The 57,671-nt window shown below is 41.2% G+C and carries 53 protein-coding genes and 4 tRNA genes (2 of these 57 cut by a window edge); 25 read left to right on the top strand and 32 right to left on the bottom strand.

What is annotated here, in order from left to right:
- The 4 genes in view from flgE to flgB are tightly spaced (at most 28 nt apart) and all read right to left on the bottom strand, a layout consistent with a single transcriptional unit that may run on beyond the window.
- On the bottom strand, positions 1 to 360 hold the beginning of the coding sequence (flgE, locus tag KDJ85_RS00755; RefSeq protein WP_225818008.1) for a flagellar hook protein FlgE. It extends 861 nt beyond the left edge of the window; only the first 360 of its 1,221 coding nucleotides appear in the window; the start codon lies at positions 358 to 360; its stop codon lies off the left edge, out of view.
- A 28-nt stretch (positions 361 to 388) separates the two neighbouring features.
- A complete protein-coding gene (locus KDJ85_RS00750; protein ID WP_225818007.1) occupies positions 389 to 1,240 on the bottom strand; it encodes a flagellar hook assembly protein FlgD in 852 nt (283 codons plus the stop codon).
- A 12-nt stretch (positions 1,241 to 1,252) separates the two neighbouring features.
- Positions 1,253 to 1,657: a flagellar basal body rod protein FlgC gene (gene flgC, locus KDJ85_RS00745; protein WP_047755990.1), complete on the bottom strand. Its 405-nt coding sequence runs from the start codon at positions 1,655 to 1,657 to the stop codon at positions 1,253 to 1,255.
- Between the two features lie 5 nt (positions 1,658 to 1,662).
- A complete protein-coding gene (flgB, locus tag KDJ85_RS00740) occupies positions 1,663 to 2,076 on the bottom strand; it encodes a flagellar basal body rod protein FlgB (protein ID WP_206083846.1) in 414 nt (137 codons plus the stop codon).
- 246 nt (positions 2,077 to 2,322) lie between these two features.
- Between flgB and flgA the strand changes: the two genes are divergently transcribed.
- From flgA to KDJ85_RS00725, 3 genes are all read left to right on the top strand, one after another.
- Complete coding sequence (gene flgA, locus KDJ85_RS00735) at positions 2,323 to 2,991, top strand: flagellar basal body P-ring formation chaperone FlgA (protein WP_225818006.1); 669 nt, start codon at positions 2,323 to 2,325, stop codon at positions 2,989 to 2,991.
- Positions 2,992 to 3,200: 209 nt separating this feature from the next.
- Positions 3,201 to 3,503 carry a flagellar biosynthesis anti-sigma factor FlgM gene (gene flgM, locus KDJ85_RS00730; RefSeq protein WP_225818004.1) on the top strand — a complete coding sequence of 101 codons (303 nt, stop codon included), beginning with the start codon at positions 3,201 to 3,203 and terminating at the stop codon, positions 3,501 to 3,503.
- A gap of 9 nt (positions 3,504 to 3,512) precedes the next feature.
- Positions 3,513 to 3,953, top strand: a complete 441-nt coding sequence (locus tag KDJ85_RS00725) for a flagella synthesis protein FlgN (RefSeq protein ID WP_206083843.1) — start codon at positions 3,513 to 3,515, stop codon at positions 3,951 to 3,953.
- A gap of 31 nt (positions 3,954 to 3,984) precedes the next feature.
- Here KDJ85_RS00725 and KDJ85_RS00720 read toward each other — a convergent pair whose 3' ends face one another.
- From KDJ85_RS00720 to flhB, 4 genes are all read right to left on the bottom strand, one after another.
- Positions 3,985 to 4,305 carry a helix-turn-helix domain-containing protein gene (locus tag KDJ85_RS00720; RefSeq protein ID WP_225818002.1) on the bottom strand — a complete coding sequence of 107 codons (321 nt, stop codon included), beginning with the start codon at positions 4,303 to 4,305 and terminating at the stop codon, positions 3,985 to 3,987.
- A gap of 155 nt (positions 4,306 to 4,460) precedes the next feature.
- Entirely contained in the window at positions 4,461 to 4,604 is a 144-nt protein-coding gene (locus KDJ85_RS19265; protein WP_420851536.1) for a type II toxin-antitoxin system RelE/ParE family toxin, read from the bottom strand.
- A 175-nt stretch (positions 4,605 to 4,779) separates the two neighbouring features.
- Complete coding sequence (gene flhA, locus KDJ85_RS00710) at positions 4,780 to 6,879, bottom strand: flagellar biosynthesis protein FlhA (RefSeq protein ID WP_225818001.1); 2,100 nt, start codon at positions 6,877 to 6,879, stop codon at positions 4,780 to 4,782.
- On the bottom strand, positions 6,872 to 8,023 hold the full coding sequence (gene flhB, locus KDJ85_RS00705) for a flagellar biosynthesis protein FlhB (RefSeq protein ID WP_225818000.1): 1,152 nt from the start codon (positions 8,021 to 8,023) through the stop codon (positions 6,872 to 6,874). The genes flhA and flhB overlap by 8 nt, the downstream gene beginning before the upstream one ends.
- A 263-nt stretch (positions 8,024 to 8,286) precedes the next feature.
- Here flhB and KDJ85_RS00700 point away from each other — a divergent pair, with 263 nt between their 5' ends.
- Genes KDJ85_RS00700 through KDJ85_RS00690 form a run of 3 tightly spaced genes read left to right on the top strand, consistent with a single transcriptional unit; the run spans position 8,287 to position 9,409 of the window.
- Entirely contained in the window at positions 8,287 to 8,529 is a 243-nt protein-coding gene (locus KDJ85_RS00700; protein ID WP_225817998.1) for a type II toxin-antitoxin system CcdA family antitoxin, read from the top strand.
- On the top strand, positions 8,529 to 8,837 hold the full coding sequence (locus KDJ85_RS00695; protein WP_225817997.1) for a CcdB family protein: 309 nt from the start codon (positions 8,529 to 8,531) through the stop codon (positions 8,835 to 8,837). Before KDJ85_RS00700 ends, KDJ85_RS00695 begins: the two co-directional genes overlap by 1 nt.
- Positions 8,838 to 8,851: 14 nt before the next feature.
- Positions 8,852 to 9,409 carry a hypothetical protein gene (locus KDJ85_RS00690; RefSeq protein ID WP_225817995.1) on the top strand — a complete coding sequence of 186 codons (558 nt, stop codon included), beginning with the start codon at positions 8,852 to 8,854 and terminating at the stop codon, positions 9,407 to 9,409.
- A 7-nt stretch (positions 9,410 to 9,416) separates the two neighbouring features.
- Here the strand turns inward: KDJ85_RS00690 and KDJ85_RS00685 are convergent, their stop codons facing one another.
- The 13 genes from KDJ85_RS00685 to flhD form a co-directional block, all read right to left on the bottom strand.
- Complete coding sequence (locus KDJ85_RS00685; RefSeq protein WP_225817994.1) at positions 9,417 to 9,716, bottom strand: helix-turn-helix transcriptional regulator; 300 nt, start codon at positions 9,714 to 9,716, stop codon at positions 9,417 to 9,419.
- Between the two features lie 113 nt (positions 9,717 to 9,829).
- The gene (locus KDJ85_RS00680; RefSeq protein WP_225817992.1) at positions 9,830 to 10,468 is read right to left on the bottom strand and encodes a protein phosphatase CheZ; all 639 of its coding nucleotides are present in this window, start codon (positions 10,466 to 10,468) and stop codon (positions 9,830 to 9,832) included.
- A 24-nt stretch (positions 10,469 to 10,492) separates the two neighbouring features.
- A complete protein-coding gene (gene cheY / locus KDJ85_RS00675) occupies positions 10,493 to 10,885 on the bottom strand; it encodes a chemotaxis response regulator CheY (RefSeq protein ID WP_206083837.1) in 393 nt (130 codons plus the stop codon).
- 39 nt (positions 10,886 to 10,924) lie between these two features.
- Entirely contained in the window at positions 10,925 to 11,992 is a 1,068-nt protein-coding gene (locus KDJ85_RS00670; RefSeq protein ID WP_225817991.1) for a protein-glutamate methylesterase/protein-glutamine glutaminase, read from the bottom strand.
- Positions 11,992 to 12,828, bottom strand: a complete 837-nt coding sequence (locus KDJ85_RS00665) for a CheR family methyltransferase (RefSeq protein ID WP_225817989.1) — start codon at positions 12,826 to 12,828, stop codon at positions 11,992 to 11,994. Before KDJ85_RS00665 ends, KDJ85_RS00670 begins: the two co-directional genes overlap by 1 nt.
- A 128-nt stretch (positions 12,829 to 12,956) precedes the next feature.
- Entirely contained in the window at positions 12,957 to 14,525 is a 1,569-nt protein-coding gene (locus KDJ85_RS00660; RefSeq protein WP_225817988.1) for a methyl-accepting chemotaxis protein, read from the bottom strand.
- 116 nt (positions 14,526 to 14,641) lie between these two features.
- On the bottom strand, positions 14,642 to 16,327 hold the full coding sequence (locus tag KDJ85_RS00655; protein WP_206083833.1) for a methyl-accepting chemotaxis protein: 1,686 nt from the start codon (positions 16,325 to 16,327) through the stop codon (positions 14,642 to 14,644).
- Between the two features lie 103 nt (positions 16,328 to 16,430).
- Positions 16,431 to 16,928, bottom strand: a complete 498-nt coding sequence (cheW, locus tag KDJ85_RS00650) for a chemotaxis protein CheW (protein WP_004909833.1) — start codon at positions 16,926 to 16,928, stop codon at positions 16,431 to 16,433.
- A 16-nt stretch (positions 16,929 to 16,944) separates the two neighbouring features.
- A complete protein-coding gene (gene cheA, locus KDJ85_RS00645; RefSeq protein WP_225817986.1) occupies positions 16,945 to 18,999 on the bottom strand; it encodes a chemotaxis protein CheA in 2,055 nt (684 codons plus the stop codon).
- A gap of 98 nt (positions 19,000 to 19,097) precedes the next feature.
- Complete coding sequence (motB, locus tag KDJ85_RS00640; protein WP_225817985.1) at positions 19,098 to 20,021, bottom strand: flagellar motor protein MotB; 924 nt, start codon at positions 20,019 to 20,021, stop codon at positions 19,098 to 19,100.
- Positions 20,022 to 20,028: 7 nt separating this feature from the next.
- Positions 20,029 to 20,916: a flagellar motor stator protein MotA gene (motA, locus tag KDJ85_RS00635; protein ID WP_225817983.1), complete on the bottom strand. Its 888-nt coding sequence runs from the start codon at positions 20,914 to 20,916 to the stop codon at positions 20,029 to 20,031.
- A 95-nt stretch (positions 20,917 to 21,011) separates the two neighbouring features.
- Positions 21,012 to 21,602, bottom strand: coding sequence for a flagellar transcriptional regulator FlhC (flhC, locus tag KDJ85_RS00630; protein WP_206083830.1), 591 nt, complete (start codon positions 21,600 to 21,602; stop codon positions 21,012 to 21,014).
- Positions 21,599 to 21,949 carry a flagellar transcriptional regulator FlhD gene (gene flhD / locus KDJ85_RS00625; RefSeq protein ID WP_206083829.1) on the bottom strand — a complete coding sequence of 117 codons (351 nt, stop codon included), beginning with the start codon at positions 21,947 to 21,949 and terminating at the stop codon, positions 21,599 to 21,601. The genes flhC and flhD overlap by 4 nt, the downstream gene beginning before the upstream one ends.
- 1,628 nt (positions 21,950 to 23,577) lie before the next feature.
- Between flhD and KDJ85_RS00620 the strand changes: the two genes are divergently transcribed.
- Positions 23,578 to 24,036: a type II toxin-antitoxin system HicB family antitoxin gene (locus KDJ85_RS00620; RefSeq protein WP_225817982.1), complete on the top strand. Its 459-nt coding sequence runs from the start codon at positions 23,578 to 23,580 to the stop codon at positions 24,034 to 24,036.
- A gap of 439 nt (positions 24,037 to 24,475) precedes the next feature.
- Here the strand turns inward: KDJ85_RS00620 and KDJ85_RS00615 are convergent.
- A tRNA-Lys gene (locus KDJ85_RS00615) sits at positions 24,476 to 24,551 on the bottom strand.
- 255 nt (positions 24,552 to 24,806) lie between these two features.
- Between KDJ85_RS00615 and cycA the strand changes: the two genes are divergently transcribed.
- The gene (cycA, locus tag KDJ85_RS00610) at positions 24,807 to 26,207 is read left to right on the top strand and encodes a D-serine/D-alanine/glycine transporter (protein ID WP_206086742.1); all 1,401 of its coding nucleotides are present in this window, start codon (positions 24,807 to 24,809) and stop codon (positions 26,205 to 26,207) included.
- 86 nt (positions 26,208 to 26,293) lie between these two features.
- Here the strand turns inward: cycA and putP are convergent, their stop codons facing one another.
- Positions 26,294 to 27,778 carry a sodium/proline symporter PutP gene (putP, locus tag KDJ85_RS00605; RefSeq protein WP_225817980.1) on the bottom strand — a complete coding sequence of 495 codons (1,485 nt, stop codon included), beginning with the start codon at positions 27,776 to 27,778 and terminating at the stop codon, positions 26,294 to 26,296.
- 498 nt (positions 27,779 to 28,276) lie between these two features.
- On the opposite strand from putP, the gene putA reads away from it, so the two are divergent.
- A complete protein-coding gene (gene putA / locus KDJ85_RS00600; RefSeq protein WP_225817979.1) occupies positions 28,277 to 32,260 on the top strand; it encodes a trifunctional transcriptional regulator/proline dehydrogenase/L-glutamate gamma-semialdehyde dehydrogenase in 3,984 nt (1,327 codons plus the stop codon).
- Between the two features lie 208 nt (positions 32,261 to 32,468).
- Here the strand turns inward: putA and fliZ are convergent, their stop codons facing one another.
- Positions 32,469 to 32,984 carry a flagella biosynthesis regulatory protein FliZ gene (gene fliZ, locus KDJ85_RS00595; RefSeq protein WP_206086740.1) on the bottom strand — a complete coding sequence of 172 codons (516 nt, stop codon included), beginning with the start codon at positions 32,982 to 32,984 and terminating at the stop codon, positions 32,469 to 32,471.
- Positions 32,985 to 34,009: 1,025 nt separating this feature from the next.
- On the opposite strand from fliZ, the gene KDJ85_RS00590 reads away from it, so the two are divergent.
- A complete protein-coding gene (locus KDJ85_RS00590) occupies positions 34,010 to 34,318 on the top strand; it encodes a DUF5339 domain-containing protein (RefSeq protein WP_102139566.1) in 309 nt (102 codons plus the stop codon).
- 179 nt (positions 34,319 to 34,497) lie between these two features.
- The gene (locus KDJ85_RS00585; RefSeq protein WP_225817977.1) at positions 34,498 to 35,223 is read left to right on the top strand and encodes a hypothetical protein; all 726 of its coding nucleotides are present in this window, start codon (positions 34,498 to 34,500) and stop codon (positions 35,221 to 35,223) included.
- Positions 35,224 to 35,274: 51 nt separating this feature from the next.
- On the opposite strand, the gene mgtA is transcribed toward KDJ85_RS00585, so the two are convergent.
- The 4 genes from mgtA to cspE all read right to left on the bottom strand — a co-directional run bounded on the left by mgtA (position 35,275) and on the right by cspE (position 39,755).
- Positions 35,275 to 37,977: a magnesium-translocating P-type ATPase gene (mgtA, locus tag KDJ85_RS00580; RefSeq protein ID WP_263974608.1), complete on the bottom strand. Its 2,703-nt coding sequence runs from the start codon at positions 37,975 to 37,977 to the stop codon at positions 35,275 to 35,277.
- Between the two features lie 148 nt (positions 37,978 to 38,125).
- Entirely contained in the window at positions 38,126 to 38,824 is a 699-nt protein-coding gene (locus KDJ85_RS00575; protein WP_219249123.1) for an MgtC family protein, read from the bottom strand.
- 425 nt (positions 38,825 to 39,249) lie between these two features.
- The gene (gene dsrB, locus KDJ85_RS00570) at positions 39,250 to 39,438 is read right to left on the bottom strand and encodes a protein DsrB (RefSeq protein ID WP_206086736.1); all 189 of its coding nucleotides are present in this window, start codon (positions 39,436 to 39,438) and stop codon (positions 39,250 to 39,252) included.
- A gap of 104 nt (positions 39,439 to 39,542) precedes the next feature.
- The gene (gene cspE / locus KDJ85_RS00565) at positions 39,543 to 39,755 is read right to left on the bottom strand and encodes a transcription antiterminator/RNA stability regulator CspE (RefSeq protein WP_004909801.1); all 213 of its coding nucleotides are present in this window, start codon (positions 39,753 to 39,755) and stop codon (positions 39,543 to 39,545) included.
- Between the two features lie 484 nt (positions 39,756 to 40,239).
- Here cspE and KDJ85_RS00560 point away from each other — a divergent pair, with 484 nt between their 5' ends.
- The 3 genes from KDJ85_RS00560 to KDJ85_RS00550 all read left to right on the top strand — a co-directional run bounded on the left by KDJ85_RS00560 (position 40,240) and on the right by KDJ85_RS00550 (position 41,284).
- Positions 40,240 to 40,743: a YlaC family protein gene (locus tag KDJ85_RS00560; RefSeq protein WP_225817975.1), complete on the top strand. Its 504-nt coding sequence runs from the start codon at positions 40,240 to 40,242 to the stop codon at positions 40,741 to 40,743.
- A gap of 136 nt (positions 40,744 to 40,879) precedes the next feature.
- Positions 40,880 to 40,955 (top strand) — tRNA-Asn (locus tag KDJ85_RS00555).
- A 253-nt stretch (positions 40,956 to 41,208) separates the two neighbouring features.
- Positions 41,209 to 41,284 (top strand) — tRNA-Asn (locus tag KDJ85_RS00550).
- Positions 41,285 to 41,339: 55 nt separating this feature from the next.
- Here the strand turns inward: KDJ85_RS00550 and KDJ85_RS00545 are convergent.
- Entirely contained in the window at positions 41,340 to 42,242 is a 903-nt protein-coding gene (locus KDJ85_RS00545) for a LysR family transcriptional regulator (protein ID WP_225817973.1), read from the bottom strand.
- Positions 42,243 to 42,373: 131 nt separating this feature from the next.
- Here KDJ85_RS00545 and KDJ85_RS00540 point away from each other — a divergent pair, with 131 nt between their 5' ends.
- The 9 genes from KDJ85_RS00540 to KDJ85_RS00500 all read left to right on the top strand — a co-directional run bounded on the left by KDJ85_RS00540 (position 42,374) and on the right by KDJ85_RS00500 (position 50,506).
- Positions 42,374 to 43,912, top strand: coding sequence for an MFS transporter (locus tag KDJ85_RS00540; protein ID WP_225817972.1), 1,539 nt, complete (start codon positions 42,374 to 42,376; stop codon positions 43,910 to 43,912).
- A gap of 23 nt (positions 43,913 to 43,935) precedes the next feature.
- Positions 43,936 to 44,988: an HlyD family secretion protein gene (locus KDJ85_RS00535; protein ID WP_225817970.1), complete on the top strand. Its 1,053-nt coding sequence runs from the start codon at positions 43,936 to 43,938 to the stop codon at positions 44,986 to 44,988.
- The gene (locus tag KDJ85_RS00530; protein WP_225817969.1) at positions 44,988 to 46,433 is read left to right on the top strand and encodes an efflux transporter outer membrane subunit; all 1,446 of its coding nucleotides are present in this window, start codon (positions 44,988 to 44,990) and stop codon (positions 46,431 to 46,433) included. The genes KDJ85_RS00535 and KDJ85_RS00530 overlap by 1 nt, the downstream gene beginning before the upstream one ends.
- Positions 46,414 to 47,187: a siderophore-interacting protein gene (locus tag KDJ85_RS00525; RefSeq protein WP_225817967.1), complete on the top strand. Its 774-nt coding sequence runs from the start codon at positions 46,414 to 46,416 to the stop codon at positions 47,185 to 47,187. Before KDJ85_RS00530 ends, KDJ85_RS00525 begins: the two co-directional genes overlap by 20 nt.
- 21 nt (positions 47,188 to 47,208) lie before the next feature.
- The gene (locus tag KDJ85_RS00520) at positions 47,209 to 47,652 is read left to right on the top strand and encodes a universal stress protein (protein WP_225817966.1); all 444 of its coding nucleotides are present in this window, start codon (positions 47,209 to 47,211) and stop codon (positions 47,650 to 47,652) included.
- Between the two features lie 249 nt (positions 47,653 to 47,901).
- Positions 47,902 to 47,977, top strand: a tRNA-Asn gene (locus KDJ85_RS00515).
- A 181-nt stretch (positions 47,978 to 48,158) separates the two neighbouring features.
- Entirely contained in the window at positions 48,159 to 49,208 is a 1,050-nt protein-coding gene (gene pyrC, locus KDJ85_RS00510; protein WP_225817964.1) for a dihydroorotase, read from the top strand.
- A 232-nt stretch (positions 49,209 to 49,440) separates the two neighbouring features.
- On the top strand, positions 49,441 to 49,695 hold the full coding sequence (gene bssS, locus KDJ85_RS00505) for a biofilm formation regulator BssS (RefSeq protein WP_047756449.1): 255 nt from the start codon (positions 49,441 to 49,443) through the stop codon (positions 49,693 to 49,695).
- Between the two features lie 217 nt (positions 49,696 to 49,912).
- Positions 49,913 to 50,506: a LuxR C-terminal-related transcriptional regulator gene (locus tag KDJ85_RS00500; RefSeq protein WP_225817963.1), complete on the top strand. Its 594-nt coding sequence runs from the start codon at positions 49,913 to 49,915 to the stop codon at positions 50,504 to 50,506.
- 208 nt (positions 50,507 to 50,714) lie between these two features.
- Here KDJ85_RS00500 and trhO read toward each other — a convergent pair whose 3' ends face one another.
- Entirely contained in the window at positions 50,715 to 51,761 is a 1,047-nt protein-coding gene (gene trhO, locus KDJ85_RS00495; protein ID WP_225817961.1) for an oxygen-dependent tRNA uridine(34) hydroxylase TrhO, read from the bottom strand.
- 277 nt (positions 51,762 to 52,038) lie between these two features.
- On the opposite strand from trhO, the gene KDJ85_RS00490 reads away from it, so the two are divergent.
- Positions 52,039 to 52,671, top strand: a complete 633-nt coding sequence (locus KDJ85_RS00490) for a DUF1007 family protein (RefSeq protein WP_225817960.1) — start codon at positions 52,039 to 52,041, stop codon at positions 52,669 to 52,671.
- Positions 52,662 to 53,669, top strand: coding sequence for a nickel/cobalt transporter (locus KDJ85_RS00485; RefSeq protein ID WP_225817958.1), 1,008 nt, complete (start codon positions 52,662 to 52,664; stop codon positions 53,667 to 53,669). Before KDJ85_RS00490 ends, KDJ85_RS00485 begins: the two co-directional genes overlap by 10 nt.
- 158 nt (positions 53,670 to 53,827) lie before the next feature.
- Here KDJ85_RS00485 and ttrA read toward each other — a convergent pair whose 3' ends face one another.
- Together ttrA and ttrC are read right to left on the bottom strand one after the other, a co-directional pair.
- Positions 53,828 to 56,902, bottom strand: coding sequence for a tetrathionate reductase subunit TtrA (gene ttrA, locus KDJ85_RS00480; protein ID WP_225817956.1), 3,075 nt, complete (start codon positions 56,900 to 56,902; stop codon positions 53,828 to 53,830).
- Positions 56,895 to 57,671: the 3' portion of a tetrathionate reductase subunit TtrC gene (ttrC, locus tag KDJ85_RS00475; protein ID WP_225817955.1), read on the bottom strand. The gene runs 270 nt beyond the window's last position; only the last 777 of its 1,047 coding nucleotides appear in the window; the start codon falls outside the window, past its right edge; the stop codon is at positions 56,895 to 56,897. Before ttrC ends, ttrA begins: the two co-directional genes overlap by 8 nt.

The raw sequence follows: 57,671 nt of genomic DNA, 5'->3' as shown, positions 1-57,671 counted from the left end.
TGGGTAACCTGTCACCACCATGCCTTGGTTATTGACTAAATTACCGCTTTTATCGCGCAAAAATTGGCCATCACGGCTGTAATAAGTGTCGCCATTTTTGTCTTGAACGCGGAAAAAGCCGCTGCCTGAAATCGCCACATCAGTTGGTCTATCTGTACGTGTAATTGGGCCGTCTTTAAAGTTTTGCGTAACCGCTGCAACGTTAACACCAAGGCCAACGCCAGAACCTGCGAACATATCAGCGAATGATGTCGTTGCACCTTTAAAGCCGTTAGTTGCGGAGTTGGCAATATTATTACCAATTGAATCGAGCCCCGCTGACGCTGCATTTAAGCCACTGACTGCTTGTGAAAAAGACATATTTTCTCCATGAGTATTGGGGGTAAAATTAAGAAGAAGGGTAAACTTTGAAAATGCTGCTAAGAGGCACACTTTGTCCGATGCCAACATCTAATAATGGTGCGTCAGAACCTGGTGTGACACCATTAACGCGGGTATAGCCCAGTTTCGTGACCTCAACTTCAGCCCCGTTTCTGATAGCTCTCACATCAAAGTAATATTTCCCTTTCGTATCGGTGACTAAGTTGCCGTTATTGTCCAAACCATCCCATGCCATGTCATAAATGTCGGGCTTAACTTCAGAGTCATAGGTGATGGTTCGCACAACCATTTTGTTTTTGTCGCGAATGGTGATTTCAACACTATCGGCCAATTTCGGCAAAAAGAAACCAAATGGCGATGAAATAAATTCAGATTTTGGCTCTTCGCCGTCCTCTTCAGATGTGTTTTGATTGCTCAGCGCAGAGGTAGATGGGCTGTTTGGACTAATTCCTTCATCTGGCAGCGGGTTCGATGGTTTCGTCACCGTGCTATTTTCGCCCGAACTCTCTTTTTTAAGCGGAGCTAAAATAATTTCATTGCGCGGAATAAGTACGCCTTTGCCCACTAGCGCAGTAGCTTGTAGAGATTGCCCTGAACCGATTTGCTGGGAAATACCACTCACGTTATCACTGAGTTTATTCATACTTTCCAGCGTGGCAATTTGTGCCAATTGGCTGGTTAAGTCGGTATTTTCCATCGGGTTCGTTGGGTCTTGGTTTTGCATTTGCGTCACAATCATTTTCAAAAAAGTGTCACGCATATCGTCACTTTGACTTTTCTTAGGCACATTACTTGCCGCAGGTTCTGGCCCTGCGGTAGTGTTGTCTAAAGAATCGTACATCGTGGCTGCAATCCCCATGTCGTGCCTCCGTTACTGGCCAATAGTCAGTGTTTTTTGCAGCAAGGTTTTTGCTGTATTCATCACTTCTAAGTTGGCTTGGTAGCTACGAGAGGCCGAAATGGTGTTGATCATTTCCCCCACCATATCCACGTTAGGCATTTGCACATACCCTTTCTCATCGGCTAAAGGATGACCTGGTTTGTATTCCATACGTGGCGGTGCTGGGTCTTCAATCAGTTCACTGACTTTTACGCCACCCACTTCGTGGCGGCCTTGTGGTGCCATCTGAAAAACCACTTGTTTAGCGCGATACGGCTGGCCATCAGGCCCCGCAATACTTTCTGCGTTAGCCATGTTGCTTGCACTGACGTTTAAGCGCTGAGACTGGGCTGTTAATGCAGAAGCTGAAATGTCAAAAATACTCAGTAAGGCCATAATGATTACCCTTGCTGTAAAACAGCCAACATGCTTTTAACTCGGCTATTAATAAATGTAAGATCAGCCTGATATTTCAGGGTGTTATCGGCGAATTGACTGCGTTCAATATCCATATCGACGGTATTACCATCCATTGAGGTTTGGTAAGGGACGCGGTATTTCAAATCCATATTCGGTGCCTTAATACCTCGGCCTTCAATATGGCCTTTGGCTGTCACTGCCAGTGCCACCCCTTTGCCATTCACGGCGCCTTTATCCATCGCTTGTTGGAGTTGACGATTAAAATCAATATCCCGCGCCTGATAACCTGGTGTATCCGCATTAGCAATATTGGAAGCCAGAACGGTTTGCCTAGCTTCACGTATTGACAACGCCTGCTGCTGGAAGGCAAACGTGGCATTTAACTTATCAATCATGGTTACCCCTAATGGATGCAAAGCGCTCATTAACGACGAACGCTCGTTATATCCGTGACTCAACTGGTAAAAACACACCAGCAGAGTACGAATGTTAAAATTCGACGTGCATATCTTAGCGGTCTACGAAAAAATCTAATGGCGGGATAAAGGCAAAATAATTGACCTATTTGGCTCATTCATTATGAAAGAGGTGGGTAAACTGCAAGCGTGAAAAAGTGTGTTGATAAAGGAGCGAGTACCCCGATGGCTAATCTTAAAAAATTGACCTATTGCATAATAATCAGTGGATTAAGCTTAACTTCAGCGCTATCTCAAGCTTCTCTTCCACAAGATATCAATCACTATTTTCGCCAAGTGCATGGCAAAAAAAACCACGTTTCCATTGAGATAAAAACACCGATTGAAAAATGGCCAAACTGTGATAAACCGCAGATCAGCCCGCCTATTGGTGGACGCAACATGGGAAATGTGTCGATACCTGTGCAATGTGGGAAGAAAAAACAGTTTTTGCAGCTCACCGTTAATGTGACGGGGCAATATTATGTGGCAACCCGTAATTTAAGCCGCGGTGAAACGATTGAATTTGTTGATATCGGAACCAAAAAAGGCCTGCTACACAAATTACCAACAGGAGCCAGTACGGACAAAATGGCGCTGCGGGGCGCAATTGTGCTACGCACAATTACTGCAGGGCAAACATTCACCAAGTCAATGGTTAGGCAGCCTTGGGCGATCAAAGCTGGGCAAACCGTATTTGTATTTGCCAATGGGGATAATTTCTCGGTGAAGTATGAGGGACGCGCGATTAATAATGCCACCGCTGGGCAAAATATTCGTGTAAGATTGCTCAATGGTCAAGTGGTCAATGGGTCAGCACAAGAGAATGGCAGTGTTAATATCGCGTTAAAATAAATGCCATCAAGACTGAAGTCATTTGAAATATAACGCGTCCATTTTTAACGTAAAATGGCTGAAAATGAATGTTTACCTTAAAGTAAAATGAACGTTATTTGGAATATGACAAATAAAAGCAATATTTTGTAACACTATAAAAACTAAAGATCCCCAAAAATACGCCGATAACTCACATATGATAAAAATCGGGAATAGGAAAATACATTATGGCTATTGAGCAAACCCCTGCAATTTCTGCGCTGACTCAAGTAACAAACCGTGATCCGCAAGATGCGGCGGCCCCGATGCGCGATAAAAAAGTTGCTGCTGATGTCACTGTCAAAGAAAGTACTTTTGCGCCTAGCGAATTACAAAAAAAACTATTGCAACCGCAAGCCTCTGATATCAACCTCGCAAAAGTTGAAAAAATTAAACAAGCTATCAAAGATGGCACCCTAACGATGGATGCGGAAAAAATTGCAGATGGCATTTTACGCGATGCCCACGAATGTATGTTATCGATGAAATAAATAACTGTTATGACTGATGAATTACTGATATTGCTAGAGCAGCAACTTTCCCATTTACAATCACTGCAAATCGTGATGAAAAATGAAGAAATCTTATTAGGTTATCACCGTGTACCGCCATCCCCCTTCCAAGAAACGACTGAGCAAAAACGCTTTCTTGTTGCGGCTATCGGCCACGGTGAAACCCATCGCTTGCAGCTTGAGGCACAGGCTGAAATCACCGCGCCTTACGAAAGCGATGCAGCCTTGGCTGGTCTATGGGAAGCAATTAAAGTGTTAACGACAGATCTTAAAGAGCTAAATTATCGTAACCATCAAATGCTACAATTACACATTGAGCTCAATACTCAGCGCCTGAATTTTGTCAAAAAACACAATAACCAATCTACCTATGGTGCTGATGGCTTAGAATCAAAACGCCCTGTTTTAGGTAAGAAAATTTCGATTTAATTTGCAGAATAGTTTATTTAAAAAATATTAATTAAATAATAAACATTCTCTCATCTATCATTGTGAGAAGCCTCAATGCCGCGCCATTAGGCTTAATCTCCCCTCTTTCCCACTTAGACACACTCTCTTTCGTCATGTTTAAGATAAGCGCAAGGGAAGATTGTGAGATATTATTTTGCTCACGGATACGCTTAATATCTTCCCCTGTCATTGGTTTAGGGTGGGCAAATTTAGCTTTGAGTTCTTTGGCTTTTATTCGTGCTTCAATACGCCGTGCAGCACTATCATCGGTAACACCAACCGCTTCCATGTCTTCTGCAAATTGCAGTAATTCTTTCATTTTATTATTCATAATTAACCTCCACTAACAGGTTAGCGTTTAGCATTTTCATTATTTTTTCATCATCTAATTGCAAAAGTACCTTCGCGATATCTTTATAAGATTCGAGGGTATCGTCCTCAATTTCTTTAGTTCCTTTTGCATTTAAACGCGATTTCAGCCAAGCGTCAGCAAAAAATAAGTGCCGCCCCCTGCTTATAAAAAATAAGTATTCTAACGCCTCCGCTTTTACCTTTTCCTTGTAGTGGCAAACGCTTTTTGATAACGCCACCACCAAGATGGGCTTCATATTGGCCTGCAAACACATCCATTGCCCCCATAATTTTTACTATAGTAAAAATTACCATAGTTTGAATAAGAGTAAATCCGAATTCAGGTTAAACTCTCCGTATGAGGTATACAAAAAAAGGAGCGGCTTGATAGGAATCGACCCGCTCCTTTTATCTCAACATCTTCGTAATTAGCCTTGGCGAATAGAGCTTCTTATCAACTACCACTAATCATTGACGTCATTCTAATTTTACGGTGATCTGTCATTTCTAAATTCGACATCACCACCAATTGTGGCAAGCTGCGGCGCAAAAAGCGCGAAAGAATTACCCGCAACGCATGGTTCACTAACAAGACATTAGGCGCCCCCATCGCCTCTTGGTGAGAAACCGCTTGCTCCGCTTGCGTTTGGATAAACTGCGCAAGGTTTGGCTCTAATCCACCGCCATTTTTCGCCGCTTGCAGAAGAATTTGTTCCAGTCCAGCATCTAACCCAATCACTTGAATTTCTTCCGCATTACCAAACCATTGCTGAGTAATCGCACGGCCTAGTGCAATACGAACTTGTGATGTGAGGTAATCAGTATCTTTTTGCTCACCATTTTCCCCTGCCATTTCCGCTAACGTTTCAATGATGGTACGCATATCGCGGATCACCACATCTTCCATTAATAAATTTTGCAAAACACGATGCAAAATCGTTAATGAAATCGTGTCAGGGATCAGATCATCTGCCAGTTTCGGCATCTCTTTTTTCACTCGGTCATACAGCATTTGCGCTTCTTGGCGGCCAAATAATGTGCTCGAGTTTTGCAGTAAAATTTGGTTGAAATGTGTTGCAACCGCCGTACTTGCTGAAACCACGGTATAACCTTGGATTTGCGCTTCTTCCCGTAAATCGTCATCAATCCAAACTGCAGGTAAACCAAAAGCGGGCTCTCTTGTTGCATCCCCTTGTAACGTCCCCGCGGCATTACCAGGATCAATGGCTAAACTACGCCCTGGTTGCGCTTCGCCGCGTCCTACCTCTGCACCTTTAATTAAAATACGGTACTCACAAGGGGAAAGCGCTAAATTGTCACAAATGTGGACGACTGGCGGTAAGTAACCGACTTCTTGGGCGAATTTTTTACGCAATCCTCGCAGACGGCCTAATAATTCACCTTGCTGGTCGTTATCCACAAGTGGGATCAAACGGTAGCCCACCTCCATTGCCAATAAGTCTTCTAATTGCACATCATCCCATGTAGCTTCTACCACCTTGTTGGCCTCTTGGAAATGTTGTGCTTGGTTATTATCTCCCTTTGCACTTTCTGGTTGTTGAGATTTACGCACTAAATACCAACCTAATCCCGCAAGTGCCGCTGTAAATAATAAGAAGACAAAGTTTGGCATCCCTGGGATCAGACCTATCAACCCCAAAACACCTGCACTCAGCCACATAACACGCGGGTTATTAAACAGTTGGTTAACCATCTGCTCACCGACGTCTTCATCCGTCGCAACACGGGTCACGATAACCCCTGCTGCTGTGGAGATAATCAACGCAGGAATTTGAGCAACAAGGCCATCACCGATTGTCAGCAAAGTGTAGGCGCTCGTGGCATCCCCCAGCGACATATTGTGTTGACCTACACCAACGATTAACCCGCCGACCACGTTGATCACCATAATCATGATCCCCGCGATAGCATCGCCACGTACGAATTTACTGGCACCGTCCATCGAACCGTAAAAATCCGCTTCTTGCGTCACTTCTGCACGACGTTTTTTGGCTTCATCATCATTGATGATCCCTGCATTGAGGTCAGCATCGATAGCCATCTGCTTACCGGGCATTCCGTCTAACACAAAGCGAGCACCCACTTCGGCGATACGCCCCGCCCCTTTGGTGATAACCATAAAGTTAATTAAAACCAAAATGATAAAGACTACGATACCAATGGCAAAGTTGCCGCCCACTAAAAAGTGACCGAATGCCTCAACGACTCGACCTGCGGCGTCAGGCCCTGTATGCCCATCCAGCAAAATAATTCGTGTTGATGCGATATTCAACGATAGGCGTAATAACGTGGCAAATAGCAAGATGGTTGGAAATGCAGCAAAATCGAGGGTTCGCTTGGTGAACATCGCCACCAATAACACCATGATAGAAAGCGCAATATTAAAGGTAAACAGTAAATCCAATAAAAATGCGGGTAATGGCAATACCATCATCGACAAAATCAATAAGATTAGAACTGGACCCGCGAGTATTTGCCACTGCGTTCCTTGTAAGTTTTTCGGCAATTTTAAAAGTGCAGCCAAATTAGCCATCGCGATTGTTATCTCCAGCAAAGTCCAGCGTCGGTGGCACTGGTAAATTTTTCGGTTTTTTTGGTCTGAGCCCACCTTCACGACGCCAACGGCGCAGTTGGTAAACCCATGCTAAAACTTCCGCAACCGCCGCATATAACGCGACAGGGATGCTTTGCCCTATCTCTGCATGACGATATAACGCCCTTGCAAGCGGCGGTGCTTCTAATTGTAATATTCGGTGTTCTTCACCAATTTCCTTAATGCGCTGCGCTATCACCCCCGCGCCTTTCGCCAATACTTTTGGTGCCCCCATACGTTTATCATCATATTTCAGCGCCACTGCATAGTGCGTAGGGTTAGTCACTATCACATCGGCAAGTGGCACATCCGCCATCATGCGATTTCGCGCTATCGCCCGCTGTTGTTGGCGGATTTTCGCTTTAATATGTGGGTCACCCTCTTGCTGCTTAAACTCATCTTTAATTTCTTGGCGGCTCATACGCAATTTCTTCAAATGAGAGCGAAATTGATAAAACACGTCAAATGCCACCATTGGGATCAGCAAAAACACAATCAAATACCCCGCAAAAATCACTTTTTGCAGGGCATTACTCAGTGCGGTAACCGGTGACTCCATCACTAAATGCAGCAATGAAGGCCAGCTTTGCCATAAAAAAATAAATGCCCCCAACCCAACAAACAATGATTTCAAAATTGCCTTGAACAATTCCGATAAGGCATTCATTGAAAAAATACGTTTTAGCCCTTTAATTGGATTGAGCTTTTTTAAATCGAATTTAATCAATTTACTGTTAAACACTAACCCGCCCACTAAAGACGACGCGGAAATCCCGACGAGCGCTAAACCGCCAATAACAGGCAATAATGCAAATAACGCCTCACTCACCACACGCCCTAAGTAGCTGATCATTAAGCCTGTATTTTGCAAATAATGGCCATCAAAAATAAAGCCTTGGCGGGCAATTTGGCGAAGTTGTACCGCAAGGTGCCCCCCGCTTAACCAAAGCAAACTGATGCCCGCCAACATCATCATTAGCGAGCTAAGTTCCTTTGAACGAACGATTTGCCCATCATCTTTGGCTTTCTGCTTTTTATGGGGGGTGGGCTCTTCTGTTTTTTCTACATCACTCTCGTCGGACACCGTGGTTCCAAAATTTAGCGAAAATACGAGTTATCGCTATAGCATGACAGAGTGTAAAAAAATCAATGGTGGAAAATAGACGCTGTTCGAGGGGGTTATTTGCCTATTGCACAAGAAGACAGCAATTTGGCGAAGCGCTTGGCAAATAAAAAACGGGTAATCCTATTTTTCTCGCACAGAGAAAAAATGGCGATAATATATCCATATTCACACGAAACTGTGATAGCTTACACGGGTGAATACACGTGTATAAGGAACTTATCATGAGCAATCTGACAACACATAGGATTAAAAAAACAGTGAGTGTAACCGTGACACCCGAGCTATATGAGCAAGCCAAACAAGCGAAATTAAACTTATCGGCCATCTTATGTAAAGCATTAGCCGAAGAATTAAAAAAAGTGGAAGCCATAAAGTGGAAAGAAAAAAACATCGCGGGTTTCAATGAACTCAATAGGATCAGCGAAGAGCACGGGCTGCTCTCAGACAAATACAAGGAATTTTAATGCAGTACCATCTCTATCAAAATAAAGGCGATGCCATTCGTGCTCCCTACTTAGTTGATATTCAAAGTGATATTATTGATATTCTGAATACTCGATTGGTCATCCCTTTATATGATAGCGATTTATTACATCAGCCAATACCTGATAAACTCACCCCGTGCCTTTCGATTCTTGACCATGACTATATTTTAATGACACACTTAATGTCTGCTGTACCGAAATCACTATTAGGTAAAGAAATCAAAAATTTAAGTGATGAAAGAGAACGTATCAAAAAAGCCATTGACCTACTCATTGATGGGTTCTAATTAATAAGGTTCTTATGGATACTTGCCACCTAGTCGCCCCCGATATCACACTTGAAGATGCACCAAAAGAAGCCGCTCGTATGCTCAATTGGCTACAAACACAAGGCATCATCGACCCTAGCTTCCAAGCAATTGAATATGGTGAAGTGATTTATCGCCCAATGCCAGCTTATAAAGAGCCCATATTGTACGTTATTGATGGCAATATTGTTCCCACCCAACTGCCTGAAGACCAATTAAAAAATACCCTATCCATTGTCACAGAACGTACTGTTTTTCACGCAGGCGGCAATGGGATTGGCATTTACTGCCCACAATGCGGCAATGAACAAACAGAACACAGTCATGCATGGAGTGATGCCGTTTCTGATTGGTATGAAGGAAAAAACGAAGACTTATCCTGCTTTCAATGCAATTTTCATTCACCGCTTTTCGGTTGGCAATTTAACCCTCAATGGGCCTTTGGTAACCTAGGTTTTAGCTTTCATAATTGGGATATTAGCGATGATTTTATTGCCCAATTTGAGCACGCATTAGGTAGTAAAATTATTGCCGTCTACCAACATGATTAGCACAATATTATTTAGCCATTGGGTTTAACGTAATTTTCATGCCAACAGCTTGCGCATATTTGAGTAATGTACCGAGTTTAGGGTCAAACTGCCCTTTTTCTAAACGGGAAATATTTTGCTTTTGTGTTTGCATTTTTTCAGCAATTTCAACTTGCGTGAAATTATTAGCAAGGCGAGCCATACGCAACTGGCTAATTAACGCTTTGCGCATTTCTAATTCAAGGCAAGCGGTTTCTTGGTCAAGTTCTTCTCGCCTTTCCCCTGTTTCATCATTTATCAAAGTAGAAATCAAATCATTATTTATCATCTGAGCACACTCGATCACAGTAAGCTAACTAATTGAAATGGATAATATGAAGCTACGTTAATCGTTATCAACTAATGTAGCTCCATAAAAAACGGTCAGGTTATCGTAATAACCTAAAAACCAAGTTCATCAAGTAGGTCATCAACTTGTGACTGTGATGCCATCACATTAACGCCTTCTTTATTGATTTGCGGGCCATTGAGTAAACTTTCGTTTTGTGTTTTCGCACGCATTTCAGGTGGCGTATTTTCCATTAACAATGCCAGCAGTTGTTTCTCCGCTTCTTCAACCACTTCCATCATTTTTTTGATGACTTGCCCTGTTAAGTCCTGAAAATCTTGCGCCATCATGATTTCCAGTAATTCAGCCTTAGTGGTTTCGCTGTCTTGAATCACTTGCCCTAAAAAAGCTTCTGTTGACTCACGCAATTGTGTAGGAACCGCACCAGTCGCTGTTTCTTGCCATTGCTGTTGCAACGCCTGCGCATTTTTATTCATATCCACTTGCAGTGGTTTGATGACATCAATGCCATTTAAGGTTTTTTCTGCCGCTTGCGCCGTCATTTGCGCGATATAACGCAGTCTGTCTTTCCCATCTGGAATGCTTGCAACAGCCTGTTGGACACTTTTTTCTAACCCCAATTCGCGCATACTTTCACGCAAGGTTCTCATCAGCGTACCAATGCGTGTAATGACTTGTTTTAAATCATCATTACCATTGCGAATACCTTCCATACCCACTTGCTCAGTCATGAAAATCTCCTTTGGCACTCACTATTATTGCAGTCCCATTTTTTCAAATACTTTATTCAGTTTTTCTTCTAAGATAGCGGCAGTGAACGGTTTAACCACATAACCACTTGCCCCTGCTTGTGCAGCAGCAATGATGTTTTCTTTTTTCGCTTCCGCCGTTACCATCAAAACAGGGATATGCTTAAGTGCATCATCGCCACGAATGGTTTTAAGCAGTTCTAAACCATCCATATTTGGCATATTCCAATCTGCAACCACAAAGTCGATGTTACCCGCACGGATTTTTTCTAATGCATCAACGCCGTCTTCTGCTTCTTCTATTTTGCTAAACCCGAGCTCTTTTAATAAGTTACGGACGATACGACGCATGGTAGAAAAATCATCAACAACCAGAAAACTAAGATCTTTAGCGGCCATAACCACTCCTTCAAATACAATTGTGAATTTCCGCCGCTGTTAAACAGAGACAGAAGAAAGTCTTGCTAAAACACTTGGGGCAATTTTTCGAATATCTTGCACTTCGTCCACTGCATCCATTTCAATCGCAGCTCGTGGCATACCAAATACCACACAGCTACTTTCGTTCTGCGCGTAAGTAATCGCCCCTTGTTTACGTAAATTCAATAACCCTTTGGCGCCATCCATCCCCATACCAGTCAGTAACACACCAATGCATTTTCGTCCGACACATTGAGCAACTGAATCAAATAACACATCTACTGACGGGCGATGGCGATTAACGGGTTCACTTTGTTGCAAAATCACTTGGAAACCTTTGCCTTTATCTGCAATTAACATATGAGAATCACCTGGCGCGATATAGGCGTGTCCTTTTTGCAGTAACTCATTGTTTTCTGCCTCTTTTACCGTTAGTACACACAATTTATTCAGTCTGTCAGCAAATGAGCGGGTAAACCCTGCGGGCATATGCTGCGTGATCACCACAGGTGGGCATTCACGGGGTAGCATTTCTAAAAATTGGCGGATAGCTTCTGTCCCGCCAGTAGATGCACCGACCGCAATCACACGGCTGTTACACACATACGGAGACAAGGCTTTGGCTTGAGCAACTGGCTCAGACACTTTTTTCTCTGGCCGCGCAAACCGACTGCGTTGAGTGATCTTAGACATTGCCGCTGCACGGATTTTTTCACCAATAATGTCACGGTAGCTCATCATGGTTTCGCGAATGCCGATTTGTGGTTTAGTGACAAAATCCACCGCACCAAGCTCTAACGCTTTAAGCGTTACTTCAGAGCCTTTTGATGTCAATGTAGACACCATCACCACGGGCATTGGGTGCAAACGCATTAATTTTTCTAAAAAATCAATACCATCCATACGAGGCATTTCAACATCTAACGTGATCACGTCGGGTTCAAGTTGTTTAATTAAATCACGAGCAACGTAAGGATCAGGTGCGGTATCCACCACCTCCATGTCTTCATGGCTATTAATGATTTCACGCATTAATTGACGCATCAGTGCTGAGTCATCCACACATAGCACTTTAATTTTTTTCATTACCCCCTCCTTCCAGCTTGCACGCTGTAGACGGTTTGTCCTTTGATCACAAAGCGTTGTGTTAATTGTGATAAGTTTTCTGAATGCCCAATAAATAACAAGCCATCTGGCTTAAGCAGTGGTGCAAAACGCTCAAGCATTTTTATTTGCATTTCTTTATCGAAATAAATCATTACGTTACGGCAAAAAATTGCATCAAAGCGATGTTGGAGCTGCCAGTCATGGTCACTCAAATTTAAGTAACGAAATTCAATCATCTGCCTTAACGCGGGCTTGACTCGTGCATACCCCTCAAACTCACCAACCCCTTTCATAAAGTAACGTTGTCGCTGAAGTGCACTAAGTGATTTCAGCTCCTCGATGCGGTAAACACCTTGTTTCGCTTTTTCAAGCACTTCCGTATCAATGTCACTGGCAATCACTTTGGCATTAACGGCATTTGGCCCCAGTACATCACTTAATGTCATCGCGATAGAATAAGGCTCTTCCCCTGTTGAAGAAGCTGCACACCAGATGGTGATTGGGTTATTTTTACGTGTACGAATAAAATCCGTTAACGTGACAAAATGGTGTGGCTCACGAAAGAATGCGGTTAAGTTTGTGGTCAATGCATTGACGAAAGCTTGCCATTCCGCGTTATGTGGCTCGCGCTCAAGCATCCGTAAATAGTCAGAAAAGTTGTCGAGATTACAGTCACGTAACCGCTTTAATAGCCGGTTATAGACCATATTTTTTTTATTCATGGTTAGGACTATGCCTGATTTTTTATGAATAAATCGACAAACCCGACCAAACTCATCATCAGTCAGTGGTTCTATCTGTGGTACAAAAAGCATCGTACTTGTCGTCCTATTCAATAAAAATCCAGAAGCAGCCACCTAATGCGCTGCCTTTAATGGCAAGGGAAATGCCCAAAACGGTTCATTTCCCTCTACCGAAAACTCATTGTGAGTTTTCTCAACACTTAATACCGACTACGATTTACTGCATTTTCAGGGAGCTCAAAAAATGCCACGGTATCCACTAAGTTATTGGCTTGGTCTTCCAGTGCCGCTGTTGCACTGGTCGATTGTTCGACTAATGCCGCGTTTTGTTGTGTGACTAGGTCCATTTGACTCACTGCGGTAGCAACTTGCTCAATCCCACGGCTTTGCTCATTCGATGCAGACGCAATATTTCCCATTAATTCAGTTACTTGGTTCACTGCCGCAACCAGTTCGTTCATGGTCGCACCCGCTTCATTCACCAGCTGGGAACCTTGACTTACACGTCCCACAGACTCATCAATTAACGTTTTAATCTCTTTTGCCGCTTCAGCACTACGTTGTGCTAATGCTCTAACTTCGCCAGCGACAACAGAGAACCCGCGACCTTGCTCACCTGCACGCGCCGCTTCAACTGCTGCATTTAGGGCTAAAATATTGGTTTGGAAAGCAATACCATCAATCACGCTAATAATTGCGCTAATTTTTTGCGAACTGTTAGAAATTGATGTCATGGTATCGATGACATCTTCGGTAATTTCACCGCCTTTAGTTGCCGTTTTCGATGCACTGACAGCGAGCTCACTGGCTTGACGCGCATTATCCGCATTCTGCTTAACGGTCGCTGTTAACTCTTCCATACTGGCTGCCGTTTCTTCAAGGGATGCAGCTTGCTGTTCAGTACGTGATGATAAGTTATTATTACCTAAAGCAATTTCACGAATACCTGTATACATTTGGTCAGTATTCGAACGCAATGCACTGACGGAGGTGGCTAACGATTCTTGCATTTGTTTGAGTTTGCCAAATACTTCACCGATTTCATCGCCCGTCGTAATTTCAATATTTTGGTTTAGTTTGCCATCAGCCACTAAAGCAAAGTGTTCTCCCATACTTTTCAATGGGTTAATTACTTTGCGTTTCATCCAATAATGGGCAAAAGCGATCACTAGAATAATAATCACAATCACCGAACAAAATGAGCTCCACGCAAAGGTGTTGTACATGCGTGCAGCAGAAAGAGACTCATCATTTTCAGCATTCAATAATTCAAGATATTCATCAATTACTTGAGTTAATTGATCTTGATTTTCTTGGGCTGGAAGCTCAATGTAAGCTTCGATATCTTTGTTATCTAAGTGTGTTTTTAATGCTTTGAGTGTTGCGACAAAAGCTTGATATCTCGCATCAAGGGCGGCAAGGTTTTCTTTTTCACTCAAAATCGGTTGGTTTTTAAATGTGGTGTAATCTTTTTGCGCTTCTTCTAATAATTTGCCAAAAGTGACTTGTGTTTCTTCGATGAGCTGGTCATGACCACTCACTTTATTCAGCAATGCAATTTGCGTTAAGCTATTACGTGCTTGTATTAAATGTTTATTGGTTTCCTCAAGCATTGCACGCTTATCAGAGCCCAAATCAATACGTTCTAATGCTTTTAACTCACTAACAACAATTCCAACAGAAACCCCGCTCGACACAATCTGCATTCCACAAAATAAAAACAGAAGCAGATATAAACTCACCGAAATTCGGATATTTTTACCAAACATAGATAATCCCCATTTGTGCCAGCTAAGAGAGCTGTTCGCTTAAAACATTGCTTGTTTTCTAATGCACAGAAACGCTGCAAAGCCAAAGCCTTGCAGCGTAAAACCATGCTTAATGTTTAGAAAGTTTCCCAGTTGTCATCATCTTTATGTTCCTTCGATGATAATTTTTTTAAATCCGGCGTTTTAACGATATTGGATACCGTTCTTGCTGCTGGTTTTGTATTACGTATTTCACTTTGTTTTAACGGTGGTAGACGGAAAATAGAGATAAGCTGCGACAGTTTCGCGACTTGCTCTTCTAACACATTCGCTGCAACCGCTGATTGCTCCACTAACGAGGCATTTTGCTGAGTCACTTTATCCATTTCAGCGACTGCAATGCTGACCTGTGAAATCCCCTTGCTTTGCTCATCAGAAGCAGTCGCAATGTGCGTCATGATGTCTGTCACTCGCGTGACCGATTCCACAATTTTCGTCATCGTTTCACCCGCATCTTCCGCTTGGCGCGCGCCCGTTCCTGTTCTTGAAACAGAATCTTCAATCAATGTTTTGATTTCTTTCGCGGCATCCGCACTGCGTTGCGCTAAGTTACGCACTTCATCTGCCACGACAGCAAAACCGCGGCCATGCTCACCCGCACGCGCGGCTTCAACCGCAGCATTCAGTGCTAAGATATTGGTTTGGAAGGCAATACTGTCAATCACCGCAGTGATATCAGAGATTTTTTGTGAACTATCAGCGATGTTCAACATGGTACTCACCACATTGGAAACCACTTTTCCACCTTCTTTCGCAATAACAGACGCTTGGTTTGCATACTCGCTAGCTTGATGGGCGTAGTCTGTATTTTGCTTAACCGTTGCGGTTAATTCGCTCATACTGGCGGAAGTTTCTTCCAAACACGCCACTTGCTGCTCAGTACGAGAAGAAAGGTCGTTATTACCTGCGGCAATTTCAGTGGTACCTTGGTAAATAGTTTCACTACCATCTAATACGCCGCGAACTGTATTAATCAGCTCTTGTTGCATGTGCTGAACGCCATTGGCTAATTCGCCAATTTCGTTATTCGAGGCTGTCGTAATAGAAGGCGTTAAATCACCTGATGCGAAGACTTTAATCCGCTCGTTTAATAAACCTAACGGCTCAATAATGCCTTTACGCACATAGCGATAACTAAAGAAACCAATAAAGGCGAGCAGAATCGATAATGTCACCAGCATATATAATGATTGGCGATAATTATTATCTGCATTAACAACTTCGCTTTGGAAATCGGCTGAAATATCGGCGAAATAAGCATTAAATTGCTCTTCGAACTTCATTTGATGACCCGATGTTCTATGAGCATAGAAACCTTCTAAGTCTCCTTTTTCCGCGAAATCACTGAGCTTAATTAATGCATCACGGTAGGTTTCATAAGTGCTAAAAAGCTGTTCAAACTTGGCTTTATCATACTCTGAACTTTGCATCAGCTTGTTGTAACGAGCATAAGCATCATCCGCAGCTTTAAAGTTGCGTTTTGCCGCTTTAATCAGGTCTTCCGTTGTCGCATCATCTTGAATTTTGCGGCCGTCTAATAGGTAGGCGTTGATTGACCGATTTAAATTGGCTCGGGCCTGTAAAAGGTTAACCCAGCTTTCCGTTAATACTTGTCTTTGGCGTTGTAGTGAATTTAAATAACTAATACTGTCGCTGTTATCGCCGAGTTTAGTGAACATCAACCCACTGGATACCAGTTGCAATAAAATAAAGATAAAAATGACGGACAAAAGTCCTGATACGATTTTAATTCGACTGTACATGACGTTTTACTAACATTATTTGTTGTATTTTGGATATCGGTCATCTAACCAAAAACTTTAGTTAATGACTTATTATTATTTGAGCAATTATTTAGGCTGAGAATTACTCAGCCATGCTGTCAATAAGCGCCATTTCGTCACTCGTCAGTAGCTTTTCAATGTCCACTAAAATCAACATGCGGTCATTGAGTGTCCCTAAACCAGTGAGATATTGGGTGGATAACGTCACTGCAAAATCAGGCGGCGGTGCGATTTGCTCCTCATTGAGCACCAACACATCCGAAACGCCGTCAACCACAATGCCAACCACCCGGTCTTTTAAATTCACAACAATCACAACGGTGTTGTCGTTATACACCACATTTTCATGAGAGAATTTCACTCGTAAATCAATGATTGGGATAATGACACCGCGTAAATTCGTAACCCCCTTAATAAAGTCAGGTGTATTTGCGATGCGAGTGACTTGCTCGTAACCCCGAATTTCCTGCACTTTTAAAATTTCAATGCCGTACTCTTCTTCACCTAAAGTGAAAATAAGGTAACCTTCGCCGTTTTTTTCTTCTTCGTGTTTATTTAAATCATCATCTAACATAGACATGGTATATGGCCTCTATTTAGTGCACGACAGGTTGGGAAACCTGATGTTTCTTTTTGATCAAAATGCTGTTATTCATTTTTTGCAGCTCAGCTACATCTAAAATCAATGCAACAGAACCATCGCCCATAATCGTTGCAGCAGAAATGCCTGGAATTTTTCGGTAGTTACTTTCGATATTTTTCACCACGACTTGTTGCTGTCCGACCAATTTGTCCACGAGCAATGCAAAACGGTGCCCCGCATTTTGAATAATAAGCACAATGCTGTTATCCAAATTGCGCTCCGCTTCTTCAATGGAAAAGACGTGGTGCAGCTCGACCAATGGCAGATATTCACCACGAACTAAAAGCATTTTTTCTTCACCCGCAAGGCGGTAAATATCTTCTTGTCGTGGTTGTAAAGTGCTGATGATGGCGCTTAAAGGCACGATAAAAACATCTTCCGCCACTTTTACTGACATTCCATCAAGAATGGCGAGGGTTAAAGGAAGTAAAATTCGAATGATAGTTCCTTTGCCTTCGGTGAAACCGATTTGGATACGACCACCCATATCTTGAATATTCCGTTTCACCACATCCATCCCCACACCGCGACCCGATACATCAGTCACCACTTCTGCGGTGGAGAAGCCTGGTGCCATAATAAGCATCGCCACTTCATCGTTACTCATGCCATCATGCACATTCATCCCTTGAGAACGGGCTTTAGCTAAAATACGCTCACGGTTTAGACCTGCCCCGTCATCACGCACTTCAATACAAATATTGCCGCTTTGATGTGCAGCTGCGAGAGTCAATGTCCCCGCTTCTGGTTTTCCATTTGCCACGCGAACATCTGGTTTTTCAATACCATGATCTAAGCTATTACGGACAAGGTGATTTAGCGGGTCGACAATACGCTCTATCAGGCTCTTATCGAGTTCAGTCGAACTACCTTCCACTTTTAATTCAATTTTCTTGCCTAATTTAGAGGCAATATCACGCACCATGCGTGGGAAACGGCTGAAAACATAGTCCATTGGCATCATACGAATAGACATAACGGACTCTTGCAGAGCTCGCGAGTTACGCTCCAATTGAACAATAGAGCTCAGTAAATCACTGTATTCGTTTTGATCAACGTGCTGGCTGTGCTGTGTCAGCATGGATTGGATAATCACTAACTCACCGACCAAGTTGATAAGTTGATCGACTTTTTCCACCGCAACACGAATACTGCTGGAGTCCCCTTTCGGTTTTGTTACTGCTGTTTTTTTCGCAGGGCTCGATACCACAGCAGGCTTAACCGCTTCTTTTGGCGTTACAATTTCTGTTTCCTGAGCTGTTTCAGGTTCACTTTTTTGTTCTGCTTGTGGCATAAAAGCTTGGCAATCAGCAAACGTGATAGCGTCTTGTGCAATTTGTGATTCCTCCACCACAAAACACAGTACCCCACAAACATCCTCAATATCGGTATTTGTACCTAACCATACTTGGAGGCTATCGGTCGATTTTTCCGTATGATATAAATGACCAAACAGTTCGAGCTCGTCGGCAAGTAAATCGACTTCGGTTTCTTTAAGTCCACTTAAGGTAATTTTAAAGTAATGTGAAAATTCCCCTTTAGTGTCAACTTGTTGCATTTCTGACGTAACGTCTTCTACTGGTGCAACGTCTTCAATAATCGGCTCTGCTTCAATGACTTCTTCTACATGGTTCTCAACACGACTAAGCACTTCACAAATTCGTTTAAATGACTCTTCATCCGGTAAAGAATCATTTTTGTAAGCATCGAGCTGCGAGGCCATAACATCTTTGGTATCCAAAAATACATCTATGATGTCGGGAGTGAGGGGCAACTCATCATGGCGTGCCTTATCGAGCAGGTTTTCCAGTGTGTGTGTGGTGTTTTGCAACTGAGTGAAACCAAAGGTTGCAGCACCTCCTTTTATTGAGTGCGCACTACGGAAAATGGCATTTAGCTGCTCGCTATCCGGGTCAAAAGGATCGAGCTCAAGTAAATGTTGTTCCATATCCCTGAGCAACTCGTCGGCTTCATCGAAAAATGTTTGATAAAACTCAGTAATATCCATGGTTTTTATCCAGCTTCGCTTAGGTTTCACTTAACGCTGACTGCCGGAAAATCCGGCAGGCAATAAAAAATCACAATGTATCTCTTCACAAACACAGCCTATTCATTGGTTTTTTCCTGTGTTTTCACGGCTACCACATTCTCAGTAGCTATCTTCGTAGCGGGCTTACCCAATACGTCAGAAATCGGTTTTGCTCCGTCGTATTCACGTAAAATTTGTTTCGTTTCCTCATCGTTGAGAACAATGATGCTGATCCGTCGGTTAATTGGTGCAAGACCGTTGTTTTTATCTAAATGAATTGCTGATGCCATACCAACCACTCGTAAAACCTTAGTCTCATCCATGCCTCCACGAATCAGCTCACGCCGTGAAGCATTTGCTCTGTCTGATGAAAGCTCCCAGTTGCTGTAATTCGCCCCGTTGGCATAAGATAAATCATCTGTATGGCCTGAAATGCTGATTCGGTTAGGTACATCATTTAGCAAAGGGGCAATGGCGCGTAAAATATCGCGCATGTAAGGTTCCACTGTCGCAGAGCCGACTTGAAACATCGGGCGGTTTTCACTATCAACAATTTGAATACGCAGACCATCATTAATCATGTCGATCAATAAATGCGGTTTTAACTCATTTAGACGTGGGTCTTTTAAAATAGCCTGCTCAAGGGCTTCCTTAAGCTTTTCAAACCGATAACTGGCATTACCGTCAATAATATTATTCGGTTCAGGCATCACATCCCCCTCACGAAAAATGGGGTCTTTGCCCCCTCCCGGAATAGGGTTGGTCGCATCTCCACTTTTGGTACCAGGGTTAATTGCAGTACTAAGCGGAGTTCGAAAATATTCTGCAATTTGCGTGAGTTCTTGAGGACTTGAAATCGAAATCAGCCACATCACCAAAAAGAATGCCATCATCGCTGTCATAAAATCAGCATAAGCGATTTTCCACGAACCACCGTGACCACCTTGATGATGAGAATTACGTTTTTTGACTCGAATTACATGAGGGGTATTGGCTGCCATCCTAGTGTTACTCCTCGGTGGTTTCTTGTGAGCGAGCACCCACTTTTACTTCGCGGACTCTATCTTCAAGTTCAACGAATGACGGTCTATCAGCACTAAATAACACTTTACGACCGAACTCTACGGCAATTTGCGGCGCATACCCCTGTAGTGCAGATAAGAATGTCACTTTGATACATTCCATCATTTTGAGCTGTTCGCTACTGCGTAATCTAATCAGTGCTGCCAAGGGTAAAATAAATCCGTAAGCGACTAAAATACCTAAGAATGTTCCAACCATCGCATGAGCAATCAATGCGCCAAGTTCGCCCGCTGGCCTATCTGCAGATCCCAACGCATTCACGACACCTAATACCGCCGCCACAATACCAAAAGCAGGCATGGAGTCACCGACCATGTTTAAGCCCGATGCAGGAACTTCATTTTCTTGGCGGAATGTTTCGAGTTCTTCATCCATTAAGGCTTCAATTTCATGACTTTGTAAGTTACTGCTTACCATCAAACGCAAATAATCCACAATAAACATCATGGTGGATGGATCTTTGAGGATGCGAGGATATTGAGAAAAAATTTCGCTTTCTTGAGGATTTTCAATATCTTTTTCTAACGCAAGTAACCCTTGTTGGCGAGATTTATTGAGCAATTGAAATAACAATGCCATCAAGTCCATTGACATCGTTTTATTGTAGGAAGAACGGCGGAATAGTTTCGGTAATACTTTACATAGGGCGATAATGGATTTGCCACTGTTACCCACGACAAATGCACCTAAACCAGCACCTAATATAATAACAAATTCAGCGGGTTGATATAGCGCGCCTAAATGGCCACCAACCATGAGATAACCGCCAATAACCGCTATTGTAACAATGATATACCCGATGAGTATTAACACAATATTCCCTTTCACTCCGTTGGTTAACAGATGGCAGTCAAAGGGAATATTAGGAGTAACAGGCAAAAGCTTGCCTGTTGACCAAATCAATCCAATTACATTACCGCTTTCGTAATGCCATCCTGTCGATATAGCGTAATATCGGCGAGATGCTCGGAAAGTTTACGTTTTTTTATTGCTCGTGATGGCGGCTGACACAAACTACAAGTAAAACTATTTTCTGGGATGTGTGCATAAGTGATAAACGAACCATGGCAGCAGCTGCATTTTGAGCTTTGTAGCATGCCACTTTCAACAAAACGGACGAGGGTCCAAGCTCGTGTTAGTGCTAATAATGGCTCGTCACCTGGCTCTGGAATACATTGCTCAAGATACAAACGGTAAGCTTTTAAGATGGCATCAACGCCTTGGCAATGTCCACTTTGCAGTAAAAATTGATAGGCGTTATAAAACATGGATGAATGAATATTCTGCTCCCATGTCATAAACCAATCTGTTGAGAACGGTAGCATACCTTTTGGTGGCGGGCAGCCTCGAAGTTCTTTGTATAATCGAACTAAACGGCCGCGGCTAATTTGGGTTTCACTTTCTAACATTTGAAGGCGAGCGCCTAAAGAGATTAATTCCATGGCTAAGCGAATATCGTTCGCTTCTTGGACAATACTTTTTTCAGCTGCGGTACTCATCTTTTTCTCGCTATATCAGTGTCGCCTTCATTATGCGTTTGCAATAATCGGGTCGAAAGGAGGATACCTGTATGAATTTGTTGTAATTCATCAACCCTTGAGTCGCGGGTCAACTTTTCAATTGTGTCGCTATTCTCAAATCTAAACTGACAGATTAGCTGGTTTGTTTCTGCCAATTTGACCAATTGAGGAAGCGTAAGGTCTGCTAAAGTAGTTGCCATTGCATCAGAGATACCTAAGCGAAACATCGCAGAAGCTTTCTCTTGGGAGATGAGTTTTTGGGCTAATAGCAAATATGAGAGGTTAATATCGTATATATGCTTCAGAAAATCTGTCGTCGAGCTCATTTTTTTTCCTTTCCGAATATTTATCAACATCTGTGTGCAAAAAGAACAAATATGAATTTGAAAGTTTTGTGTGTCTAAAATTGGTTATTAGTAAAATTAATTAAACTGGATAAATGTATTCCATTACTTCCCATTTTTCCGTTAATCAATACCCAGTTTGGAGTATAAAAACACAAATCTTCAAACTTAAATTAAATACATTTCCTGAATACCTACAAACAATAAAGAGTGACTAAAAATTTAGCACTTTCAGTAAAAGTCAGAATTTGCCGATGTCATTATTAGTCGTCAATTATTATGCACCACTAAATTAACTATTCAAGGTACTTATGTTTCTTTTTATCTCATTGGGATAATTATCCATTGATTCATTAAATAATCTTTATTATTTCTTTATCTTGTCTTTCCCTATCTGAAATATCCGCAATACTTTAGATCACCCTAAGCTAAATGGCAGGATTTTAATCAATATCTTCACTCTCCAGATGTGATTTGAAAGCAAAAAAAACCAATCACAACATCAAAATCAAAATATTGATCCAAATCAATCTTTGGTATTGGGAAACTCAAAAATCTAATATAGATATTCCTCATTATCGGCTATTTGGGAATAAAACTTAATCATTAATTTTCAATAAGTTTAATGAAAGCAATAGGCATTATTCAAAATTATTCAATCCACTTCAAAGAGAGAAAAGATATTATTTTGTCATACATATTGTCCTCATATATATAACTTTCATTAGAATCATTAAACTATGGTTATAATATGCTCAGATGATAATATTAATAAAATTAATAAACTTTATAAAGTCTGTCAGTAATGAAATAAATATTTAGCTTAAATATATGTGTTATATATTATTGGACGATTTATATTTTTAGTAATTTTCTTGTTATTATTTTTTTAACTAAACGCTTTCCATCAATTTATTTTTGTTTTTTTTATTAAAATAACTAAAAAATTAATTTTTTTAATAAAATGATCAACCTACAGGTAACCAAACCCAAGAACGGATCACGAAAAATCAAAGTTTCAATTGAGAACATTCTGTTTCTTATCAATTTTCTCATTCGCTTTATCTCATTAAAAATAAGAATAAAACAGTGCTGACATCTTGTATTTTAATTTGTATTTTTACTTAATTTGTTTAGGGTTTTACATTGGCACGTTAAAAACATAATAACAATAGGTTATTATAACCATTGATTACTATATACTTTTATTTTAACAAATCCAGCTTAATGCTAATTTAACTTAAGTAAATTTGCTTAGTTGGTGAACACATATAATTGGAATGAGTTGATTTTAGTTAAAATAATTCAGTTAGCTTTTCGAGTACAAATTCAACAAAATGAAGTATGTCTATTTGAGAAAAAAGATTATAAGAATTGAGACTTTGTTCACATTTAGTTTCTTTATTTCCAAATAGTTTCTAAATAAAACTATGTTGTTATAGATACATTTACGCCTACAAGATCACAAAATGAACATCTTGATATCATCGAGCTCAATAAGCCATCTTACTCACCTATAATCTCGCTTATTCTGCATACAGGTTTGACTGAAGCTCTCTTAGATTTACTTTATACTAGCGGCTTTTAATACCAACTATAAAAGGAAAGGTATGTTTACTTATTTTGCCAATGCTGAATTTGTTGAAGAAGAAGGTGCATTTGAAATCAATTTTTATGATTTTCCAGATATTCAAGGCGTCACTTTTTGCAAAGATGATGTTGAATTGGAAGCCGAAGAGGTTTTACTGGCAACGTTATCTGAATTAGTGACGTCAAGAAAAGCAATTCCACTACCGCAAGAACGTACAGAAAGTGCAGAAAGTGCAGAAAGTGCATTCCCAGTATACTTGCCTATTTTAGTCTGCCTCAAAGTCGCCCTACATAATGCAATGTTAGACACTAAAACTTTACGTGTTGATTTAGCTAGAAAAATGAATATTAATGCGCAACAAATAGAACGCTTACTCGATGTTCACTACGCGTCAAAAATTGAGATGCTAGAACAGGCTTTGTACCTATTAGATTATGAAGCTAAAGTAACTGTGAAAAAAAGGTCGCAACATGAATAGCATTACTTACCTGCACCACAATAGGTTATTGGTCTGTTTATTTCAGATTAAGCAGATTAACATATTGAGCCTCCTTTTTTTATTACCTTATTGGCTGTTTTAACAGCCTATTTATTATTTTTTGATCATTGCTTTTTTATCGATACTTATTCATTTCAGAAAAATACTGTTCAATCAATTTTCTTTTAATTTGTTAGTGATACATTTATTTAACAAATAGAACTTTGACATACATTACATATACTCAATGCTCTCTCTGTGTTTTGATTACTCAACTTAGAGTCAGGTAAATCAGACTGGCTCAAAGCTTATTCAAGATGAATTTGAGTAAAAAAGAGAAATTGTTTCGAAGGCAATAATAAATAGTTTTTTTGCATCATAAAAAGCAATAAGCCACTCTTTAAAAGTGGCTTACTATACTGATAATACAGCTTAATTCTGGTGGGTTGTTGGGGGTTCGAACCCCAGACCGAGCGATTAAGAGTCGCCTACTCTGCCAACTGAGCTAACAACCCAGTGCAAAATATTTAACGCCTATCAATTGCTACAGTCAATATTATTCTGCTATTTTTATTGTGTAAGTTAATTTTTAGTATTGAATGTTAAATTAACGCTAATGGTAGATTGAATAAGCAGCACTTCGATTTCAACAAAGTAAGTTTTCCTTACTCTAATTGAGATTTATGTCACAATATTTCACGCAAACATAACCACACAAATAAAAAAATACTGTGGTCAATTATAACAAACTACTACGGACACTTTACAGTATGGAAGAAAATACAACTTCAAACCCAGCTCAGCACTCCGCTGATCGTAATCAGTTAAAACGAAGCCTTAGTAACCGCCATATTCAACTTATTGCAATTGGCGGCGCAATTGGAACGGGTCTATTCATGGGGTCAGGGAAAACCATCTCTCTTGCAGGGCCATCGATTATATTCGTATACATGATAATTGGCTTCGTACTATTTTTTGTTATGCGAGCAATGGGTGAACTTCTACTCTCTAACCTTAACTATAAATCCTTCAGCGACTTTTCTGCTGACCTTATCGGGCCATGGGCAGGTTTTTTCGTCGGCTGGACATATTGGTTCTGTTGGGTGATCACTGGTATCGCAGATATTATTGCCATTACCTCCTATGTCAGTTTCTGGGTACCCGATTTTCCTGAATGGGTGACTTCATTTATTTGTGTCATCACCCTACTCACACTAAATTTAGTGTCCGTTAAGCTTTTTGGTGAGCTTGAGTTTTGGTTTGCGATGATAAAAATTGTCGCCATTATTGCCTTAATTGCAGTAGGCGGAACGCTTATTGCGATGAATTTCCAATCGCCTACAGGCCATACTGCATCATTGAGTAACATTTGGAATGATGGTGGAATGTTCCCTATGGGAATAAGTGGTTTCTTTGCAGGCTTCCAAATTGCGATATTTGCATTTGTTGGGATTGAATTAGTCGGTACCGCAGCCGCTGAAACCCGCGATCCTGAAAAATCGCTACCAAAAGCCATCAATGCAATCCCAATTCGCATCATTGCCTTCTATGTTTTATCACTTATTGTGATTATGGCCGTAACACCTTGGCGGACAATTTTGGCAGATAAAAGCCCATTTGTTGAAATGTTTGTGTTAATCAGTCTTCCTGCAGCGGCCAGTATCGTTAACTTTGTGGTGCTAACATCAGCCGCTTCATCCGCAAACAGTGGTGTATTTTCCACCAGCCGTATGTTGTTTGGTTTGTCTAAAGAAGGTGATGCACCGAAGAAATTTAGTCAGTTATCGAAAAAAGCCGTGCCTGCAACAGGGTTAATTTTCACCTGTATATGCCTCAGTTTTGGTATTGTGCTCATCTATTTTATTCCTGATATCATGCATGCGTTCACCTTAGTGACTACAGTATCCGCTATCTTATTCATGTTTATTTGGAGCATGATTTTATATAGTTACCTCAACTTTCGTCGTAAGCGCCCAGAAATGCATAAAGCCTCCCATTATAAAATGCCTGCGGGGATTATTATGTCCTGGGTTAGCTTAGCATTTTTTGCTTTTATGATTGTCTTACTCGCATTCCAACACGATACAAGACAAGCCTTAATCGCAACCCCCATCTGGTTCATTGTGCTGCTTATTGGCTACCAAATTGTGAAACGTCGTAAAACACATTAAACACCATTTCGCTATCCTCCAATAAAAAAGGCCGAACCTATTTAACAGTTCGGCCTTCTTAATCGTTCATCTCAAGATAACAACTATTACTTTGCTTTATATTCCGCTTCCGCTTGTTCGAAACGTTCTTGTGCTTCTGCACTTGGCGCTTTAGTCATTAAACTCACCACGACAATCGCGATAGTTGCAAAGATAAAGCCAGGAATAATTTCATACAATGCAAACCATTTGTATTGCATCCAAACTAATACGGTTATAGCGCCCACCAACATACCCGCCAGAGCACCTGTGCGTGTCATACGCTTCCAAAGCACAGACATCAAAACAACAGGACCAAACGCAGCGCCAAACCCCGCCCATGCATTGCTCACTAACCCTAATACTTTGTTATTTGGATCACGGGCGATATAGATAGCAATAGCCGCAACTAGCAGCACCATAAAACGCCCGACCCACACTAACTCTTTTTGGCTCGCTGTTTTACGAATAAACGGCTTGTAGAGATCTTCGGTCAATGCACTTGCACACACTAATAATTGGCAACTTAAAGTACTCATTACTGCGGCTAAAATTGCAGAAAGTAGCACACCTGCTATCCATGGATTAAATAATATCGCCGCTAATTCCATGAAAATACGTTCGTTATTCTGCGTGACAGCCCCAGCTACACTTGGGTTCATTTCGAAATAACCGATACCAAAGAAGCCAACGGCAATAGTACCGCCTAAGCATAACACCATCCACGTCATGCTAATGCGCCTTGCGGAGTGGATTGTTTGGTGTGAATCTGCCGCCATAAAGCGTGCTAAAATATGAGGTTGCCCAAAATAGCCTAAACCCCAACCAAGTAAAGACAGAATTGCAATAAAATTCATCCCCTTGAACATATCAAGGTATTCAGGGTTTTTCGCTTTTATCACTTCAATAGAGGTATCTATGCCACCCATAGATAAAATAACGACAATTGGCGTGAGGATCAGAGCAAAAATCATTAACGAAGCTTGAACCGTATCTGTCCAGCTCACGGCTAAAAAGCCCCCTAAGAATGTATAAGCAATAGTGGCTAATGCCCCTAACCACATCGCTTTTTCGTAGCTAATATGGAATGTACTTTCGAACAATAATCCACCTGCAACAACACCTGATGCACAATAAATGGTGAAGAAAACTAAGATAACAATGGCAGAAATAATCCGTAAGATTTTACTACTGTCCTCAAAACGGCTGGTAAAATAATCTGGTAGCGTCAAGGCATTATTATTTTTTTCTGTTTGCAAACGTAAGCGACCTGCTACGAATAACCAGTTAAAATAAGCCCCTAGCGTTAATCCGATTGCAATCCAACTTTCAGAAATACCTGCGATAAAAATCGCGCCAGGTAACCCCATCAGTAACCAACCGCTCATATCTGATGCACCCGCTGATAATGCGGTCACCACACTACCTAAACTTCGTCCTCCGAGAATATAATCATCAAAGTTTTTTGTTGAGCGATAGGCTAAATAGCCAATTAATAACATGCCAGTAATATATACGATGAACGTGACAATCATCGGAGTGCTTACAGTCATCTATATTCTCCATTGAGTAGCTTAATAATGTAGTTATCTTTATATGAATTGCCGTTGATAACTTGTAACTTCATGGTGTTGCACTTTATTGCACATCTTTAATTTATCTTCGTGCATACCAAATAGGTTGTGATTGTTTGTGTTGCACTAACTTAATATCTTAGTGACCCCATCCTAGTCAGACTCATATTAAATTAACAAGAAATTAACTATTTTTTATTCCATAAATAGAATCCATATCACAAATGTTAAAATTTTAAGTCAAATTTCAAAATAATTGTTTAATTATTCCCTCAATAACGACATGGTTATAACCATATGAAAAATATATAAAATAAATAATCATAGATTTCATTAATATGATTAATAACCAAAAAACCCGACATGTTTCACATTTCCCTCAGAAATCTCACTTAACAATGTTGCACAAAGTTGCAACATTAAGATAATGTTGTGTAACTTTTCGATTATGACGACCTGTCAACTAGAGGAATTAAGATGAGTAGCACGACAACTATGGGTGTGAGACTTGATGAAGCAACTCGTGAACGCATTAAAAATGCAGCTCAACGACTGGATCGCACATCGCACTGGCTTATCAAGCAAGCTATTTATAATTACCTAGAACAACTCGACAATAACCAAATCATTCCTGAGTTATCCGCCGGTATCGATGCAAAAGAAAATCAGACAGGAGAAGAAGACACCACAGTAGAATCTAATTATCAGCCATTTTTAGATTTTGCAGAGCATATTTTACCACAATCAGTAAAACGCTCTTCAATTACTTCCGCTTATCGCATCCCAGAAACGCAAGCTGTACCAATGTTATTACAACAAGCACAACTGCCAACGGAGCAGGCAGAGGCTGCACATAAACTGGCTTACTCTATTGCAGAAAAATTACGCAATCAAAAAAATGGTGTAGGTCGTTCAGGGTTAGTACAAGGGTTGCTGCAAGAGTTTTCACTTTCGTCCCAAGAAGGTGTGGCATTAATGTGTTTAGCCGAGGCCTTATTGCGTATCCCTGATAAAGCCACTCGCGATGCATTAATTCGTGACAAAATCAGTAACGGAAATTGGCAATCTCACCTAGGGCAAAGCAGCTCAATGTTTGTGAATGCTGCAACGTGGGGCTTATTATTTACAGGTAAGCTAGTTTCTACCCACAACGAAGCTAAACTGTCGACCTCATTAAACCGCATTATCAGTAAAAGTGGCGAGCCACTAGTACGTAAAGGCGTAGACATGGCGATGCGTTTGATGGGGGAACAATTTGTTACAGGCGAAACTATTTCCCAAGCCTTAGCGAACGCACGTAAGTTAGAAGACAAAGGCTTCCGCTATTCCTATGATATGTTAGGAGAAGCTGCGTTAACAGAAAAAGACGCCCAAGATTACATGGTGTCATACCAACAAGCGATCCATGCTATCGGTAAAGCATCAAATGGACGTGGTATTTATGAAGGCCCTGGTATTTCAATAAAACTATCAGCCCTGCACCCTCGCTATAGCCGAGCACAATATTCACGCGTTATGGATGAGCTGTACCCACGCCTACTTTCTCTTGTATTACAAGCACATCAGTATGACGTAGGGATTAATATTGATGCAGAAGAGGCTGATCGCTTAGAAATCTCATTAGATTTACTCGAAAAACTGTGTTTCGAGCCACAACTTGCAGGCTGGAATGGAATTGGCTTTGTTATTCAAGCTTATCAAAAACGCTGCCCATTTGTGATTGATTACATTATCAATTTAGCAGAACGCAGCCAACGTCGTTTAATGATCCGTCTAGTTAAAGGTGCTTATTGGGATAGCGAAATTAAACGTGCACAAATTGATGGTTTAGAGGGTTATCCAGTCTATACCCGTAAGGTGTACACCGATGTTTCATACATTGCTTGTGCTCGCAAATTATTGTCTGTACCAAATTTAATTTACCCACAATTCGCAACGCACAACGCACATACCCTCTCAGCTATCTACCAAATTGCAGGTAAAAATTACTACCCAGGCCAGTACGAGTTTCAATGCTTGCATGGGATGGGTGAACCACTGTATGAGCAAGTCGTCGGGAAAGTGGCAGATGGGAAACTTAATCGTCCATGCCGTATCTATGCCCCTGTTGGTACCCATGAAACGTTATTAGCTTATTTAGTTCGCCGCTTATTAGAAAATGGCGCAAATACTTCATTTGTTAATCGTATTGCTGATGCAACTATTCCGTTAGATGAATTAGTCGCAGATCCTGTGAAAGATGTACTTGAGCTATCTAAAACAGAAGGCCAAATCGGTTTACCTCACCCTAAGATCGCTCTCCCACGTGATTTATACGGCAATGAACGAGTTAACTCTATGGGCCTCGACCTGTCGAATGAGCATCGTTTAGCTTCTTTATCAAGCGCACTGCTCAGCGCGGCTATCCAGCCTAAGCTAGCAGAGCCTTTATTAGGTGGCGAGTTCTCCACAAAAGATAAGCTTCCAGAAGCTCAAGCAATCCTCAATCCTGCATGCCATAAAGATATTGTGGGTCATGTTCGTGAAACGACAGAACAAGAAGCCGATCATGCGTTAAATATCGCCAATGACGCAGGCACAATTTGGTTTGCAACCCCACCATCAGAACGTGCCGCTATTTTATTACGCGCAGCCGATCTCATGGAGCAGCAGTTGCAACCACTACTCGATGTCTTGGTTCGTGAAGCAGGCAAAACCTATTCCAATGCCATCGCAGAAGTCCGTGAAGCGGTAGATTTCTTGAATTATTATGCGACACAAGTCAAAAATGACTTTGATAATAATACCCATCGTCCATTAGGACCTGTGGTGTGTATCAGCCCTTGGAACTTCCCACTTGCTATTTTCTCTGGACAAATTGCTGCTGCACTCGCTGCGGGAAATACTGTACTAGCCAAGCCAGCAGAACAAACACCACTTGTCGGTGCCATTGCCGTTTCAATTCTTCACCAAGCGGGTATCCCGCGTGATGTATTGCAATTTTTACCTGGTAAAGGAGAAACTATCGGAGCCCAGTTAGTTGGTGATAAACGTGTTCGTGGCGTCATGTTTACGGGTTCAACAGAAGTCGCGGGGTTATTGCAACGCAATATTGCTGGTCGCTTAGATGCCCAAGGCCGCCCTACCCCGTTAATCGCAGAAACTGGCGGATTAAACGCCATGATCGTCGACTCTTCCGCATTAACAGAGCAAGTCGTCACAGATGTGGTTGCTTCTGCATTTGATAGTGCAGGCCAACGTTGCTCCGCATTACGTATACTTTGTGTTCAAGAAGATGTTGCCGATAGAACCATACGTATGTTGAAAGGCGCTATGGAAGAATGTCGCATGGGGAACCCAGAACACCTTTCCACCGATATCGGCCCAGTAATTGACCGTGAAGCGAAAGATAATATTGATCAACATATTCAACAAATGCGTAGCAAAGGAAAACCTATTTTCCAAGCCGCATTTGATCATTCTGATGATACAAAAGAACAACATGAGGGCACTTATGTTAAGCCAACATTAATTGAGTTGGAAAATATTAGCGAGCTGAAAAGAGAAATTTTTGGCCCTGTTCTTCATGTGGTTCGTTTCAAACGTGATGAGCTTGATATGCTCGTTGAGCAAATCAATGCAGCGGGTTACGGCTTAACTTTAGGTGTTCATACCCGTATTGATGAAACCATCAACCAAGTCGTCAGCAAAGCCAAAGTTGGCAACTTATATGTCAACCGAAATATGGTTGGCGCAGTGGTCGGCGTGCAACCATTTGGTGGTGAAGGGTTATCAGGTACTGGACCAAAAGCAGGCGGGCCGTTATATCTCTACCGTTTATTAAGTGAACGACCAGAGAATGCCGTGACGAATACGCTTGCACGTCAAGATGAACACTTACCAATGGATGCTAGTGCACGGGCCGAATTACTTGCGCCTTTCGACGCCTTTACTGCATGGGTAGAAAAACAGCAGGCACCTATTGCCCAATCCGTTCTCGAACAATTTACGCGTTATACTCAAGCGGGAACAACTCGACTTTTACCTGGTCCTACAGGTGAAAAAAACACCTATACATTACGTCCTCGTGGCTTGGTTTTATGTATTAGTGACAATGAAAATGACTGCTTAATTCAGCTGGCAGGGGTTCTAGCGGCAGGTTGCCAATCCCTTTGGCCTGATAGCGAAACTCACCAAAAACTATTTAAACTGCTTCCTGAGAAAGTCCGAAAAACCATCTCAATCACCAAGCAATGGCAGGGTTCTAAAGAGCCAATTGAAGGTGTTATTTACCATGGGGATAGCGATCAGTTAAAAGAAGTTTGTGCAGTTATCGCTGAACGTAAAGGGCCAATTATCTCTGTTCAAGGTTTTGAACGTGGCGAGACGAACTTGTTAATAGAACGACTTGTTCACGAACGTTCATTGAGTGTCAATACCGCTGCTGCGGGGGGGAATGCAAGCTTGATGACCATCGGTTAAATACAATAAGGCCTGATTTCATTAATAATTGAAGTCAGGCCTCTTCATTTTTCTTTTCAATTATTTTCATATAATTAATCTTTCGTGTTTTATTCAGGTTAGATATTTATTTTAAACCGCTAAAAACGCAAAAGGTGCCCATAGGACACCAATTTATTAATGAATAGATATTGATTAACCACAAAGTAGGTTATCTACCCTATTCTTATTACTGCACTTTTTCTGATTCCCAGAATAAATATTGTTCATATTTACGTAATGCAATATTGTAATTACTAAATGCTGAGTCTGTCATTTTTTCGCTTAATTGTTCTTGAACTTTACTTGCAGTAAATTCTTTCATTGAAAAATTAGAAGAAGATAACAACTCATCTAAACGGCGTAAGCGAACAACATACTCACGAACGGTACTGTGGCTCATCTCAGTCTGTAAGAATAAATACTGTTTAAATGACATAATATCAAAATAATCAGTATTGCTATTGCAGTAAATCTCACTACAAAAACGACAAAGTGCAGTAAATTTACCTTGCAGCTCTCCCCAAGTTCCTTCATCAACCAATTCAGTCATATCAGCGATAGCTTCTTTATTTAAGATGTCATCGTTGAAAACCAAAGAGATACGATCAAGAGTTTTGTGGCAATGTGCACAATGAGTTTGGCTGTGTTTAAAATCTTTGATGTAACGACTCAGAGGCCGTTTCTTTACAATAGAAGCAGACATAATGGTAAAGCCCTGTGTGTAAGTCTAAAAATAAAATTGTAACAAGATAAACCGAGTTACATACTTGTTATGCCCATAGCATTAATAGAATGTCTGCTATGTTGCATTTAAATACGGGTAAACCCGTATATTATTTTCTCACTTTTTCTTTAGGAGAATGATCCTCCTAAGAATGTAATGTAAGAAAAATTATTGCCCTTTATGGAAAATATTTTACCCCGTCTATCGCTCTTTGGCGAATTTCTAAGGTGAGTCAATTTTGGTACGAATTTGATTTAGCGTCAACCTAATTAACTTAAATTTTGTTAACTCTATACACATAGCGTTAACGAACCTTATAAAGGAAATTATTCATTAGACAGACCAAGAGCCCAGACTTTACCTGATTATCCTATCTTCGTACAAAGAAAATTTGATTTAAAAATCAATATTATAGATATTCAAAGAATTAATTGACAAATATGTGAAGTTGCTCACCTTTTTCATCTATTATTGCATCTTAAATGTACAGATATTAATGCTTAAAATATCTCATAGTTTAGCGTCATTCAGTTTTTGTAAACTTTTTATTACACTTTATAACTATTTTTAAACACCCAACCCTATATACAAAAATGTTATAAATAGTATTAAAAGTGTTATATGGGTTTTAATTGATTTTATTTCGTTCTATATCACACTTTTCAGAGTCTTATTTCTCAATGAGAAATAACTTTACAGAAGTTATCCATTTCAACTTAATGCCAATCTTTACTCTTTTAGTTTTATCTTAATCGAGGCAGTATTGCGCCAATAATGAATACTTTCTTTTAAATAGTGGTTAATACTGTGATTTTTAATGAATTCCCCATAAATAATAAATAATCCAACTACTCATACTTCATAGTGCAATATTATTCACTAACATAGTTATTTTTATAATTACTAATTAAAATATTATTTTAGGATTAGTTACATTTGATATTAAAAACTTCTCTTATATACTTCATTTGCTATATAAATAAATAATTTTAATAAGGTTGATTATGAAAAAGTTAATTTTAGCTTGTGGTATGGGTTTATTGGCACTGACAATCACTGCTTGTTCAGAAGAAGAGAAAAAAGGTGAAGTTGCTGGTGCAACTGAAACTTGTAATGCTTACTTCGCTGAAGTTGATAGCTTAATTGCTAAAGCGTCAGAAAACCCACAAGCAAAAGCTCAGTTAGATGCTATGAAAGGTCAACTAGAAGAAGGTAAAAAACAAGTTGCTGCACTGCCTAAAGACCAGCAAGATAAAGCTTGCCAACAAGGTATTGATGCAATGAAACAAATGAAAACAGCTTTAGGTCTGTAATCGCTTAGATTATTTTAGAATACTGCAGTTTTCCAAGAAAGGGCCCATTTGTGGCTCTTTTTTTATGTAAAAAATGATCACATCTTTCCAGACGTATTAGTCTCACCCATAGATTTTTGCAAGCATCCCTTTCCTCTAACTTATAGAATTAAAAAATTCAAAACACTAAGGAATATATGATGAGCATATCTGTCAATACTATCGTTAAAACCCCCTTCTCATTCAGCAATATCATAAAAACATGCAGTAAATTTAACAGATTAATCAAGAGTATTAAAAACACCAATAGCCCATGTATTAAACTCTGTTTTAATCATAAACACATTGAGTTGGACACACATAACCTACTCAGTAAGCTTAAAGATCATATTTCTGCAAAAACTGACTATGAAACGTTTAAAGAGGAAGAAAGAAAAATTCAAATATTCAGTGCAATTAATAGTGTGATTGATGAAATTCAAGCCATGTATTTGGCTGATCCCCAAAAAAAACTAGCTGTTATAAATTCGGAAGATAAAGGTGTTATTTTTAAAAATGTACAACGCTATTGCGGCCTCCAAGAGTCGGACATACTACTCAACGCATCTCAATCCTTTATTAGGCAACGTATTCAATATGATCCAAATGTAGACAAAGCAATCCAACATTTAAAGATAGATATAGATATAGAAAAGATAGCCACAAACTTAGACATAATAAACGCAGATCGCAAGGCAACAACAAAATATGTTGTCGAGCTGATCAATGATACCGTCTGTAAGGACTTTTATCCTGATATTGATTTTGGCAAAATTAGAGAAAGCGCAGCACAAAGCACACGCCATATATTAGAAAATAAACTATCCCAATATCATTGCAAAAAAATTGATTACTATATCTTAAGGACAGAAGGAACAGCGGTATAATTCAAAAGGAGAACCTTCCTTGGTTCTTCTTTTTATTAATTTATCAATATGTTATAGCCATGTACCAAAGCGCTTGATATAAAATTGTTTCATCAATTGTGCGACAATACAGTAGCTCACTAATGTTAATGCTAACCAAGGGAAATACTCAATTGGTAATGGTTGTAACCCAATCATGGTTCCAAATGATGAAAACGGGATATATAAGCCTAATGCCATGATTAACCCCGTTGTTAGCATCACAGGTAGTGCCGCTGTGCTTTGAATAAAGGGTATTTTTTGTGTTCTTAACATATGAACAACCAAGGTTTGTGATAATAACCCTTCAACAAACCAACCTGATTGGAACAATGCTTCATGAGCCACACTATTTGCTTGGAATACATACCACATCAAAGCAAACGTGGTGATATCGAAAATAGATGAGGTTGGCCCAATCCAAATCATAAAGCGACCAATATTTTTCGCATCCCATTTACGAGGGCGTTTTAAGAACTCTTTGTCCATTTTGTCCCAAGGTAATGCCAGTTGGGAAATATCGTACAGCAAATTTTGTACGAGCAAATGGATCGCTAACATGGGTAAGAACGGAATAAATGCACTAGCAATTAATACGGAGAACACATTCCCGAAGTTAGAGCTCGCTGTCATATTCAGGTATTTGATAATATTACCAAAAGTTTCCCGTCCTTTAATAACTCCCTGCTCTAATACCATTAAATCTTTTTCAAGTAAGATGATATCCGCTGATTCTTTTGCGATGTCAGTACCCGTATCAACGGAAATCCCCACATCAGCATCACGAAGCGCCGGCGCATCATTAATTCCGTCCCCTAAAAAGCCGACAGTATGTCCATTTGCCTGTAATCTTTTTAAAATTCGGGATTTTTGCAATGGCGTCAATTTACAAAAGACGGAAACCTGCTCAACTTTTTGGCTCAACTCTTCATCAGACAACGCTTCAACTTCCAAACCCGTCATGGTTTCACTGATATTTAGCCCAACATCGTGGCAGATTTTTTCCGTAATGATGGCATTATCGCCAGTCAATACTTTGACGGTGACACCATTTTCACGCAGCGCCGCGATTGCAGAAATCGCACTTTCTTTAGCGGGATCCAAGAAAGTTAAAATACCTTGTAGCTCAAGTTGTTGCTCCGCTTGAGCAGATAATGGCAGGCTAGCTTCATGTTCATTTAATGCTCGTGTCGCTAGCAACAGTACCCGAAATCCTTGTCGGTTGTAATCACTCACTAACTCTGTGACTCTTGCTCTTGCTTGCTCATCTAAAACCTGAGATTCACCATTTTGTTGATAACTTTGACAAACAGCGAGCATTTCTTCAGCAGCACCTTTACAGATAAGTAACGCATTTCCCTCTGGCGTCCTTACCGTTACTGATAATTTTCGTCGGATAAAATCGAATGGTAACTCATCAATTTTCTGGAACGCTTTTAATTGTTCAACCTCACTATTTCCTCTTCCGCGGCGAATAATGGCCTGATCCATCATATTTTTGGCACCACTTTGATGGAAACTATTCAGCCACGCGAGTTGCAGAATTTTACTATTTTTCTCACCATTACTATCAAGATAATGCTCTAAAATGATCCTATCTTGCGTTAACGTTCCCGTTTTATCGGTGCAAAGCACATCCATTGCGCCAAAGTTTTGGATAGCATTCAACCTTTTGACAATCACTTTGTGCTTAGACATTGCAATTGCCCCTTTCGCCAAATTTGAACTGACGATCATTGGAAGCATTTCAGGAGTTAACCCTACAGCAACAGCTAAAGAAAACAACGTTGCTTCGAACCAATCACCTTTTGTAAATCCATTAATCAATAAGACAATTGGAACCATAACTAGCATAAAACGGATCAATAGCCAGCTGACACTGTTTACCCCCTTGTCAAAAGAGGTTTGTGCTCGACTACCAACGATTGATTTTGCTAGCGAACCTAAATAGGTTTTCCCACCCGTTGCCACCACGATACCGCGAGCCGTTCCGCTGGTGACGTTAGTACCCATTAAGCAAATATTTGATATTTCAAGTAATTCATTTTCAGTGGGCGATACAGGATCAAGGCTTTTGGCGGAAACATCCCCTAGTGTGTCATATTTCTCTACAGGGATAGATTCACCGGTTAAAATCGCTTGGCTAATAAATAAGTCTCTCGACTCAACGAGTTTTAAATCGGCAGGAACCATATCTCCCGCGGATAAAAGAACAATATCCCCAGGAACTAGGCATTTAATTGGCACTTCTTTACGAATTGAACGCCCTGTTTTATTGTCCCGACGAAACACCGTTGCCGTCGTTCTAACCAAAGATTTGAGCGCTTCAGCGGCTTTATTCGTCCGATATTCCTGCCAAAAACGTAATAAACCACTTAGCAGAACCATCGTAACAATAATGATAACACCCGTTAAATCTGTCTCTTCCCCTTGGCGCTCAGGGATCAGATAGTCCGTGAAAAAGCTGACTAACGCCAACACAATCAGAACAAAAATAAATGGATTTTTAAATGATGAAAGCAGCTGCTTCCAAGCTGGAGGGGCTTTTTCATGAGCAACCTCATTTTCACCCTCAGTCACTAAGCGATCCATCGCTTCATTGTCTGCTAGGCCTAATAAATTGGTTTGATACTCATTTAGCACTTGCTCAATATTTTTACTCGCTTGCTCGCCAACAATAAATTTTTGCCGTGCAGGCGCTTTAACGCTTTTGCGTTGGTGTCTTATTTCAGTCATAACGTTGTCTCTAATACAACACTTGTGTATTTTTACGCTATCCAACTGAAAATAAGGATATTATATCAGTTGGATAGCTCCAAGTTTCGGCTCCATGACGGAGGGTGATCGTCCATTTCGGCTCCTATAGTGAGTTAATTTTTTGCATTCAGGCCGGAAGCTCTGATGCCACTTTCCAATTGATAGCACTTACGCTTTGCTCAAGACTGATTCTGCAAACTAATGCTTCAATCTCTTTTTGCTCAGCGGGTGTTGCCAAAAATTCAGCACAAACCTCAAGTTGTTCTGTTTTTAATGTGTCAGCACTACTTAACGATTGCAGCCGAATATGTAACCCATTAATAGCTTGTAAAATAAGGGTTCTAACTAAAATCTCATCTTCTTGATGGCACATAACGCGGATTTTATAACGTTGTTCAACATCTAAGGCTTGAACTTGGGGCTGCTTATTGATGCGTGAAGCCGCTTCTCGCAATAAAATGTTTGCACATAAAATCAATAAGGTAGCCATCAATGCGAGTGAATATTGCCCCAACCCACATAACACGCCAATCCCTGCGGAACACCATAACGTTGCCGCTGTATTCAGGCCTCGAATATTCATACCTTCACGCATGATGACACCCGCACCCAGAAAACCAATCCCTGAAACCACTTGTGCAGCAATACGACCGGGGCTATCAGGTGATGTCGTGACAGAACTTAAAATAAAGACAGCAGCGCCCGTTGCAACTAATGCATTGGTTCTCAGCCCCGCCATACGCTGACGCCATTGGCGCTCAGCACCAATTAAAGCACCGAGGCACATTGCCGAGACAAGATTTAAAATATCAGGAGTAAAAAGCATAATAATTCCTCCAAAAAATAATTTGGATAATCTTTTATATGCTTAATAAAAAGCACATAGCCATAATTTGAATCAATAAAGATTCAAGAATAATTAGCTATTGCCTGGAGGAAATAGAGAATAAAAATATACAAACATGATACACACTCAATACAATAGTAATAAGCTATTAATTAAATATAGAATAATACTTTGTGTACAATATAAAGGTGTATGTATGATGGGATACATCAGACACCGCCCGCCTTTGTGGCAAGCAGTGAAAAGAAAAGACGATTACTGGCTTGCCGTTAAATTAAGTTTTTATTCCAACTCTGACTGTCCAAGTAATAATCTCCTAAATAATTGATGGGTGGAGTATAGGTGGGCTAATTTACGAAGTAAAGAACAAATTTTTAATAAATTTGAAATTAATTAAAAAACTATTATTCAATTAATGTGACAAACGTGCCTTCGTTGCCTTCTTTTTCATTAAAAAACCAAATACCTTCAGGGTAATCAGGTAATGCAATTAAATACATCACACCTTCATTAAAAGGTTCGATAAGTAATATTGTTCCTTCTCGTCGCTCTTGCCCATCTGTTTTCACATAAACACGATCATTAATATTCATGACATCTATCTTCCAACAAAATAATATTAATCATAAATGTAACGCATACGAAAAAGCCCGTCATTAAAAATGACGGGCTTTAGAAAATCAGTTAAGCAATTAGCTTAGATAGCAGTTACGTTAGCAGCTGCTGGGCCTTTTGCACCGTTTTCAATGGTGAATTCAACTTGCTGGCCTTCTGCCAGAGTTTTGAAACCATTGCCCTGAATGGCAGAGAAGTGGACGAAAACGTCTTTGCTACCATCAGCTGGAGTGATGAAACCGAAGCCTTTAGACTCGTTGAACCACTTAACTTGACCTTTCATTTTGTCGGACATTTGACTTTTCCTATATAACATCAAAAAAACTTGCCTTTTTGGCATATACGGGCCAGAGTCAACTATTTAATCAGGGAAACACCAAGATGCAGCGTCACGGTCAAAGGCTATCTGTGATAACTTTCTTCTTTAGAACACACTAACTCAGTAATCATACATCAAATAGGACTGCTAAACAGGCCGACCTACATTAACTCATGACTTTAAGATAATAGCAACTATTTTATACATTCAATCCATAAAAAGGTGCAGTTTTTTCGACTATGTCACTTTTATCCGTCATAATGTTAACAAAAACACTGCATTTAGTTGATAATTTAAAGAAAAAATTTAATTACAAGGCAAAAAAACCTTTTATTGTCAGTCAGAATTATCTGATCTCATGACAATCTGCATTAATATTTTTTTTAACTGATATATAACAATCTTGAGTCCTCGTGATACTCTGCGAGTATAGATTCAATATCTGACAGAGAGTTATCACATGGATATTATCAAACAAATACTTGTCGAAGATTTAGATACCATCAATAAACGTGAAAATCGTGATGGCAAACCGTATTTCAATAGCCAGTTCCTCGCAAACCACCCTTACTTATGTATTGGTATGATTGCAGCTTATATTCCGTTAGCCGTTATTCTTTGGTATGCGCCGTATTTTGGCCCATATTGGACGTTGGGTATTACTCTGTTATTTATTATTTTAGCTAGCGTATTACTTTTTGATATTAAGCCAGTCTATCATTTCGAAGACATTGGCGTGTTAGATTTACGTGTTTGTTATAATGGCGAATGGTTCGTGACTGAACCTGTTTCTGAAAACGCAATTCGTAAAGTCCTTGATTCCAATGAAGTCAACCAAACAATTAAACAAGAAATCACCCGTCTAATTGCATTAAAAGGCATGATCTCGTTTTACGATATTTATCATGTAGTTTACCCCGAAGTTTCTACACCAGTACAAGGTAAACTGGCCGCACAAAATTAATGCAATATCAATTGGCTAGCATGAAATTCAGCCACATTGAGCAGTGATTGAGCAGTTGAGTTTTTTTTCAATTTTTATCGTTGACAGTCCGAGGTGATATCGTTAATATTCGCCTCGTTCTTAGGAACAAAGCAATTCCTCCATAGTTCAGTCGGTAGAACGGCGGACTGTTAATCCGTATGTCGCTGGTTCAAGTCCAGCTGGAGGAGCCAAATTTAAAAAGCCCGCTTAGTGCGGGCTTTTTGCTATCTTACATTCTCCCTATTTAACGCATAAATCTCTTTTTTTATTCCTAAATCTCATTATAGCTGTCTATCCCCCGCATTTAGTTAAAATCAGGTATTTAGGTACAGATAATCACCAGTTTGTCTATTTAACACCCACTTGACGATTTTTTTAATTTTTATGCTTTACAACGGGAAACAGGATGGGTAATATGCGCCTCGTTCTCAGGAACAAAGCAATTCCTCCATAGTTCAGTCGGTAGAACGGCGGACTGTTAATCCGTATGTCGCTGGTTCAAGTCCAGCTGGAGGAGCCAAATTTAAAAAGCCCGCTTAATGCGGGCTTTTTGCTATCTAACATTAACTAACCCATCATTCTTTTTCTAGAAAAAATTGCTTAATCGTTTGACGTAGCCATTGGTGCGCGGGGTCCCTATCCAGACGAGGGTGCCATGCTTGCACAATAAATATGGACTCCAGCTCAATAGGTAGTTCTATCTCAACAAGTGGCAAATTGATGCTTTTCACCCCTTGTAATACATGGCGTGGTAACGGCAAAATATAATCAGACTTCATTGTTAGCATCATAGCGGAATGAAAACTGGGTAACGTCAATGCCACCTTGCGTTGCAATTTCAAATCACGCAATGCATCATCAATTGGCCCTAAAGTCCGTCCCCTTCGTGAAACACTAATATGCGGATAATGCGTTAACGTTTCAGGTGTTACGTTACCAAGAATTGGGTGCCCAGGACGCACTAGCGCTTGAAACGTGCTCGTAAATAAGCTCTGAGCTTTAATTTCAGGGTGCCAATCCCGTGATGAACCAATAACCAAATCCACTTTGCCACTACGCAAGGAGTCATCATCTGTATCACTTTCTGCGATAAAGGTTAAACTACTTCGTGGTGCCAACTTACGTAATGTTTCTAATAACCCCCCACCTAGTGCCCCAATAAAAATATCATTCGCACGTATGACAAATGTTCTTTCAAGGGATTCGGGATGAAACAACTCATCAGGTTCAATAAGAGCTTGAGCTTGAGCTATAATTTCTGCCAATTGTTGTTTTAACTCTAATGCTCTGGGTGTCGGAACCAATTTTCGCCCTGCCCGCACGAGAATAGGATCATTAAATTGTTCACGAATACGGCCTAAAATGCGGCTCATCGCAGGTGCACTTAAATTCATTTTTTCGGCAGCACCGCTCACACTTCCTTCCTCCAGTAATAAATTCAGCGCATAAATTAAATTAAAATCTATTTTCTGTGGCATATTTTCCCCGTCCCACGGATTGCATTTTTTGCAATAAATTAATTACATCATTTCATTTTAAACAATCAAGTAAAATTTAGATACTACTGCTGAAATTGATAGAACAATTATTGAAACAGCAGGAGTTTGAAATGGTTGATGCGTCTATTACGCAACCTCAAAAAAACAAATGGATAGCCAGTGCAGGCGAGATCAGTGGCCGCACATGGATGGGGCTATTTGGTGTTTTTTTAGCGGTCATGGCGAGTGGCGTGGGAGAAAACGCCAGTAAATTCGCCCTTGGCGACATCCAAGGCGCAATGGCTCTAAATATAGATACAGGAAGTTGGTTAATCACCTGCTATGTCACAGGTTTTGTTATTGGTTCGGGTTTTACACCCTGCTTTTGGCCCACTTTTTCATTACGCCGTGTAGCCTTAGTGATGTGCTCAATTTATCTATTGGGCGGATTAATTACACCTTGGTTAGGGGATCACTACACATGGTTGTTAACCATTCGCAGCTTGCAAGGCTTCGCGGGTGGTGCTTTACCACCGATGTTAATGACCGTTGTACTGCGCTTTATGCCCCCTCTAATTAAGGTGTTAGGGTTAGGTGCTTATGGGTGGGTTTCCGCGTGGAGTGCCACCTTTGGTGCAACCGCCGCCGCATTTGCATTTCACTGGGGATGGAGTGGTTATTTTTATTGGAATTTACCCTTAATGGCCATTGCAACCATTTGCATTGGCTATGGTTTACCACAAGACCCTCTTCGCTTAGAACGCCTTAAACAATTTAATTGGCGTGGTTTAATCCTTGGGGGAAGCGCCTTAGCCATGCTAACCGTAGGAATATCCCAAGGAGAACGTTTAGATTGGCTTAATTCCTCACTCATTTATGTCTTATTAATTGGTGGATTGGGGCTACTTGCACTGTTTCTTATTAATGAATGGTATCACCCATTGCCATTTTTTAATTTGCAACTGCTCGGCAAACGAAATCTTTCATTTTCATTAATTACGTTGGGTGGGGTTCTATTGATTATGGTTTCACTAGTCAATATTACCTCTGGTTATTTATCCGCAATCCAAGGATATCGGCTCGAACAGACCTCAGACATGATGCTGTGGGTATCACTCCCCCAACTAATTACGTTGCCTATCGTTGCGATCATTTGTAATACCCCAAAAGTGGACTGCCGCTGGGTATTGGCGATCAGCCTGTTATTAATGGCAGCGGCATGTGTGCTTGCATCACAACTGACCCCTGATTGGCATGGAAATAATTTTAAAACTATTTCTCTACTGCAAGCAATTGCTCAACCCATGGCCGTTATTCCATTGCTGATGATGGCAACTGGGGGACTTTTACCGACCGATGGCCCTTTTGCCGCTGCGTGGTTTAACGCAGTCAAAGGCTTTGCAGCAACAGCTGCAGGTGGTGTTATTGCCCTGTTAAGCCGCCAGCGGGGGGATTTTCATTCAGGCGTAATTGCCGATGGCTACGGAACAGCATATCGCACAACCTCTGAGTCTATTGGAGAGCTGACCCAGCTTGCCTCTAGCCAGGGATATGTGCTGGCTAGTGCTGATCTTTATATGTTGGTTTCAGGCTTAGCGCTGTTGTTAACAGGGCTGATCGTTGTGATGCCAACTCGAATTTATCCGCCACGGTCTGTGGCCGCGGCTTAGTTATTGATTATCAGGAATTAACAATGAGTAAAATTAAAATTAATAAAGGTGTTGCCCTTGCAATCGCAGGTATTTTAGTTGTCGTAGGCGGGCTATTAATTAATAAATTCGCCATTAAAAAAACAATGCAAAATACCAATGATGCTTATATTCGTGCCGATATTTCGCGTATTTCACCCCAAATTTCAGGTGTCATTACCCAAGTCCTAGTTCAAGACAATCAATGGGTTAAAGAAGGCGAATTATTAGCGGAAATTGACCCACGGGAATTCACTGTCGCACTTTCCCAAGCGATAGCGCAAGAAAACTCAGCGCGTGCACGCCAAGATGATGCAAAAGCGAATTTAGCACGCCAGTATGCGCTGATTTCTGCTGCTCAAGCTCAATTACAATCCGCACAAGCTGAGCTGCAATTTGCTCACCAAGAAAAAACGCGCTATCACAAAATGGCGACGACTGGTGCAGGTTCACAACAAGCGGCACAACAAGCAACTACCCGCGTACAAACGATGACTGCCAGCGTTGCACAGGCCGAAGCGTCTTTAAAAGCGGCTAAGAATATGTTGCAAGTTTTACAAGCTAAGCAATCGGATAGTGACGCTGAATTGACATTGGCGCAAGCGAAGAAAGAGATGGCTAAACTCAATTTATCTTATACCCGTATTACCGCACCGATTGCGGGTGTCGTGGGTAAAAAAAGCCTGCGAGTGGGTGAGTTTGTTAAGCCTGGTGATGCGTTAATGGCAATTGTGCCCCAAGACAAACTGTACATTATTGCTAATTACCAAGAAACACAGTTGCAGAACATTACTCAGGGGCAAACCGTTGATATCAGCATTGATACGTTCCCTGGCCAAACCCTAAAAGGCTATGTTGACAGTATCTCACCCGCTTCAGGCGCTAGCTTTTCCCCTGTTGCACCTGAAAATGCAACAGGTAATTTCACAAAGATTGTGCAACGTATCCCTGTAAAAATTACCTTTGATATTAACAAAGAGAGTGCGGCGACAATGAATGCACTACGCGTAGGTATGTCAGCCGATGTGAGCATCAACACATTGGATGGGAGCCACTAATGAACAAAACCGTCATTGCACTGGTTCTCGTAGCACTCACAGGTTGCCAAGCAGTTGGCCCCGATTACGTGCCACCGCAAGCGACTTTGCCAGAAAACTGGGGTGCTAACCAAAGCACCTCCGCCCTTCCTATCGAATGGTGGAGCATTTTTGGTGATCCCCAGCTTTCAGAACTCATACAACGCGCAACAAAAAGCAATTTAGATTTGCAATTAGCGACAGCACGCATGCAACAAAGTCGTGCTTTGTTAGGCATTGCCGATTCTGACTTAGCCCCTGATTTGAGCCTTGATGGTGCTTACCAGCGCCAACGTGCAACATCAGTCGGTAGTATGGATCCATCAGGGAAAAAAGGCGAGTCTGACTTTAACCTTTGGCGCGGCGGGTTTAGTGCGGTTTGGGAGTTGGATATGTGGGGAAAATTACGCCGTGCATCAGAAAGTGCACGTGCTAATTTTGCCGCATCAGAAGAAAATCGACGAGCCTTGTTAACCTCTGTTACCGCAGAAGTTGCCACCTATTATTTACGCCTGCGTGCCACACAGCAACAGATTCAAGTTGCAAGAGAAAACTATGCAACCTCGTTACAAACCTTGGAACTCACCCAGATACGTTTACAAAATGGCTCAGGAAATCAACTTGATGTGGAACAAGCGCAAGTACAACTCGACCAAGTCAATGCCTTGCTTCCTGTGCTAATAGATAAGGAAAATCGCCTAAAAAATGCCATTACCTTGTTATTGGGCGAGCAGCCAGGGGCGTTTAATGCCCAATTATCAACGAAAAAGAACCTCCCACAGTTAACTCAAACAGTTCCGATGGGCGTTCCGTCTGATCTTGCACTTCGCAGGCCAGATATTCGTGAAGCCGCAGAGCGCTTACACCAAGCAACCGCAGAGATTGGCGTCGCTAAAGCAGATTACTACCCACGGATCACGTTAACAGGTAATGCAGGCTACCAAGCCCTTGCATTATCCGATATGGGAAGCTGGTCAACGCATACGTTCGCCATTGGCCCCTCACTGTATTTACCCATCTTCGATGGTGGAAAAATCAAACAACGTGTGACTTTAAGTGAGTACCGCCAACAAGAAATGGCGATTGCATACCAACAAACTGTTTTGCGTGCTTGGCATGAAATTGATGATGCACTTTCAGGCTATCAGGCCCAACAACGCAGGCAAATACATCTAGTTTCTGCCGTTACCGCGAATCAGCATGCTTTTTCATTAGCACGGGATAGCTATCTTAATGGCGCCAGTGACTTCATGCATGTATTAAGCACCCAGCGCGCCTTGTTAGATTTGCAATCGGCACAAATTACGTCTCAAGAAGAAACCGCCCTTGCTGTAGTCAATCTATATCGAGCATTAGGCGGGGGTTGGGAACACACTTATCCGTCAAATATGCAGCAGGAGGATCCTCATGCACAATACAATGAATAAAATTGTGGGCGACATATTAGAAAAAGATACAAGGCGCAAACGAGAAGCTACCGTTAGCGCAGTACTGTCATTAACAAAAAAAATGCGACGGATTACCTTGAGTGGTGATGATGTCGATAAATTTCTAGATGATTTAAGAGCTTACGAACCCGCAAGTTGGGTCAAGGTGTTTTTCCCTTGGAAAGAGAGTTTAGCGGGTCGCGCTTACACCATTAGCGGGATCAATAAAATCAACAGAACCATTGATATTGATATGGTTTTGCATGGTGATGGCCCCGCATCTCGCTGGGCTGAAGATGCATTAATCGGTGATAGACTTGGTTTTGCAGGGCCTTGTTCTGGAGGGTTTAAACCGCTATCTGAAGCGGGTTGGTTACTTTTGTTAGGTGATGAAACCGCACTTCCCGCAATGCGTCGTATTCTTGAATCATTGACGGAACCAATGCCTGTTTTCTGGTTTGCAGAGGTCAGTGATGAAGCAGAAATTCAAACACTGAATTACCCTGACTTAATCGTCAATAGCTGGCAAATTCGCGACCGTCATTATGATAGCGTGATGAATAGTTCTCTAGTCCGAGCCATTACTCAATGTGCTCTACCTGCTGAGCCAGGCCAAGTTTGGTTAGCCTGTGAGCAACAAGTTGCTGTTTATTTGAAGAATCATTTTATCAACGAAAGAGGGATCCCCAAAACCTCACTCTTCGCAAAAGGCTATTGGAAAAAAGGGGAATCTAACTTTAAGGGTGCGGTGTAAATCGCTTATCAGGAGATAAAAATGATTAATAATGTATTGTTGGCTGTCGATAGCTTCGAAAACAGCAGTAATGCCCTCAATTTCATGCAACGTATGACAGGCTGTATTCATAATGTCATTGTCTTAACCGTTGTCGATAGTACTTTTGCGCTAAGCCGCACTAAACTAAGTGAAAATAGCGATGAACGCGATGAATACCCAGCGGCTCAGCGAGAAGAAGCCTTAGCGGAGAAACAATTAAAAGATGTCACTACCGCATTAACGAATATGGGATTTAAAACACAGGGGCTGCTTGCCGCAGGAACACCTATCGAGACAATCCCCAAACAAATGGAAAAACACAACTGTGATTTACTGATTATCTCCCACCGTCACCTTTCGTCATTTAGCCGCTGGCTGAATACGTCGGTTACTCGCAGTTTATTAGATGATATTTCTCAACCCGTTTTAGTCATCCCGCGTTAACCGATATCATTAAAAGTGATTACAGTGGTTACCTGTTGTTATCCACTGTAATCAATACGTTTAATACATAAAGCTCTTCATGGAATTGATGTTTTTTCTATCGATTTGACCTTCAATTTATTGCTCCCACATAATTTTCGATCAAACTTCCCTCAGTTCGCACAGATAACAGGCAAACGAACATTTTTTCGATATTCTCCTTTGACAATCCCTTTAGAGGAAGCTAATATCCTCTGCGTACCAAGGAGTTCCTCCATAGTTCAGTCGGTAGAACGGCGGACTGTTAATCCGTATGTCGCTGGTTCAAGTCCAGCTGGAGGAGCCAATATTTAGAGAAGCCTGCTTAAAGAAATTTAAGCAGGCTTTTTGCTTTTTTATCGTTTATCATTTTTCTCAAAAAATATTTAATCATCAATTCCCATAGCTATTTTTCTCCTTTCGCTTTATCATTCTTTCCCGGCCTGAGCGTTCGCTCATCACTCACCTTCCCTTATGGAGCCGGTTTAATGACTACTGTAACTACCCTAACGATTCGCCGCCCTGATGATTGGCATGTTCATTTTCGCGATGATGATATGTTAAAAACGGTCGTTCCCTACACCAGTGAGTTTTTTGGCCGCGCAATTGTGATGCCAAATTTAGTTCCTCCCGTCACTACTGTCGCAGCCGCAAAAGCATATCGTGAGCGCATTATTCAGGCTGTGCCACAAGGGCACCAATTTACCCCGTTGATGACCTGTTATCTTACCGATGGAACCGACTCCGCTGAACTCATCCGTGGCTTTCAAGAAGGGGTGTTTACTGCATGCAAATTATATCCTGCTAATGCAACAACCAACTCAAGCCATGGGGTTTCTGATATTAAGAAAATTTATCCTGTTCTGGCAGCAATGGAAAAAGCAGGTATGCCGCTATTGATTCACGGTGAAGTCACCGCGAACCATATTGATATTTTTGACCGAGAAGCACTGTTTATTGAACAAGTCATGCAGCCATTACGTGCCCAATTTCCAAACTTAAAGGTGGTTTTCGAACACATCACAACAAAAGAAGCTGCACAATATGTTCTGGATGCCAACGAATTTACCGCTGCGACGCTAACGCCTCAGCACCTGATGTTTAACCGTAATCATATGTTAGTCGGTGGTGTAAGACCGCACTTGTTCTGTTTACCAATTTTAAAACGTAACATTCACCAAGAAGCACTTCGTTCTGCTGTTGCATCGGGTTGTGATCGCTTCTTCCTAGGAACAGATACCGCTCCACATGTGCAATCACGCAAAGAAGCCGCTTGCGGATGTGCTGGCGTATTTAATGCACCAACCGCACTGGCCGCTTATGCGACTGTGTTTGAAGAACTCGATGCTTTAGCGCACTTTGAAGCATTTTGCTCATTGAATGGCCCTAAATTCTATAATTTGCCTGTGAATGAAGGCCATATAACCCTGACTAAAGAACCAAATATTACTTGTGAATCTATTGATTGCTGTAATGATAAATTGATCCCGTTCTTAGCAGGTGAAGATTCTCGCTGGTCAATCGCTATCGCTAAATAAACACTAAAGATCTCTTTTATCGTCATGGGGAAGTTGCTATCGCTTCCCTCTACGAGCCCCAGCTATATTCACTTTATTTGTGCATTTACTGTCATTTATACAAAAAAATATTTTATTTACTTCCTTATTAGTGAAATCTCCTTATACTGAAAGTGGATTCATTCCAAGAACTTTGCTCTTAGTCAGTTATAGATATTTATTATTTATCACGCTGTTTGATTAGGAGGTTTTTATGAATAGAAAAAATGATGTTATTCAAACTCATCCAGTTGTTGGCTGGGACATTAGCACCGTAGATGCCTATGATGCCATGATGTTACGTTTGCACTACCTCCCCGAACAAGATAAAAACTCAGGCGATGCTGTCGTGGATAAAACCATGTGGCTTACCACGGATGTCGCAAAACAATTGATTGGTATTCTTCAAGCTGGCGTGGATAAGATAGAGTCTGGGGAATATATCGAGTTTAATTTTAAGACCCACTAAATCCTTAAATGGATATTTGAATCGTAGATATCCATTTTTTAAATTTATAGCCTTTCAATAAAGTAGTTATATATTATATAACTACTTTAGCTCATTTTATTTTTATAAATTGATTAATTTAAATTAACGACAACATTTTCTATTTTTATTATTAATCAGTTGACATCACTAGCTATTCCAATTTATTGTAATACTCTTTCGAACAAGGACGTTCCCAATGAAAATATTAGTTATTGATGAGTGTTATTACACGAGACTTGGTATTACTGAATATTTATCAAAGAATAAGAATTTAAATTTTATTAGCACTGGCTGTTTGGGTGATGCTATTAAATTCATAAATAAAAACTCACCAAACATTGTTCTTGTTAATTTAACCTATTATTGCCACTACTCAAATTATTGTCCAACCTTACAAGGGTTACTAAGCATATCAAATAATATTCGTTTTTATATTTATATCAATGCCCCTTACCCTCAAACAGATAACCCACTATTATTAAAAGATAATTTCTTTATTTTATCCAAAAACATTATTATTAAAACATTGGATAAAGTAATTAATGATTATGCACAAATAGAAAAAATAACAAAATTAGCGAATAACACAGACACCTCTATATTTACTGCCAAGGAGCAAAAAATAATTAGCAATTGGATGAATGAAATACCAAACCATATTATCTCTAAGAAATTAGGGATAAGTAATAGCACGGTTTATTCACAAAAACGCCATATAGCAAGCAAGGTTTTCGTTAAAAACAGAATAGAGCTTTTCTTTATTTATAATGTATTTAAATATTTATACTAAGTAAAAAGCCCTGAAAAAGGGCTTCAGACTGCTGACAAACCGATTAGGTTTGACTGCAGGTTGGATTGGTTTTGAAAATAGACAAGGAAAATCAATTTATTGATTTTCGACTGATAACACAAAGCAGGAAAAACCACGATTTTATCCTGCTTTGTCAACAACCTCAAAGCCCTGAAAAGGGCTTCTACCTTTTTAGTATTATACTCAATTAGCTATCGCTATTTAATAAGCCATCTGATAAACGGTGGCGGGATTTATTAAATATTTTATTGCTCACTTCACGGCCTGCACGGCGAGCACGCTGTTCTTGCTCTGGTAGTTTCATTTCTTCATTGCATGCAGCACTACAGCAACCTTCGTATTTTTCAGCGCAAGTTGGGCATTGGATGAACAGTAGATGGCAACCATCATTGCGGCAGTTTGTGTGTGAATCACAAGGTGCCCCACACTGGTGGCAGTGCGCTAACATGTCATCCGTAATACGTTCGCCCATACGGTTATCAAAAACAAAGTTTTTCCCTTTAAAACGCAAAGGTAAGCCTTGTTCTTTGGCTTTACGTGCATACTCAATAATACCGCCTTCCACGTGATAGACGTTTTTAAAGCCGTTATGCAGCATGTAAGCACTCGCTTTTTCACAACGAATACCGCCAGTACAATACATTACAACGTTTTTATCTTTTTGCTCTTGCAGCATTTCCACTGCCATCGGAAGCTGTTCTCTAAAAGTATCAGATGGAACTTCTATCGCATTTTCAAAGTGACCCACTTCATATTCATAATGATTACGCATATCAACAAATACAGTATTCGGGTCATCAATCATTGCATTCACTTCGTGCGCTTTGAGATATTGCCCAGTATTTGCAGGGTTAAATGTCTCATCGTCAATGCCATCAGCAACCACGCGATCACGCACTTTCATACGCAGAACCCAGAACGATTTCCCATCATCATCAATAGCAATATTTAAGCGCAAATCATTCAATGCAGGATCTGTGCGATAAATTAGTTCACGTAATGCGTCAACATTGGACGCTGGCACGCTAATCTGTGCATTAATGCCCTCTTTGGCAATGTACACACGGCCAAATACGTTTAACGCTTTGAATTGTTGATACCATTCATTACGAAAGACAGCTGGGTCTTCAATATTAAAATACTTATAGAAAGAAATAGTGGTGCGTGGCTCAGTTTCAGCCAACATGCGTTCTTTGAGTATTTTATTTGAAACTTGGTTATGTAACACTGGCATGGTGTTCTCTTTTCCTTTGTAACTAACTAATATTTAAACAATTAACCTGATGACTGTTAAACACAACTGCATGAGATTATTTATTCATATTATCGCTGTTATTGTGTTAATAAAAAACCCTTTATTTTAAGTGGGATTGTTATTGAAATATGATTAAAACGTTTAAATTATTATTTCCTTACATAATTAACGGCATCCTAGTGACATTTGATGATTCACGATTTCATTTCGTTATGTTATAACATTATTAATTTACCACCTTTAAATAGTAGAAATAATGCGATTATTCCCTCTCTTTTTTATTATGTTATCTCTTGTCGCACCGCAGGTAGCGGCTCATCCTCACAGTTTTATTGAAATGAAAATGACCCTTGAAACCAAACAAGATAACTATTCGGGGATAAATTATGTTTGGAAGATGGACCCGATGACCTCTGCAGATATTCTGTATGAACTCAAAGGGGTAAAAAAGGATGATCCACGCTGGAAGCAACAAGAAGCCATTGTGATGGCGAATGTATTAATTCAGGATTATTTCACTGATTTCTATTATCAAGGGAAAAAAGTCAGTTTTAAGCGCATACCCGATAACTATCATCTGGGAAAAGACGGTTTTTCTCTCGTGTTTTACTTCACTGCGTCATTTATGCAGCCGCTACCAATTAAAAACTCCCATGTGACTCTCCAAACCTACGACCCTTCATTTTATGTCAGTATGACCTACCAAAACCCGCAGCAAATTACATTACCTATGGAGCTTGCCGCGACCTGCAAGTTGGCATTAAAAGAAGCCGATATTACTGACTCCATGCGTGCCTATGCCTTTTCATTAGACAAAAATGATACACCAGATGAAGACTTAGCACTTGGTAAGCAATTTGCACAACAGGTGGATATCCAATGCCCTTAATTGCGTTGCGTAACCAAAAGTGGCTCGGTGCAGTTATCTTATTAGTGCTTATAGCGTATTGCGCCTTGCAGGTTTACATCCATTGGAGCTCATGGTTACAACTGAGTATTGTTTGGCAAAAACAATTAAACCAAGGGCTATCTTACCTACTTCAAGAAACAGCAACTCGCCCATTTTATGCTGGGGGATTATTGGTCATTGCCAGCTTTGCTTATGGTTTTTTACACGCGCTTGGGCCAGGACACGGTAAATTAATCATCACCACCTATATCGCCACACAAGCCACTCATTTAAAACAAAGTGTCGTAATTAGCTTATTCGCATCCCTATTACAGGGGTTAGTCGCCATTTTACTGGTTTCTTTTGTACTCATTTTATTCCAGCTCTCCACTAAACACCTGAACCAAGCCAGTGCTTATGCAGAGCAAATCAGCTACGTTTTTGTGATCTTGCTAGGCGTATTTCTTTGTGTCAGTGCGATTCGCCGTTTTTGGCAAATCAGCAAACCAAAAAAATTAGCCGCTTTAACATTACGAAGCAAACAACCACTGAATCAATCCCAATCAAAAATTATTTATCACAAAGTGCAAGCTGAGTCGTCTAGCTGCGCGTGTGGGCATCAACATGTTGTTCAATCTGATCAGCTACAAGCAGGGTTCAAAAGTAAGCTACTGATTATTCTTTCAATGGGGATCCGCCCATGCTCAGGCGCCATTTTGGTACTGCTTTTTTCGTATGTGATTGATGCCTATGTGTGGGGAATGATTGCTGCGCTAATGATGGCTGTCGGCACAGCATTAACCATCTGTTTGATTGCGGTGTTTGTTCATCTTATGCGAGATAATGCATTGCGCGTTTCACGTCTAAAAGGTGTTCAACTCTCACCATATTGGGTAATTTCACTCAAAATCATCGCTGGAGTGCTGTTTGTCTTGATGGGCATTTTATTGTATCAAAGCGGTGCAATGGAACACACAACCTCGCCATTATTGCATTAAAAAAGGGAGGGCTCCCCCTCCCTGGCACTTGCCGAAGTCACAGTGCGATAAACACACTGTAGATGCGCAATGTCAACTGCTCAAAACAAAGTTGCTGGCCTGCAACGCTATGCAGAACCCCGCAAGCTAGCAACTTTTACTACTACGTTAAAACCTAGCTAGCTGATTAACTCAATTTTCGCTGGTAAACCTTGGCGAACAGAAGCACCCGATACCCAATCAAGCCAAGTATTCGCCACTTCACGCGTTGGGTCAGCAAACCCGAGGTCGTTTAAGTTAATACCTGAACCATTAGCCGCATTCATCGGCATGGGTTCACCATCTAAATAGTGCTGTTTAGCGCCCATTTCAGTGTGCCCATAACCATGCTCTATCGCTAGCACTCCTGGCATTACACCATCCAATACGCTGACTTGAGCTTCTGCATTTCCACCTGGCGTGGTGATGCGGATCCAATCACCGTGTTTTACCCCCATTTTCGCAGCATCATCAGGATGAATAGCCACAAGGTTAGTCGGCTTAACATGGCGTAAGCGTTCAATCACCGTTGTTGAACTGCTCATTACATGTGATTTAAATGACATCAGTTTCAGTGGCCACTCTTTTTCTGGGAACACTTTATTAACGTCATCACCATTCGCCATACGTGGTGGATAGTAGGTTGGACAGCCACTGTAACGTTCACCCGTAATTGCATGGCGGTTAGTCCCAACAGTTGGGTTCCAAATCTGCAACCCTTTTTTCCATTGTGGCCCTGTTGCATCGCCATCCCATGCTTTTTCATACGGTGCAAAACGGCCACCGCGCGTGAAGATGTAAGCCACACGGCGTACTTCTTCTGGTTTCAGTGTGCGAGTGATCGCAGGTAAAATACGCTCAACCCCACTGATTTGGATGTCTTCTGTTGCAGCTTCTGGTACGGGTTTTTCCCCTAACCAAGCCATATTAGCAGCCACGCGTAGGTAGTAATCCTCTGCGGTATTAAGTGAATGCATGTTGCCATCCATGTCCGCAATCACGTTGTCCCCAAAGCCAGGTAATTTCAGCTCTTTTGCTACTGCAATGCAGAAGCTTTCCATTGAAATTGGCTGGCCATCCGCGGTTTTCGCTGTACGCGACTCAACAATTGGCCAACGCGCGGTACTCGCCTTAACCTGAACACCTGACCACGGCGCACTGAAGCCCCAACTTTCAAAGTTATGGGTATCTGGCACAATGTAGTCTGCCAGCGCAGTGGTTTCATTCATAAAGGCATCAATACCAATAATTAATGGAAGATGTTTTGGATCTTTGAGTTTTTCTTCCATAACCTGACGAATACCCGCAATGCCATATACTGGGTTAGTCATATTGGTGATCCACGCTTTAAGCGCATACGGATACCCCATCAACGCAGACGCCAGTTGCTCCGTTAATTGGCCTTTCGCAAACGGATACCAAGGGGCTTTTGCAGGGTATGGTTTTTCACCTGCAGCTAATCTTGCTTTAAATTCATCTGATTTTTCATAGACTTCATTACTGCGCGATAACACAACACCTTTTGGCTTCACTTTGCCTTTGTAGCTCGCCATGTTGTAACGTGGGCCATCGTTCTCCCCGTTAAACTTACCGCCACCAACTGACACTCCGCCTTTCAGGTTTAAATTACCAATCAAGGCGTTAAGCATTATGACTGACCATGCTGTATAGAAGCCGTTGCCCCCCATCATACCGCCATGGGAAATGACCGCCGCTTTTCTATCGTAAGATGTTAAGGCTTTGCCCAGTGATTCAATGGTTTTCACTGGCACATGGCAGCGCTCGCTATATTCTTCAAGTGTCATGCGATTTGCGGCTTCTTTTAGGCATTGGAAGCTTGATTTAACTGTGACTTCACTGCCATCGTGCAATGTCACTTTGCGGGTCACAAAAAGTTCCGCGGCAGGGACGTCATCTGCTAATTTCAACTCACCAGAAGCGTCCTGAACCAAATAGGCTTTTTCATCATCCCCTTCCCCCGTAAGATAAGAGGAAATTAATAATTTGCCTGCTAATGGATGCGCGTCATCAGTGATAACCAAATGGGTGGAGTTGGTCCAGCTTTTTTCCCCCATGCCTTCCATTGATTTTTCGCTTGGTACGCTAAGGTATTTTGCATTATAACGCTCGTTTTCGATGATCCAGCGGATCATCCCCATCACTAACGCCGCATCAGTACCTGGTTGCACAGGTACCCAGTGACCATGGTCATTAGCTAATGTTGTCGTCAGTGGCAATGCAGGAGAAACAACCACATAATTAAAGGAATCACGTAAACGTGCCGTCGCTAACTGGCGGCCTTGACGTTTGAACGGGTTCCCCGATTGTGCAGGGGACGTTCCGAGGAATAAGGCAAAACGCACGTTATCCCAATCGGGTTTGACATGGGCGTTTTTGTCCAAATCATCCATCAACGCCCCTGAACCTGCGCGGTAAGCGAGGCCACAGTAAGAGCCGTGCGCACCGAAGTTTTTGCTACCAAAGCCATTTTGTGCAAAGCGACGGATAAAACCATCACGGCCATCGTCCCCTGCGTTAGTCACTAACAATTGGTTTGCTTTCGGACCTAATTTAGGCTGTGATGGGTCTAATGGTGTTTCAAGGTCACGAATAGCTCTTAACCCATCCACATGGCCTTCACCGAATAAATCACCGCCTTCAACCACTTCTTTAATCAGTTGTTCAAAGCTAATGCGCTCCCATTTACCTTCACCACGTTTACCCACACGTTTCATCGGTTCTAAAATACGCAGTGGGCTGGTTAGGCCTTCCATTAAGGTCGCACCACGGGCACACGCAGTTGAACGGTGTTCTAAGCCTGACTCACCACTCATTTTGTTGAACGCAGTTTTTAGCGGCATACCATAAGGGAAATGCTCTTCGTGAGATAACGGGTGGTACGGGTTCCCAGCAATACGCAATACTTCATTTTTCGCTGTATCGACACGAGCACGGATACCACACTGAGTCCAGCAACCAAAGCATTGGGTCATCGCCACCACTTGTTCTGGGTTTTCCTGCCAGCCTTTCAGTGCTTGGCCTTCTGGGCGTAATGAGTTGCCATTGAGGCGGTCTAACGTGACTTTACCAGAGGTGCCATTAACCAAACCATCGACTGCACGTTTGGCCACATCTCGGTAGCTTGCACCAAATAACGCAATACCACCGACAACCAAACCACCTTTAAGCCATTGACGTCTTGAGAATTTAGCCATGTTGCACTCTCCTTGCAAACCAGCGAACACCTTCACGAACAATAATTGTTAACGCAATCCACAGACCAAATGTGCCTACAATAGCCATCAGGCCGTCAGTCCCCAGTGGGAAGTGGTAGGGATTCGCGATAATGTTATATTTTGGAACCGCTTGAACTTCCATCAGGAAAATCCAACGTAGTGTCCAAGCAAAAGCCATCGAAACTAAGGCTAAAACGGTAATGTAAGGGACTGAACGGATAGCTTTTACATTGCTCACTGACATCACAAATGTGATTAACCACAGCGCACAAACCCCCATCAGCATCCACCAACCTGCACTTGCAGTATCCAACTGTTGGCGTACAGCGATCCCTGATATGGTATCCCCTGATAACCACAGAGCGAAACACACAGCAAATAACAGCAGGGTAATCACTTGGAAACGCGCTAAACGGTTTTGGTATTGCGGCTCTTTGCGAGCACCTAAACCAATCAATGCAGGCAGAACTTGTAACGCACTTAGGAACATTAATACTGGTATCCACCAGCTATACCAGATTGGACGTGCATTTAAGATTGACGCTTCGCGACCAGTGTACAGCAATAAGCCCATTGCAGATAACGCCGCTAGCAATGCCACCCAACGGGTCGCTTTAAACTCTTTTTTCCAAATCATTTTCACGATCAGGGCAACAAAATATAAACCAATGAATGTGGTGAATAATGGTAATAAAACCGAGCCCCACCACATCCAAGACCATAGTGTCGGATGTGCGTAGAAATGCCA

This window comes from Providencia vermicola (genome assembly GCF_020381325.1).
Lineage (GTDB): Bacteria > Pseudomonadota > Gammaproteobacteria > Enterobacterales > Enterobacteriaceae > Providencia > Providencia vermicola.
This window is presented reverse-complemented; position numbering and strand designations above follow the sequence as displayed.

Coding starts and splice junctions, on each gene's coding strand:
- KDJ85_RS00690 (WP_225817995.1), top strand. CDS start 8,852: ATGGATACTTGCCACCTAGTCGCCCCCGATATCACACTTGAAGATGCA.
- KDJ85_RS00530 (WP_225817969.1), top strand. CDS start 44,988: ATGAACAAAACCGTCATTGCACTGGTTCTCGTAGCACTCACAGGTTGC.
- cheA (WP_225817986.1), bottom strand. CDS start 18,999: ATGGATATTACTGAGTTTTATCAAACATTTTTCGATGAAGCCGACGAG.
- mgtA (WP_263974608.1), bottom strand. CDS start 37,977: ATGACTGAAATAAGACACCAACGCAAAAGCGTTAAAGCGCCTGCACGG.
- fliZ (WP_206086740.1), bottom strand. CDS start 32,984: ATGTCTGCTTCTATTGTAAAGAAACGGCCTCTGAGTCGTTACATCAAA.
- KDJ85_RS00665 (WP_225817989.1), bottom strand. CDS start 12,828: ATGCTTTTTGTACCACAGATAGAACCACTGACTGATGATGAGTTTGGT.
- KDJ85_RS00490 (WP_225817960.1), top strand. CDS start 52,039: ATGCGATTATTCCCTCTCTTTTTTATTATGTTATCTCTTGTCGCACCG.
- flgA (WP_225818006.1), top strand. CDS start 2,323: ATGGCTAATCTTAAAAAATTGACCTATTGCATAATAATCAGTGGATTA.
- cheW (WP_004909833.1), bottom strand. CDS start 16,928: ATGTCTATGTTAGATGATGATTTAAATAAACACGAAGAAGAAAAAAAC.
- dsrB (WP_206086736.1), bottom strand. CDS start 39,438: ATGAATATTAATGATCGTGTTTATGTGAAAACAGATGGGCAAGAGCGA.
- trhO (WP_225817961.1), bottom strand. CDS start 51,761: ATGCCAGTGTTACATAACCAAGTTTCAAATAAAATACTCAAAGAACGC.
- KDJ85_RS00545 (WP_225817973.1), bottom strand. CDS start 42,242: ATGCCACAGAAAATAGATTTTAATTTAATTTATGCGCTGAATTTATTA.
- KDJ85_RS00685 (WP_225817994.1), bottom strand. CDS start 9,716: ATGATAAATAATGATTTGATTTCTACTTTGATAAATGATGAAACAGGG.
- ttrA (WP_225817956.1), bottom strand. CDS start 56,902: ATGGCTAAATTCTCAAGACGTCAATGGCTTAAAGGTGGTTTGGTTGTC.
- KDJ85_RS19265 (WP_420851536.1), bottom strand. CDS start 4,604: ATGGATGTGTTTGCAGGCCAATATGAAGCCCATCTTGGTGGTGGCGTT.
- KDJ85_RS00620 (WP_225817982.1), top strand. CDS start 23,578: ATGTTTACTTATTTTGCCAATGCTGAATTTGTTGAAGAAGAAGGTGCA.
- KDJ85_RS00750 (WP_225818007.1), bottom strand. CDS start 1,240: ATGGGGATTGCAGCCACGATGTACGATTCTTTAGACAACACTACCGCA.
- KDJ85_RS00590 (WP_102139566.1), top strand. CDS start 34,010: ATGAAAAAGTTAATTTTAGCTTGTGGTATGGGTTTATTGGCACTGACA.
- KDJ85_RS00575 (WP_219249123.1), bottom strand. CDS start 38,824: ATGCTTTTTACTCCTGATATTTTAAATCTTGTCTCGGCAATGTGCCTC.
- KDJ85_RS00525 (WP_225817967.1), top strand. CDS start 46,414: ATGCACAATACAATGAATAAAATTGTGGGCGACATATTAGAAAAAGAT.
- KDJ85_RS00540 (WP_225817972.1), top strand. CDS start 42,374: ATGGTTGATGCGTCTATTACGCAACCTCAAAAAAACAAATGGATAGCC.
- KDJ85_RS00520 (WP_225817966.1), top strand. CDS start 47,209: ATGATTAATAATGTATTGTTGGCTGTCGATAGCTTCGAAAACAGCAGT.
- cycA (WP_206086742.1), top strand. CDS start 24,807: ATGGAAGAAAATACAACTTCAAACCCAGCTCAGCACTCCGCTGATCGT.
- KDJ85_RS00670 (WP_225817991.1), bottom strand. CDS start 11,992: ATGAAAAAAATTAAAGTGCTATGTGTGGATGACTCAGCACTGATGCGT.
- KDJ85_RS00680 (WP_225817992.1), bottom strand. CDS start 10,468: ATGACTGAGCAAGTGGGTATGGAAGGTATTCGCAATGGTAATGATGAT.
- KDJ85_RS00585 (WP_225817977.1), top strand. CDS start 34,498: ATGAGCATATCTGTCAATACTATCGTTAAAACCCCCTTCTCATTCAGC.
- KDJ85_RS00720 (WP_225818002.1), bottom strand. CDS start 4,305: ATGAATAATAAAATGAAAGAATTACTGCAATTTGCAGAAGACATGGAA.
- KDJ85_RS00560 (WP_225817975.1), top strand. CDS start 40,240: ATGGATATTATCAAACAAATACTTGTCGAAGATTTAGATACCATCAAT.
- cheY (WP_206083837.1), bottom strand. CDS start 10,885: ATGGCCGCTAAAGATCTTAGTTTTCTGGTTGTTGATGATTTTTCTACC.
- flgM (WP_225818004.1), top strand. CDS start 3,201: ATGGCTATTGAGCAAACCCCTGCAATTTCTGCGCTGACTCAAGTAACA.
- KDJ85_RS00695 (WP_225817997.1), top strand. CDS start 8,529: ATGCAGTACCATCTCTATCAAAATAAAGGCGATGCCATTCGTGCTCCC.
- putP (WP_225817980.1), bottom strand. CDS start 27,778: ATGACTGTAAGCACTCCGATGATTGTCACGTTCATCGTATATATTACT.
- pyrC (WP_225817964.1), top strand. CDS start 48,159: ATGACTACTGTAACTACCCTAACGATTCGCCGCCCTGATGATTGGCAT.
- bssS (WP_047756449.1), top strand. CDS start 49,441: ATGAATAGAAAAAATGATGTTATTCAAACTCATCCAGTTGTTGGCTGG.
- flgC (WP_047755990.1), bottom strand. CDS start 1,657: ATGGCCTTACTGAGTATTTTTGACATTTCAGCTTCTGCATTAACAGCC.
- KDJ85_RS00700 (WP_225817998.1), top strand. CDS start 8,287: ATGAGCAATCTGACAACACATAGGATTAAAAAAACAGTGAGTGTAACC.
- KDJ85_RS00535 (WP_225817970.1), top strand. CDS start 43,936: ATGAGTAAAATTAAAATTAATAAAGGTGTTGCCCTTGCAATCGCAGGT.
- flhC (WP_206083830.1), bottom strand. CDS start 21,602: ATGAGTACCGCAGCTGAAAAAAGTATTGTCCAAGAAGCGAACGATATT.
- putA (WP_225817979.1), top strand. CDS start 28,277: ATGAGTAGCACGACAACTATGGGTGTGAGACTTGATGAAGCAACTCGT.
- flhA (WP_225818001.1), bottom strand. CDS start 6,879: ATGGCTAATTTGGCTGCACTTTTAAAATTGCCGAAAAACTTACAAGGA.
- KDJ85_RS00485 (WP_225817958.1), top strand. CDS start 52,662: ATGCCCTTAATTGCGTTGCGTAACCAAAAGTGGCTCGGTGCAGTTATC.
- KDJ85_RS00655 (WP_206083833.1), bottom strand. CDS start 16,327: ATGTACAGTCGAATTAAAATCGTATCAGGACTTTTGTCCGTCATTTTT.
- KDJ85_RS00660 (WP_225817988.1), bottom strand. CDS start 14,525: ATGTTTGGTAAAAATATCCGAATTTCGGTGAGTTTATATCTGCTTCTG.
- KDJ85_RS00725 (WP_206083843.1), top strand. CDS start 3,513: ATGACTGATGAATTACTGATATTGCTAGAGCAGCAACTTTCCCATTTA.
- cspE (WP_004909801.1), bottom strand. CDS start 39,755: ATGTCCGACAAAATGAAAGGTCAAGTTAAGTGGTTCAACGAGTCTAAA.
- flhD (WP_206083829.1), bottom strand. CDS start 21,949: ATGAGCTCGACGACAGATTTTCTGAAGCATATATACGATATTAACCTC.
- motB (WP_225817985.1), bottom strand. CDS start 20,021: ATGGCAGCCAATACCCCTCATGTAATTCGAGTCAAAAAACGTAATTCT.
- flgB (WP_206083846.1), bottom strand. CDS start 2,076: ATGATTGATAAGTTAAATGCCACGTTTGCCTTCCAGCAGCAGGCGTTG.
- KDJ85_RS00500 (WP_225817963.1), top strand. CDS start 49,913: ATGAAAATATTAGTTATTGATGAGTGTTATTACACGAGACTTGGTATT.